Source organism: Nocardioides marmoribigeumensis, assembly GCF_031458325.1.
Lineage (GTDB): Bacteria > Actinomycetota > Actinomycetes > Propionibacteriales > Nocardioidaceae > Marmoricola_A > Marmoricola_A marmoribigeumensis.
Map to the genome: position 1 here is coordinate 673,200 of NZ_JAVDYG010000001.1, position 56,024 is coordinate 729,223.

Genomic DNA, 56,024 nt, shown 5'->3' on the forward strand with positions numbered 1-56,024 from the left:
GGCGATGTCCCGCTCGAGGACCGGTCGACCGTCGGTGATGAGGTCGGCGAGCAGCGCGGTCAGGCTCGAGATGTTGACCACCGAGCGGCCGATCTGGACGCGGTCCTCGGCCAGGCCGTGCATCCAGCGGCGCAGCTGCGTGACCAGCTGGCCGACCTGGCTGCGCTTGGCCTGGACGGTGCCGAGGGTCTGGTTGAGGTTGTCGATCACCTGGCCCACGAGCTGGTCGCGGTTGGCGATCGTGGTGGTCAGCGAGGCGGTCTCGCGGACCAGGCCCTCGATCGTGCCGCCCTCGCCCTGCAGGACCTTGACGATGTTGAGCGAGAGCTGGTTGATCTGGCTCGGCTCGAGGGCGTTGAACAGCGGGGCGAACCCGTTGTAGAGCGCACTCAGGTCGAGCGCGGGTCTGGTCTGCGTCGCCGGGAGGGTGGCCCCCGGCTCGAGCGGCGCGGCCGACGCGCCGTCGCCCTGCTCGACCGCCAGGTAGCGGTCGCCGACCAGGTTGAGGTAGCGGACGGCGACCTCGGCGCGCGTGGTCAGTGGCAGGTCCTTGACCACCGTGAAGCCGACCTTGGCCTGGTCTGTGCGGAAGATCTCCACCGACCTCACCTTGCCGACGATGACGCCGGCGACCCGCACGTCGTCGCCCTTCTTGATCAGGCTGGCGTTGCGGAAGATCGCGGAGTACTCCCGGGTCTCGCCGGTGCCGAACTTGCCCATGATCACCACGAGGGTCCCGGTGACCACGAGCGAGACCACGGTGAAGACGGCCAGCTTGGAGCCGGCGACGAGGACGGAACGGCTCACCTTCACGACGGCGCCCCCTCCCCCGCGTGCGTCATGGGGGCGTACATGTAGGACGACAGGGCCGGGATGCGGCTCACCGAGCGGCCCGTGCGCGTGCTCAGCAGCGCAGCGCTGGCCCGCCGCCCGTCACGGGTGTTGCCCGGGTCGACCATGCCCGCCGGGAAGCTCTGCCCGGTGAACGCCTGGACGAGGTCCTGGAGGAACGAGGGACCCGGCTCGGCCCCGCCGGGGAAGTAGGAGTTGCCCAGCCCCTTCTTGGAGTCCAGGTCCGTGCCGTTCCTCAGGTCCAGCCCGGGCCACGGGATCGGCACGTGGTGGGGCAGGCCGTAGCAGCGCGGCCCGCGCGTGTCGTCGTACGCCGGCCGGTCGCGCCGGTCGTAGCCGCGCCGCTGGGTGGTGGGGAACTCGGCGAACTGCTTGACCCGGCCGCCCTCGAAGGTCTTGATCAGGATCGGCTTGTAGGCCGCGACGCCGCGCAGCAGGCAGTTGTACTCGGGGGCGTACTTCTCCAGCAGGCCGAGGATCGGCTTGGAGGACTGGGTGGCCTGGATGGCGGCGGCCTCGTTGTCCTCGAGCACCGTCGAGGTGGTGTCCGAGACGTCGGTGACCGCCTTGAACAGCCCGGCCAGCTCGGCCCGCTTGGCCTTCACCGTGCGGGAGGTGACGGTCAGGTTGCCGAGCGCGCGCACCAGGTCGGGCGCGGCGACGTCGTACGCCGAGGTGACGGTGGCCAGGAGGCGGAGGTCCTCCTGCAGCTCGGGCAGGTGGGGGTTCATCGTGGTGAGGTAGCCGTCGAGCTTCTCGAGGGTGTCGCCGAGCTGCGCACCGCGGCCGTTGAGGGCGGTGGCGAGGGCACCCAGGGTGGCGCTGAGGTCGGCCGGGCGGACCGTGCGCAGCAGCGGGAACAGCCGCTCGAGCACGCGCCCGAGCTCGACCGAGGTGGTGACCCGCTCGGGCGGGATGACGGTGCCGTCCTTGATCCCCTCGGGGCCCGACCGGGCCGGCGGGTCGAGGGAGATGAACTTCCGACCGAACAGCGTGGTCGGCATGATGCTGGCGTCGACGTCACGGGGCAGCGACCGGGCCGCGTCGGGGTCGAGGGCCAGGGTGATGCGCGCCTTGTCGCCGGTCTGGTCGATGCCGCGGATCTGGCCGACGAGCACGCCGTCGTAGCGGACGTCGCCGTACTTCGCCAGCTGGAGGCCGGCCCGGTCGGCCACGAGGGTCACCGTGGTGACGTGGGTGAACGCCTTGGTGTAGATCGCGATCGAGAGCGCCCCCAGGAGCGCGACCGCGACGAGGTAGGCGATGCCCGCCACCACGAGGCGGGCCTCCTCCTTGGCGTCGTTCTCCCGACGCAGCATGACGAACACGGTCAGCTCACCCCGTGATCCGCACCGTGGTCGTGGAGCCCCAGATCGCGAAGCTGAGGAAGAAGTCGGCGACGACGACGGTCACGATCGAGGAGCGGATCGCCCGCCCCACGGCCATGCCGACGCCCGCCGGCCCGCCACTCGCGCTGTAGCCGTAGTAGCAGTGGATCAGGATGATCAGCACCGCGAGCACGATCAGCTTGAGGAAGCTGTAGATCACGTCCTGGGGCGGCAGGAACGCCAGGAAGTAGTGGTCGTAGGTGCCGGCGGACTGACCGAAGATGTAGACGGTGATCAGCCGCGGCGAGAGGTAGGAGGCGAACAGCGCCACGATGTAGAGCGGGATGACCGCCAGGAAGGCCGCGATCATCCGGGTGGTCACCAGGAACGGCAGCGACGGGATGCCCATCACCTCGAGGGCGTCGATCTCCTCGCTGATCCGCATCGAGCCGAGGCGGGCGGTGTAGCCGCAGCCCACCGTGGCGGCCAGGGCGATGGAGGAGACCAGCGGGGCCACCTCGCGGGTGTTGAAGTAGGCCGAGATGAACGCGGTGAACTTCGAGACGCCGATCTGGCTCAGGGAGGCGTAGCCCTGCAGGCCCACCTCGGTGCCGGCGAAGAACGACAGGAACGCGATCACGCCCACGGTGCCGGCGATCATCGACAGCGCCCCGGACCCGAAGGCCACCTCGGCGAGCGTGTTGAGGATCTCCCGCTTGTAGCGACGGACCGCACGCGGCGTCCAGGCGAGCGCGCGGCCGTAGAAGAGCAGCTGGTCGCCGTACTCCATCAGGCGGCGCTTGCGGCCGCGGACGACGGCGGCGCCGAGCTCGGACAACGCTGACATCTCAGAGCCCCTGCTGGGGGACGACCTGGAAGTAGACGGCCGTGATCAGCGCGTTGATGAAGAACAGCAGCATGAACGTGATGATCACGGCCTCGTTGACCGCCCGCCCCACGCCCGAGGGACCGCCGCCGGCACTGAGGCCCTTGTAGGAGCCGACCACGGCGGCCAGCCAGCCGAAGATCGCCGCCTTGACGATCGCGATCAGCAGGTCGGCGAGGGTGGCCAGGGTGGTGAAGGAGGAGAGGAACGAGCCCGCCGAGCCACCGGTCACCACGACGTTGAAGAAGTAGCCGCCGCCGATGCCCGCCGCGATGACGATGCCGATGATCATCATCGAGACGAAGACGGTGGCCGCCACGCGGGGCACGACCAGCCGGTAGAGCGGGTCGACGCCGAGGACCTCCATGGCGTCGATCTCCTCGCGGATCTTGCGCGCCCCGAGGTCGGAGCAGATCGCGGAGCCGGCGGCCCCGGAGATGATGAGGGCCGCCGCGATGGGCGCCGCCTCGCGCACGGTGGCCAGCACCGCCGTGGCGCCGGCGAACGACTCCGCACCGAGCTGTCCGGTCAGGTTGCCGACCTGCAGCGAGATCACCGCGCCGAACGGCACCGACACCAGGATCGTCGGCATGAGGGTGACGCTGGTGACGAACCAGGCCTGCTCGATGAACTCGGCCCACTGGAACGGTCGCCGACCGAAGCGCTTGGTGACCTCGTAGACCATCACGGCGATCTCGCCCGGTCCACGCATGGTCGACGACAGCGACAGCGCCACCGTGCCTCCCTCGTCTCCGCCCGCCCAGCTCGAGTTCCGGAACAGACTAGAACATGTTCTCGTTTCCCGCAGGGGGTCTCACGCCCGAACGGGTGTCCGTGGAGGCACTCCGGGTGAGGAGCCCGCCCCCGTGCGGCACATCACCGCCGCACTGTAACCGCCCACCCGCAGGTAGGGGTGCGACTTTGGGAAGGGCCGGACCAGAGGGGTCCGGAACCTGCGTCATCGCAGGTCAGAAGGGTAGGCGGGACGAATCCCCGCCGCCATACCTAAACAGTGTTCACTTCGTCACTCCGTGGGCTCGGACGCCCGGGAGCCGTCCCGGTCCGGCAGCCCGCCCGAGCGCCACAGGCTCGCGACGGTGGTGACGACCAGGATCCCGACGATCATGCCCAGGGACAGCTCGATCGGGATCTCCGGCGCCCACGAGACGTGCTCGCCGCCGTTGACGAACGGGAGCTCGTTGGTGTGCAGCGCCTCGAGCACGAGCTTGACGCCGATGAAGGTGAGCAGCAGCGCGAGTCCGTAGGAGAGGTAGACCAGGCGCTCGAGCAGCCCGCCGAGGAGGAAGTAGAGCTGCCGCAGGCCCATCAGCGCGAAGACGTTGGCGGTGAGCACGAGGTAGGCCTCGCTGGTCAGCCCGAAGATCGCCGGGATCGAGTCGAGGGCGAACAGCAGGTCGGTGGTGCCGAGCGCGACGATGAGCGCGAACATCGGGGTGAACAGCAGCCGGCCGTGCTCGCGCACCCAGACCTTGCCGCCGCCCCACTCCCCCTCGTCGGTGTGGGGAAGGGCCTTGCGGGTCCAGCGGACCAGGCGGTTCTCCTCGAACTCGTCCTCGTCCTCGGAGCCCTCGAGCGCGAGCTTGACGCCCGTGTAGACCAGGAACGCACCGAAGACGTAGAAGATCCAGCTGAACTGCTGGATCGCCGCCGAACCGACCGCGATGAAGAGGCCGCGGAACACCAGCGCGAGCACGATGCCGATCAGCAGCGCCTTCTGCTGCAGCTCCCGCGGCACCGAGAAGCGGCTCATGATGATGATGAAGATGAACAGGTTGTCCACCGACAGGGAGTACTCCGTCAGCCAGCCGGCGAGGAACTCCTTGCCGTAGCGGGGCCCGCTGAGGGCCCACACCCCGATGCCGAACACCACCGCGGCGCCGATGTAGGTGCCGAGTGCCGCGACCAGCTCCCGGCGGGAGGGCTCGTGGGGGCGACGGCCGATCACGACGACGTCGAGGAGGAGGACGGTGATGGTCACTCCGAGGGTCAGCCACCACACCCAGGCAGGAACGTCCATCCGGGAAGTCTCGCAGACCACTCAGGACGGTTGAGTACGCGCACCCATGCGCGGACGCCGCCTCGCGGCCGAGCATGGAGCCATGACGACGACACCCGCTCCGACCAAGAACACCGCCGCCTTCTTCGCCCAGGCAGGCCTCTCCTTCGGCGTGGCCCTGGTGGGCCTGATCTTCGCGATCATCTACCTGCCGGTCGACCCCTGGATCCGCGCCTTCCTCGCCATGACCGCGCTGTTCCTGGTCTCCTCGTCCTTCACGCTGGCCAAGGTGGTCCGCGACGCGCAGGACGACAAGTACCTGGTCAACAAGGTCGACGAGGCCCGCCTGGAGAAGCTGCTCAGCGAGCAGGACCGCTTCTCGGTCAGCTCACGCCGGCCTGCATCATCTGGCGCAGCTCCTTCTTGAGGTCCCCGATCTCGTCGCGCAACCGGGCGGCGAGCTCGAACTGCAGCTCCGCGGCCGCGGCCTTCATCTGGTCGGTCAGGTCCTGGATGAGCTGGGCGAGCTCGCTGCTCGGTGCGCCGGCCAGGTCGCGCCCGTGGCCGATGTCGGCCTTGCGCAGCGCGGGCGTCGGGGAGCGCTGGCCCTTGTTCTTGCCGCCGGTGGTGCTGGTCTGCCAGGTCTGCAGCAGCTCCTCGGTGCTCTCTTCCTCGCGGGCGAGCATCTCGGTGATGTCGGCGATCTTCTTGCGCAGCGGCTGCGGGTCGATGCCCCGCTCCTTGTTGTAGGCGACCTGCTTCTCCCGCCGCCGGTTGGTCTCCTCGATCGCGAGCTCCATCGAGGGGGTGATCTTGTCGGCATACATGATCACCTGGCCGGACACGTTGCGCGCCGCACGACCGATGGTCTGGATGAGCGACTTGTCGGAGCGCAGGAACCCCTCCTTGTCGGCGTCCAGGATCGTCACCAGTGAGACCTCGGGCAGGTCGAGACCCTCGCGCAGCAGGTTGATGCCGACCAGGACGTCGTACTCCCCCATGCGCAGCTCGCGCAGCAGCTCGATGCGGCGCAGGGTGTCCACCTCGCTGTGGAGGTAGCGGGTGCGGATGCCGGCCTCGAGGAGGTAGTCGGTGAGGTCCTCCGACATCTTCTTGGTCAGCGTGGTGACCAGCACCCGCTCGTTGCGGTCGGCGCGGACCCGGATCTCGTGGATCAGGTCGTCGATCTGGCCCTTGGTCGGCTTGACCACCACCTCGGGGTCGACCAGCCCGGTCGGCCGGATGATCTGCTCGACCACGTTGTCGAGGCCGCCGACCTTGTCGAGCTCGTAGGGGCCGGGGGTGGCCGAGAGGTAGATCGTCTGGCCGATGCGGTCGAGGAACTCCTCCCACCGCAGCGGGCGGTTGTCCATCGCGCTGGGCAGCCGGAAGCCGTGGTCGACCAGGTTGCGCTTGCGCGACATGTCGCCTTCGTACATCCCGCCGATCTGCGGCACCGCCACGTGGGACTCGTCGACCACCAGGAGGAAGTCCTCGGGGAAGTAGTCGAGCAAGCAGTTGGGCGCCGAGCCCCGGCTGCGGCCGTCGATGTGCATCGAGTAGTTCTCGATGCCGGCGCAGCTGCCGACCTGGCGCATCATCTCGATGTCGTACTGCGTGCGCATGCGCAGGCGCTGGGCCTCGAGCAGCTTGCCCTGGCGCTCGAACTCGGCCAGCCGGTCCTGGAGCTCGAGCTCGATGCCGCGGATCGCGCGCTCCATGCGCTCGGGGCCGGCGACGTAGTGGGTCGCCGGGAAGATGTAGAGCTCCTCGTCCTCGGTGAGCACCTCCCCCGTCACCGGGTGCAGGGTCATCAGCCGCTCGATCTCGTCGCCGAAGAGCTCGATGCGGACGGCCATCTCCTCGTAGACCGGGAAGACCTCGAGGGTGTCGCCGCGGACCCGGAAGGTGCCGCGGGTGAAGGCGTGGTCGTTGCGGGTGTACTGGATCTCCACGAGCCGGCGGAGCAGCTGGTCGCGGTCGACCTCGCCGCCCACGCGCAGGCGGACCATGCGGTCGACGTACTCCTGCGGGGTGCCGAGACCGTAGATGCAGGACACCGTGGACACCACGATCACGTCGCGTCGGGTGAGCAGCGAGTTGGTCGCGGAGTGCCGCAGCCGCTCGACCTCCTCGTTGATCGAGGAGTCCTTCTCGATGTAGGTGTCGGTCTGGGGGACGTAGGCCTCGGGCTGGTAGTAGTCGTAGTAGGAGACGAAGTACTCCACCGCATTGTTGGGCAGCAGCTGGCGCAGCTCGTTGGCGAACTGCGCGGCCAGCGTCTTGTTGGGCTGCATGACCAGCGTGGGGCGCTGGAGCTGCTCGACCGCCCACGCGACCGTCGCGGTCTTGCCGGTGCCGGTGGCGCCCAGCAGCACGACGTCCTGCTCCCCGCCCTGGATGCGGGCGGTGATGTCCTTGATCGCCGTCGGCTGGTCGCCCGACGGCGTGTAGTCCGAGATGACCTCGAACGGCGCCACGCGGCGCTTCAGATCGGTGACGGGCCTCATGTCAGTGACGATAACCGTGGGCACCGACAGTAGATTCCTGGTGTGCGCGAGCGACTGGTCAGGCTGAGACGGGCGACCGAGCCCGGTTCACCGGTGCGCGCGCGCGTCCGCACCACGTTGCTGGCGGTCTTCGGCCTCCAGGTGCTGGTCGCGCTGGTCCTCACGGTGGTCGACTCCTACCGGCGCCGCGGCAAGCGCCCCAAGCCGTTCGCGACCCGCCCGCCCACCGACGTCGCGGTCGGCGAGGGCACCCTGACCAGCTACACCTTCGGCGCGGACCTCTACGACGCGATGCTGGACGCCATCGGTCGCGCCCGGCAGCGGGTGCTGCTGGAGACCTACATCTGGAAGGGCGACGAGGTCGGCGAGCGCTTCAAGCAGGCGCTGTACGACGCCGCGGCCCGCGGGGTGGAGGTCTACGCGATCTACGACGGGTTCGCCAACCTCGTGGTCTCGCCGCGCTTCAAGCACTTCCGGCCGCCGATCCACGTGCTGCGCTACCCCGTCTACGGCGCCGGCATCCGGTTCTTCGACCTCCGGCGCTACGGACGCGACCACCGCAAGATCCTCGTCGTCGACGACGAGGTGGCGTTCGTCGGCGGCTACAACATCGGGTCGGCCTTCGCCACCGAGTGGCGCGACACCCACGTCTCGGTCACCGGACCCGCCGTGTGGGACCTGACCCGCGCGTTCGCGGACTTCTGGAACCTGCACCGCCGGGGCCACCACGGGGGGCCGCTCGTCGTCGAGGCGCCGTCGGACTGGGAGTCCCGGATCCGGGTCCAGCGCAACATCCCGCGGCTGTGGATGTTCCCGATCCGGGCGATGTACCTCGAGGCGATCAACCGCGCGGCGCGCAACATCTACCTCACCCAGGCCTACTTCATCCCCGACTCCGACTTCGCCGACAGCCTCGTGCGGGCCGCCCAGCGCGGGGTCGACGTCAAGATCCTGGTCCCGGAGACCTCCAACCACGTCGTCGCCGACTGGCTCTCGCGCGGCTACTACCGCGAGCTGCTCGCCGCGGGCGTGGAGATCTGGCGGTTCCACGGCGCGATGGTCCACGCCAAGACCGCCACGATCGACGGCAGCTGGTCGACGGTCGGCACCGCCAACATCGACCGGCTGTCGATGACCGGCAACTACGAGGTCAACCTCGAGGTGATCGACCCCGCGATGGCGCAGGAGATGGAGCGCATCTTCGAGATGGACCTGCGCAACGCCGACCGCCTCACCCTCGACGTGTGGGAGTCCCGCCCGGTGCAGGCCAAGCTCACCGAGCTCTTCCTCGCGCCGCTGCGGCCCCTGCTCTAGCGAAGCTCGACGTCGTCGACCAGCCAGCGACCGCCCTCGTGCACCATCTGCATCACCACGCGGTTGCTGTCGAGCGACGACTTGGCGTCGCCGGCCCGCCGGAGCTCCTGGTCGACGAACAGCAGCACCTCGACGTGGTCGACGTCGTCGGCGGTGCCGGCCGCGTCGCTGACCTTGCCCGTCGCGGTGGCGCGGGTGCGGGTGATCAGCTGGCGGATCGGCTTGGTGGACTCGCTGAAGGTCTTCTGGAACCTCGAAGTGCCGTCCTGGTCGATCCAGGCGAAGTCCTCGTCGACCGTGCGGTAGTCGTAGGAGGTCATCGACACCGCGATGCGCGAGGCCGCTCGGGTGGCGTCGTGCTCGGCGACGGCGAGGTCCCGGGTGCGGGTCAGGTCGGCGTCGTGGCGCCACAGCACGACCAGCGCCACCAGCGCGGCGACCAGCAGGACGACGAGGACCAGCATCCCCGCGCGGAGTCGTCGGGTCATCGAGCCGGCACCGGGACGGGTCCGGGCGCCCACTGGGCCCCCCGCTGGGAGAAGGCCAGGCCCTTCGGGCAGTGGCCCTGGTCCTGGAGCGGACGTCGCGTCGTGGCGCGCGGGCTGCGCCGGACCGTCGGGTAGTCGCAGGTCTCGGTGCGCTGCATGATCACGTCGAGGTGGCCGGCGCCGTTGCGGATCGCCCCGGCCAACGCGTTGAACCCGCGCGGGAACTGCACCAGCAGCTCCCGGATGTGGGGGTCGTGGGCGGCCATCACGTCGCTGAGCGTGATCGCGGGGTCGAGCAGCTGCGGCAGGGTCTCCCGGACGTCACGGACCACGCGACGCAGCTCCTCGAGCTGGCCCGGCGCCCGTTCGAGCAGCCGGAACAGCGTCGGGTCGTAGCCACGCAGCCAGGCGGCGAACAGCTTGCTGTTGCGCGCGATCCGGAGGATGTCGGCCGAGTTGTCGGTGCCGATGCGCAGCAGCACGTTGCCGTTCTCGAGCAGGCGCTCGGTCACCGGCCAGTTCTCGTCGAAGGTGCGCAGCAGCTCGCTGCCGTCCTTGACCAGGGTCTGGAGGTCGCGCTCGGCCCCGCCGAGCCCGGTCGCGATCTCGTCGAGGACGATCGCGACCTTCTTGGGCTGGATCTGCTCGATCAGCTTGTTGAGCGTGATCGCCATGCTGCCGAGGGTCTTGGGCAGGTCGACCGCGTCGGCCTTGATGACGCTGCCGTCCTTCAGGTAGGGGCCCTTCATGTCGGCCGGCTGGAAGTCGAGGTACTGCTCCCCGACCGGCGAGAGGCTGCGCACCTGCACGTGGCTGTCGGCGGGGATCTCGGTGCCCCCGGAGAGCTTGACCGTCGCCTCGACGCCCTCCGTGCCGAGGTCGAGCTTGGTCACCTTGCCGACGCGTACGCCGCGGAAGGTCGCCTGCGAGCCCTCGAAGAGACCGCCGGTGCGCGGCATCTCGACCTTGACCGTCGGGGCGTCCTCGAGCAGCGGGGTCTTGAGCACCGAGCCGAAGATGTAGAACACGCACAGCACCAGGGCCAGCACGATGCCGCCCCCGCTCAGGATGAACTTGCGCTCCATCAGCTCGTCCCCTGGACCATCGCGCGGAAGCTGAGGCCGCCGAGCAGGCCGCCCCCGCCGCCGCCGCCGCCGCCGCCGCCGGGCAGGATCGTCGGCAGCTTGGTGGGCAGCGGGATCGTCGGGAGGGCCGTCGGCAGGCCACCGGGGCCGGGGCTCTGCGACGGGCCGCCGCCAGGTCCGCCGCCGGGTCCGCCGGGGGTGCCGTCGAGCTTGATCGTGGCGTCGAGCGGGAGGAAGTCGCCCTCGACGGTGCGGTCGAGGAAGTCGGCCGCCGCGATCATGTTGCGCAGGCCCGGGGCGAGCTGGGACCGGGTCGAGAGGACCGCGTCCATGATCGGGCCGAGGTCACGCAGGATCGCCAGGATGTTCTGCTTGGTGGCCCCGACGACCTGCTTGGCCGTCGTCGAGAGGTCGTCCACGGCCTTGAGCAGCTTGATGATGTCGTCGGTGTTGCCGCGCAGCACCCGCGAGATCGGGATGACCTCGCGCAGCGCCCGGTTGATCGTGCCCCGCCGCGCGTTGAGCACCTTGGACGTGCTCGACAGCGACCGGAGCACCCGGTCGATGTCGCGGGTGCTGCGGTTGGCCTCGGCCAGGAAGGTGGTGAGCCGGCGAAGGGTGTCGCGCACCAGCGGCTCGCGCCCCCCGAGGGCGGTGTTGAGCTCGTCGGTGATCGTCCGCAGCTGCTCGAGCCCGCCGCCGTTGATCAGCAGCGACACGGCCGCGAGGGTGTCCTCCACCGTCGGGGCGGTGCTGGTGTCGGCGTGGGACAGCGCGTCGCCGTCCTCGAGCGGCTGACCGGTCCTCGACGGCGTGATCTGGATGAACAGCTCCCCGAGCGGGGTGTCGTAGCGCAGCCGCGCCTGGGAACCGTGGCGCAGCTTGGCCGAGGCCTTGATGTCCATCACGACCTTGGCCTTGAAGTCCTTGGCGGTCACGGTCTGGACCCGGCCCACCGGGACGCCGTTGACCTTGACCTGGGCGCCCTGCGCGAGGTTGAGGGCCTCGTCGAAGATCGCGCTCAGCCGGTAGGTCTCGCCCCCGACCTTGGACCCGGGGAGCGGCAGGTCGCCGTAGTCGGGCCCGCACGCCGACAGCCCGGTGGTCAGCACGAGGGCGACCAGGGCGGCGAGCAGCGAGGCCGTGCGGGGGCGACGGGCGGGTGAGCGGGTCACGGGGTGCCTCCCAGGATCGCGCCGAGCAGCTCCTCGGGGCTCGGTGGCACGGTCAGGCCGTTGCACAGGTCGCCGAGCGCGTCGCAGAGCTGCTGCACCTGCGACCCGCCCAGCGGCAGGGCCTGGGACAGGTCGGCGCGCACGCGGATGTTGCCGTTGGACGCGCGGGCCCGGGCCAGGTTGTCGCTGGCCAGCGGCAGTGCCTCGGCGATCTCGGCGAGGTCGCTGCGGGCGCGCACCAGGTTGGCCACCACCGCGGTGAGGTCCTTGGTGTCGCGCTTGATCCGACCGCGGTTGGCCTTGGCGAAGGCGGCGACGCTGTCGGCCGTGCGGGACAGGCTGGTCAGCGCCACCCCGAGGTTGTCGCGCTCGTCGGCCAGCAGCTGCGAGGCGTCGGCGACCTGGGCGACGAACCGGCGGACGGTCTGCTCGTCCTTGATCAGCGCGGAGGCGAGCGTGTCCAGCGAGCGCATCGTGGCGATGATGTCGCCGCTCTGGCCGTTGGTGGTCCGCACCGCCTCGGACAGCGAGGTGATCGTGCGGTTGATCTGCTCGCCCCGGCCCTGGAGGTTGTCGGCGGTGATGTCGATCAGCTGCTTGAGCGAGTTGGTCGCGTCGGGGTTGTCGACCAGCCCACGCCCGAGCTTGTCGACCGACGCGAGCACCTTGTCGAAGTCGACCGGCGTGACGGTGCGCTCGGTCGGGATGACCGCGCCGTCCTGGAGCTGCGGGCCACCCCGGTAGACCGGGGTCAGCTCGACGTAGCGGTCGGTCGCGACGCTGCGCGAGACCACCGCCGCGTTGACCCGGGCCGGGATCTTCACCTCGCCGTCGGTGATCGAGAGGGTCACCGTGACGTGGTCGCCCTTGGGCTCGATCTCGGTCACCTTGCCGATCGCGACGCCGAGGACACCGACGTCGTTGCCGGTGAACAGGCCGGCGGAGTCGAGCAGCTCGACCTTGACCGTGCGCGTGCCGGCGCCGCCGAGCAGCCCGCAGCCGGCGAGGGAGCCGGCCAGGAGCAGGGCGAGGAGGGCCGCGAGGGCCCGGGAGCACGCCGGGAGGCGGGTCTGGGTGGTCATCAGCGGCACCCGCTCCCGTTGTTGCAGTAGAGGTCGTCGGACTGGCCCGGGATGAGCAGCTCGATCCAGGGTCCGTTGCCGGCGGCGTTGGCGAGGTAGCGTCCGGCGACCGCGAGCTTGTGCAGCGCGCCTCGCAGCTGGTCGTCCTTGCTCTTCAGGATCCTCAGCACCTTGTCGAACTCGTCGAGGGCCGGCCCGATGTCCTGCTTGGTGTCGGCGATGATGCCGCGCACCGACGAGGCGAGGACGCGCACGTCGAGGAGGAGCCGGTGGATCGCCTCGCGACGACGCAGCAGCTCATCCACGACGAGGTTGGTCTGGCGCATGAGGCGGATCAGGTCGTCGCTGGAGGCGGCCAGCTGGTCGGCGACCTCGCGCGAGGAACGCAGCAGCCGGCCGAACTGGTCGCTGCGCTTGGCCACGACCTGCGAGAGCCGGTCGACGCCCTCGAGGGCCGGCAGGAACTCCGGACCACTGGCCCGCAGCGTGTCGGCGACGGTGCTCAGCGCCTGGCCGAGCAGGGCCGAGTCGAGCTTGTCGGCCGCGGCGGTGCCCTTGTCGATGACGTCCTGGAGGTTGAACGGCACCGAGGTCTGCGACAGCGGGACCAGCCCGTCGCGCAGCTCGCCGGCGCCCTGCGGGTCGATGTCGAGGTAGTGGGTGCCCAGCAGCGTGGAGACCTTGACCGCCGCCGTGGTGTCGCGGCCCAGCCGGATCGACCGGTCGACGGTGAAGTCGACCAGGACCCGGGTGCCGTCCAGGTGGATGCCGCGCACCTGGCCCGAGTCGACGCCGGCCACCTGCACCGACTCCCCCACCCGCAGGCCGGCGGTGTGGGGCAGCTGGGCGGAGTAGGACCTCGTCCCGATCGACACCGTGCTGATGACGACGACGAGGACGCTGAGCACGCCGAGGGCGACGAAGGCGGCGATGCCGATGCGGAACGGGTCCCGGTCGCCGAAGACCTTGCCGTTGGCGGCACGCAGGTTGATCGACGGGGTCCTCATCGGCACACCTTCGTCTGACGCGAGCTCGCGGTGCCCGTGCCGAACTGGACCCCGAGGATCGATCCGTCGAGGTTGCACAGGTAGGAGTTGAGCGCGCTCTCGTAGGACAGGCCGATCCCGACGATGCCCACGACGTTGCCGAACGCCTCGAGCGAGCTGCCGAACAGGCGGCCCTGGTCGGCGTACATCTGGGACAGCGCGCGCAGCTTGCGCACGTCGTTGCCCAGCGGCCGGCGGGCGTCGCGCAGCAGACCGCTGGTGGTGCCGATCAGGTCGCTGACCTTGCTCAGCGAGCGCCCGAAGGTCGCCCGGTTGCGGGCGAAGCCCTCCATCAGACGGCTCAGCTCCCGCACGGTCGACCGTAGCTGCGTGCCCTGCCCGGAGAGGTTGTCCAGCACGGGCGTGAGGTTGGTGACCACGTCGTCGAACAGCTGCTCGCGGTCGGCGAGGAAGCCGGTGAGGTCGGCGGTCTGCTTGAGCAGCATCTCGACCGTGCCGCCCTCGCCCTGCAGGACCTTGATGATGCTCTCCGCGAGCTTGTTGACGTCCTCGGGCTTGAGCACCGCGAACAACGGGCGGAAGCCGTTGAGCAGCGCGGTCAGGTCGAAGCCGGGGCTGGTGCGGTCGACCGGGACCGTGGCGCCCGGCTCGAGCGCAGGGCCCTGGCGGCCGGTCTGCACCATCGAGACGTAGCGCTGGCCGAGGAGGTTCTGGTAGCGGATCACCAGGTCGGTCGTGGTCAGCAGCGGCTGGTCCTTGGAGAGCACGAACCCGATGCGGGCGTCGCGGCCCTGCACCTCGATGCTCTGCACGCGGCCGACCTTGACCCCGGCCACCCGGACGTCGTCGCCGGTGCGCAGGCCGCTGACGTCGGAGAAGACCGCGTCGTACTCCACGACGTCACCGCTCACGTTGTTGGCCATCGTGTTGTAGAGCAGCGCCAGGAACAGGATCGAGACGGCGGTGAAGATGCCGAACTTGAGGGCGGTGCCGCGGATCCTCATCGTCGGCCCCCTCGCGTGAGCGAGCCCGCCACGAGGGCCCCGGCGTCGCCGCCACCGACCGCCGCACGACCCGCGCCGCCGCAGTTGCCACCGCGGGCGTTGCCGTAGCGCGGGCAGTCGGCCCGGGTGTAGTAGCTGTAGCGGCCGGCGTCGACGAGCACGCCGTCGACCTTGGCGGGGCCGCCGTTGCCGACGGTCTGGATCTTGCCGGACACGTTGTTGATCGCGAGCAGCGTGTCGACCAGCCCACCTCGGCTGTCGTAGAACGCGTCGGAGACGATCACCGCGGTGTTCACCAGCCGGACCAGCTTCTTGTCGTTGGCCTCGAGGAACCGGTCGGCGTCGCGCACCAGGGCGGTGCCGCCGGTGAGCAGCCGGGTGAGGTCGGCCTTCTGCTTGACCAGGTGGGCGCCGACGTAGAGGCCGTCGTCGACCGCGTCGAGGAGGTCGGGGGCCGCCTTGCTCACGGTCTCCAGGTTGGTGGCGAGCAGGTTGAGGTCCTCGCGGACCAACGGCATCGTGGGGGTCACCTTGCGCAGCAGGTCGTTGAGCGTCCTGATGGTGCGGCCGAGCTGCTCGCCGCGCCCGTCGAGCGCGCCGGCGACGGCGGACAGGGCGGTGTTGAGCTCGGCCGGGCCGAGCGCGTCGACCAGGCGGTCGATGCTGTCCAGCGCCTTCTGCAGCTCGAGGGTCGGCACCGAGGTGTCCTGCTCGATCACGTCGCCGGCCCGCAGGTGGCGACCGCCGGCCAGGTGACCGCCGGTCAGGTCGACGTACGTCGTGCCGAAGACCGTGGCGGGCAGGATGCGGGCCTCGACGTCGCTCGGGATGCCGTCGATGAGCTCGTTGTCCATCGTGAGGTCGAGGGTGACGCCGCCTGCGCCCCCGGAGATCGCCTTGACCCGGCCCACGATGAGGCCGCCGAGCTTGACGTCGGACCCGGGGCCGATCGAGCCGCCCGCGGTGTCGAGCCGCGTCGAGACCGGGCTGGTGTCGGCGAAGGCCCCCTTGAGGCTGGCCGCCATCAGCAGGATCAGGCCGACGAAGAAGGCGATGAGGATCAGGCCCCGTGCGACGAGGTCGTTGCGCGACGGACCGCCGCGAGCACTCCGGAAGACTCCCACCCGTCCCCCTCAGCCCGAGATCCGGAAGCCGGGGGACGCGCCCCAGAACAGCAGGGTGAGCACCATGTCGAGGAGCACGACGACCACGATCGAGGCGCGGATCGCGCGCCCGGTGGCCTCGCCGACGCCCTGCGGGCCGCCGGAGGCGTTGAAGCCGTACCAGCAGTGGATCAGCGCGACCGCGAACGCGAAGACCACGATCTTCACCACCGACAGGAGGATGTCCCGGCCCTGGATGAAGGCGGAGAAGTAGTGGTCGTAGGTGCCCCCGGACTGGTGGAACAGCAGCACGACGGTCGCCTGGGCGGCGATGTAGGAGCCGATCAGGCCGATGAGGTAGAGCGGCACGATCGCGAGCATCGCCGCGATGACGCGGGTGGTGACGAGGTAGCGCATGGGCTGCACCGCCATCACCGCCAGGGCGTCGATCTCCTCGTGCAGCCGCATCGACCCGAGCTGGGCGGTGAAGCGGCAGCCGACCTGGGCCGCGAGCGCGAGCGCCGCGATGAGGGGGGCGAGCTCGCGTGTGCTGACGCCCGCGGAGATGAAGCCCGTGAGCGGAGCCAGGCCGATCAGCTCGAGGCCGTTGAAGCCCTCGATGCCGAGCGAGGTGCCCGCCGCGACGGAGAGCAGGATCATCACCCCGACCGTGCCGCCGCCGACCAGGATCGCGCCGGAGCCCCAGGCGATGTCGGTCAGCTGCCGCATCACCTCCTTGGGGTAGCGCTTGAGCGTGATCGGGGTGACCGAGACCGCCTCGGCCGAGAACGACGCGAAGGACCCGACGTCGGCCAGGGCGTTGAGGGCCCCCTCCTTGGCGCCGGTGATCGAGTCCGCGACCGCCGACGCGGGGGTGCGCTTGCCGTCCTCCTGGATCGCCACCGTCACGCCACCTTCTGCGGGACGAGCATCACGTAGGCCTGGGTCAGGCCGACGTTGACCAGCGCCAGCAGGATCACGCTGAGCACGACCGACTGGTTGACCGCGTCCGCGACGCCCTTGGGGCCACCCTTGGCGTGCAGGCCCTTGTGGGCCGCGACGATCGTGGCGATGAACCCGAACAGCACCGCCTTGAGCTCGGCGAGCGCGAGGTCGGTGGGCTGGCCGAAGCTGATGAAGGCGCCGAGGTAGGTGCCGGAGCTGACGTCGCCGGAGCCCACGGTCAGCGCGAAGCCGGTGACGATGGCCGTCGTGGCGACGACCGCGCTGAGCAGGGCGGCGACGACGATCGCGGCGACGACGCGCGGGCTCACCAGGCGGCGCACGGGGTCGAGGCCCATCACCTTCATCGCGTCGATCTCCTCGCGGACCTGGCGGGCCCCGAGGTCGGCGGTGATGGCGGAGCCGACCGCGCCGGCGATCATCAGCGAGGTGACCAGCGGGGCTCCCTGGCGCAGCACGCCGATGCCGTTGACCGCGCCGACGAACGAGCTGGCGCCGATCTGCGAGGCGATGCCGCCGATCTGGATCGACACGATGACGCCGAACGGGATCGCCACGAGGATCGTCGGCAGCAGCGAGACCCGGACCATGAACCAGGCCTGCAGGAGGAACTCCTGCCAGGAGAACTTGCGGCTGATGATGTCGAGGATCGCCGCCCGGACCGAGTCGTAGGCCAGGAGGACCAGCTCGCCACCGGTGTGGATGCCCTCGCGTGCGCGGTCGCTGAGGTCGGCGTACGTCGCTCGCGCGGTGGTCGCGATGCTGGCCATGCTGCTCCTCTCGTGCCTCGGGTCGCGTGCTGCTCCACGACCGCGGGCACGGTGGGGGTCCTCGCTCCGGTGCCGGCCGCACAGGGCCGGCTGATGGTACCGAGCCGCCCCCGCATGGCAGCCACAAGATAACCACCGGGTGGTCGACGCGGTACGCTTTGCCCGATCTGCAGCGGCGGTGTCGACCTCACCGGCGTCCGCGACCGGCGGCCGGGACGTGGGTCGGCAGGGTCATCCGGGGGCCCCGTCGCGGGCGTCGCAGGCCCGCCATCCCGAGCAGGACCTGGACCCGGAGCCGGTGGCCGGCGTAGGGCTCGAGCAGCACGGCGAGCTGCTCGTCGTCGACCGGCGTGCCGGTGAGCGCCCAGCCGATGTCCTTGGCCACGTGGTAGTCGCCGAAGCTCACCGCGTCGGGATCGCCGAGGGCGCGCGCGCGGACCTCGGCCGAGGTCCACACCCCGATGCCGGGCAGCGTGCGCAGCCGCCGGTCGGCCTCGGCGTGGTCGACCAGCACCAGACGCTCGAGCGCGGGGGCGACCTGCAGCACGCGCTGGAGGGTGGTCGAGCGGGAGTGGTCGACGCCGTACTGCAACCAGCGCCACGACGGCACCTGGCGCAGCGTCGCGACGTCGGGGAAGACGCGCAGCCCGAGGTCGGCGCCGGGGCCGGGCGCCACCTCGCCGTGCTCGCGCACGAGCAGGCGCTGGGCGCGGAACGCCTCCTTGCCGGTGACCTTCTGCTCGATGACCGCCGGCACCAGGGACTCGAGCACCAGCCGCGTGCGCGGCACCCGCCAGTGGGCGAACGTCCGCGCCGGCGCCTCCAGGACGTCGTGGTGGACGGTGAACCCGCTCGGGTCGTCCTCGGCGCCGAGGAGGGTCGGGAGCCCGTCGAGGACCCAGTCGGCGCCCGGCCCCCAGGCGCTCGCGCGCACCTCCCCCGCCGCGTCCAGGGGGCGGATCGCCAGGGTGACCGGTCCCTCCGGCGTGCGGAAGGTCTTCCACAGCGTGCGCTGCTCGTCGGTGAGGTAGGTCGGGTCGCCCGGGCCGCGCCGCAGCCCGCCCAGCACGCGCGGGACGGGGCAGGGCCAGCCCGGTCGCCAGGTCCGCTCCACCTCCACGCTTCCACCGCCTTCGCTCCGCTCGGCGGCGGAGCCAGGCGTGGCCCTTGGCTCGCTCCGCTCGCTCACGCGTCCAGGTTAGGTGTCGGTGGGGACAGGAAGGATGGGCCCATGCTGCTCGCCGACCTCATCGACGTCTCGGCCCGCGTGGCCGCGACGCGGTCGCGCAACGACAAGACCGCCCTGGTGGCCGACCTGCTGTCCCGCGCCGAGCCCGACGAGGTCGAGGTGGTGGCCACCTACCTGTCCGGGGTGCCGCGCCAGCGGCGCACCGGGCTCGGGCACCGCTCGCTGCGCGACCTCCCTCCCCCGGCCACCTCGCCCACGCTGACCGTGGCCGACGTCGACGAGGCCCTGTCGACCGTGGCGACCGCCGCCGGCACGGGCTCCCGGGCCGTGCGCGCGTCGGCGGTCTCCTCGTTGTTCGGGCGGGCCACCCCCGAGGAGCAGACCTACCTCACCGCGCTGGTCCTGGAGAACCTCCGGCAGGGCGCCCTCGACTCGATCCTGCTCGACGCGATCGCCAAGGCGTCGGGCATCGGGGCCAAGGAGGTGCGCCGCGCGGCGATGTACCTCCCCGACTCCGGCGCCCTGGCCCACCTGGCGCTGCACGGCGGCGGCGCCGAGGCCCTGGCCGCGGTCGACATGGTCGTCGGCCGGCCCGTGCGCCCCATGCTCGCGTCCTCGGCACCCGCCCTGGCCGAGGCGCTCGCCAAGGCCGGCCCCTCGGCGTACGTCGACCGCAAGCTGGACGGCATCCGCGTGCAGGTCCACCGCGACGGCGAGGAGGTCCGCGTCTACACCCGCAGCCTCGACGACGTCACCGACCGGCTGCCCGAGGTGGTGGCGGCCGCCCGGTCCCTGCCGTCGGAGCAGGTGGTGCTCGACGGCGAGGTGATCGCCCTCGGCCCCGACGGCCGGCCCCGGCCGTTCCAGGAGACCGCCTCCCGCACCAGCAGCTCGGCCGATGTGGCCGGCGCCGCGGCGCGCACTCCCCTGTCGGTCGTGTTCTTCGACCTGCTCAACCTCGACGGACAGAGCCTGGTCGACCTGCCGCTGTCGTCCCGGTTGGCGCGGCTGGCCGCGCTCGCCCCCGAGTCGTTGCTCGTGCCGCGCGTGCAGCCGGCCACGGTCGAGGAGGGCCAGGACTTCTTCGAGTCGACCCTCACGGCCGGTCACGAGGGGGTCGTGGTCAAGGCCGCCGACGGGCCCTACGAGGCCGGGCGTCGTGGCGCGGGCTGGATCAAGGTCAAGCCGCGCCTGACCCTCGACCTCGTCGTCATCGGCGTCGAGTGGGGCAGCGGCCGGCGCCGGGGGCTGCTGTCCAACATCCACCTCGCCGCGCGCGACCCCGACCGGCAGCTCTCCGAGACCGGGTTCGTGATGCTCGGCAAGACGTTCAAGGGCATGTCCGACGAGATGCTCGCGTGGCAGACCGAGCGCTTCACCGAGCTCGCCGACGGGCCCACCGACGGCTGGGTCGTGCGGGTGCGGCCCGAGCAGGTCGTCGAGATCGCGCTCGACGGGCTGCAGACCTCCACGCGCTACCCCGCCGGGCTCGCCCTGCGGTTCGCCCGGGTCCTGCGCTACCGCGACGACAAGACCGCCGCCGAGGCCGACACGATCGAGACGGTCCGCGGCCTGGCGTGAGCGGTGTGACCTCCGCCGCGAGTCGTGCAACTCCCAGTTACACACCCGTACGATGACCGGCATGTCCGAGCAGGAGCCGGTGCAGCAGTCCGACGAGGCCGAGCAGGACGGGCGACGGCCCGACCGGAGGCGCTCCGCCGCGGCCGAGCGCAGGCGGGCCCGCGAGGCGGCGATCATCGCGGCCACGCGGTCCCTCCTCGACGCGCGCGGGGTGCGCGACGCGCAGATCGAGGACGTCGCCCGCGCGGTCGGGGTCAACCGCGCGATCATCTACCGCCACTTCACCGGCAAGGAGGAGCTCTTCGCCCTCACGCTGGTGGGCTACCTCCGCGAGCTCCAGCAGGCCCTGACCGACGCCGACGACCCGGAGGCCGGGCCCGAGGAGCGGTTGCGACGGGGCGCCAAGGCGTTCCTCGACTACGGCCGCGAGCACCCCGCGTTCGTCGACTGCGGCGTCACGATCCTGCGCAGCGGACCCGAGCTGCTCGACGAGATCAGCCCGTCGGCGCTCTTCCGGCTCGGCCGCGCGATGACCGGGTGCCTCGCCGGCGCGGTGGCGATCCTGCGGGAGGGCAAGGAGCAGGGCGTCTTCGACATCGAGGACCCTGACCTGGTTGCCAACACCACCTACGCGATGGGGCTCGGTGGTCTCCAGCTGGCCCGCCTGGGCGTCGTGGTCCGCGAGGACGCGCCCGGCGTCCCCGCCGTCGTACCCGTCGGTGCGGAGCAGGTCACCGACACCCTGGTCGAGGCGCTCATGGCGCTGGCGCGCACCCGCTGAGGGCGACCACCCGGACCGGCACGATGCCGGACGCTGGCCGCCGTCCACGCCTGGGCAGGCACTCGCGCCCGACGATGTGCCGGTCCCGGTGGTCGGGGCGATCCGACCGCTCACCGTGACGGGACGTGGCCGCGACATGGCGCGAGGCCCGCCACCTCACGGTGACGGGCCTCGACGCGGTGTGGGTCAGGGGGCCTCGACGATGGCCGTGACGCCCTGGCCGCCGGCGGCGCAGATGGAGATGACGCCCTTGCCGGAGCCCTTCTCGTGCAGCAGCTTGGCCAGGTTGGCCAGGATGCGGCCACCGGTGGCGGCGAAGGGGTGGCCCGCGGCGAGCGAGGAGCCGTTGACGTTGAGCTTGTCACGGTCGATCTCGCCCAGCGGCTCGTCGAGGCCGAGGCGCTCGCGGCAGTAGATCGGGTCGTTCCAGACCTTGAGCGTGGCGAGGACCTGCGAGGCGAAGGCCTCGTGGATCTCGTAGAAGTCGAAGTCCTGCAGCGTCAGGCCGTTGCGCTTCAGCATGCGCGGCATCGCGTAGGCCGGGGCCATGAGCAGGCCCTCCTGGCCGTGGACGTAGTCGACGGCGGCGGTCTCCCAGTCGGTCAGGTAGGCCAGGACCTCCCAGCCCTGCTCCTTGGCGTACTCCTCCGAGGCCAGCAGCACGACGGACGCGCCGTCGGTGAGCGGGGTGGAGTTGGCCGCGGTCATGGTGGCGGTCTCGCCCTTGCCGAACACCGGCTTGAGGGTGGACAGCTTCTCGACCGAGGAGTCGGGGCGGAGGTTCTGGTCGCGCTCGACCCCGCGGAACGGCGTGATCAGGTCGTCCTGGAAGCCCCGGTCGTACGCCGCGGCGAGGTTCTTGTGCGAGCGCACCGCCAGCTCGTCCTGCTCGTCGCGGGGGATCTGCCACTCCAGCGCGGTGACCGCGGCGGACTCGCCCATCGACAGGCCGGTGCGGGGCTCGCTGTTCTGCGGGATCGAGGGGGCCAGGTGACCCGGGCGCAGCTTGGCCAGCGCGGCGAGGCGGCCCTGCGTGGTCTTGGCGCGGTTGGCCTCGAGCAGGATCTTGCGCAGGCCCTCCCCCACCGCGATCGGGGCGTCGGAGGTGGTGTCGGTGCCGCCGGCGATGCCGACGTCGATCTGGCCGAGCGCGATCTTGGAGGCGACGAGGATCGCGGCCTGGATGCCGGTGTCGCAGGCCTGCTGGATGTCGTACGCCGGGGTCTCGGGCGAGAGCTTGGAGCCGAGGACCGACTCACGGGTGAGGTTGAAGTCGCGGGAGTGCTTGAGCACCGCGCCGGCGACGACCTCGTCGACCCGCTTCCCCTCGAGGCCGTAGCGCGAGGCCAGGCCGTCGATGGCCGCGGTGAGCATCTCCTGGTTGGAGGCGTCGGAGTAGACGGTGTTGGACCGGGCGAAGGGGATGCGGTTGCCGCCGATGACGGCGACGCGGCGGATCTTGGCCTGCATGGCGCTCCTCGTTGCTGGGAAAGGTCGGCGACGGGTCCGCATGTCTGAGCCGGTGGCCCGTCACCGGGTCAATCCTGTCCCCCTGCACGGGGTCAGGAAACCGATTGTCGGCGAGATCACCTTGTGTGGACTCCGAGTTACACCACTCGTTACCTTTTGTGTGAGCCTTGCGTGAGCCCCTGTGCACGGGGCACACCCGAACCATGGAGGAACCCTCGCGATGAGCGACCGCTACCAGTCCCTGATCCACACGCCCGTCGGCCAGCTCCTGGCCAAGAACCTCGGCCTGCCCAACCCGGTCGAGCTCGAGCGCTACGAGGAGGGTCAGCCGCTGGTGCAGGGCACCGTGGTCGTGGGCGGCTCCGGCCGCCTGGGCAACCAGCTCACGCTCGCGCTGGACGAGCTCGGCGTCTCGTTCGTGCAGGACGTCACCGAGGGCGAGACCTACAAGGGCCTGGTCTTCGACGCCACCGGCCTGACGTCCTCGGAGCAGCTGGTCGAGCTCCAGCACTTCTTCACCCCCAAGCTCCGCAAGCTCGACGCCTGCGCCCGCCTGGTCGTCATCGGCACCCCGCCGGAGAAGGTCAAGGACCAGGCCGAGCACGTCGCCCAGCGCGCGCTCGAGGGCTTCACCCGGTCCCTGGGCAAGGAGGCCGGCAACGGCACCACCGTCCAGCTGGTCTACGTCGCCCCCAAGGCCGACAACGGCCTCGCCTCGACCCTCGCCTTCCTCCTCTCGCCCAAGTCGGCGTACGTCAGCGGCCAGGTCATCCGGGTCGGTGCGGTCGGCGACGCCAAGGCCACCGACAAGATCGAGCCCGTCGACTGGACCAAGCCCCTGCTCGGCAAGACCGCGGTCGTGACCGGCGCCAGCCGCGGCATCGGCGAGCAGATCGCCCGCGTGCTGCACCGCGACGGGGCGACCGTGGTCGGCATCGACGTGCCCCAGGCCGCCGAGGACCTCACCCGCGTGATGAAGGACATCGACGGCGACCTCCTCACCCTCGACATCACCGCCAAGGACGCCCCGGCGCGCATCGCCCACCACGTGGCGACCAAGCACGGCGGCGCCGACATCGTCGTCCACAACGCCGGCATCACGCGCGACAAGAAGCTGGCCAACATGAAGGACGACGTGTTCGCCTCCGCGATCGCGGTCAACCTCACCGCTCCCGAGCGCATCACCAAGGTGATGCTCGAGGAGGGCGCGATCAACCCCAACGGGCGCATCGTCGGCGTCGCCTCGATCGCCGGCATCGCGGGCAACGTCGGCCAGACCAACTACGCCGCCTCCAAGGCCGGCGTGATCGGGTTCGTCGAGGCGCTCGCCCCGACCCTCAAGGACGGCATCACCGTCAACGCGGTGGCGCCGGGCTTCATCGAGACCAAGATGACCGCGGCCGTGCCGTTCATGACCCGCGAGGTCGGGCGTCGCCTCAACGCGATGCAGCAGGGCGGCCAGCCCGTCGACGTCGCCGAGGCGATCGCCTACTACGCCAGCCCCGCCTCCAGCGCGGTCAACGGCAACGTCGTCCGGGTCTGCGGCCAGATGATGCTGGGCGCGTGAGGGTGCGTGGGCATGACTGAGACCAGGACGATCAGCGACCCGCCCAGCGGGCTGCCCCTGATGGCCAAGGCGGTGCTCCCGGTGCTCCCGGGGGTCTCCGCCCTGCCGGGGGTCCGCAAGACCACCAAGGAGCTGCCCGACCTCGAGCTCCGGCGCCCCGGCGTCGCGGTCGACCCGGGCCACGTCGCGGCGTACTCCTCGGTGTGCGGCTTCGCGCGCAAGGACACGCTGCCGCTGCCCTACCTGCACATGCTGGCGTTCCCGCTGCACATGGCGCTGCTCACCGACAGCGCCTTCCCGTTCCCCGCCATGGGCACGGTGCACCTGGAGAACACCATCACCCAGCACCGTCCCTCGACGGCCTCGGAGACCTACGACGTCAGCGTGCGTCCGACCAACCTGCGGCCGCACGCCAAGGGCCAGGTCTTCGACATGGTCACCGAGGTGCGCGTGGGTGAGGAGCTCGTGTGGGACGAGGTCTCGACCTACCTGCGCCGCGGCAAGGGCGACGACGAGGCGCCGGCCGGCCTGGACCTCCCCGCCGTCGAGACCGGCGGCGTGGACTGGAGGCTGCCGGCCGACCTGGGCCGTCGCTACGGCGCGGTGTCGGGTGACCGCAACCCGATCCACCTCTACCCGTGGAGCGCCAGGGCGCTGGGCTTCAAGCGGCAGATCGCCCACGGCATGTGGACCAAGGCCCGCAGCATCGCCGCGATCGAGAACCGCCTGCCCGACCGGGTCAGCGTGGAGGTCGCGTTCAAGACCCCGGTGTTCCTGCCGGGCGTGGCGCAGTTCCGCGCGGAGACCACCGGCGCCGGCACGGCGTTCAGCCTGGTCAACCCGAAGTCGGGCGCTCCGCACCTGCACGGCCGGGCGCACTGACCGGTCCGACGAGGGTCAGTAGCCCCAGGGCGTGACGGCGCCGTACTCGTAGGCCACGGGTGCGGCGTCGCCCTTGTGCGCCGAGCACCAGGTGTCGCGCGCGGTCGTGGTGTTCAGCAGCGAGTAGCCCTGCGTCGCCAGGAGGCCCTGCGCCACGGCATTGGCGTCGGACTCGATCTTGTCCGCCACGAGCCGGCGCGCGGCGGCGTCCGGAGCCGCGAGCAGCGCCTCGGCGTTGCGCCAGGCGTTCTCCCGCCACAGCGAGACCATCTGGAAGAGCGCGGCGTAGGTCAGGCCGAACGGGTCGTCGGCGTCGTCCAGCGTGGAGTCGTAGCGTGCGGCTGCTTCGGCCAGCATCGGCTCGGTCGCGGAGTAGAGCCACTGCTCGACCTTGTCGTAGTCGGGCTTGCGCGAGGATCCGTCGGGAGCGACGGTGCCGACGGCGGCGATGACGAACGGCAGGTCGCGATTGATGTGCGCGCTCATGCCCAGCAGCAGGTCGCCGTTGCCGGTCACCTGCTTGTTCTTGGCCGCGTCGAAGGCGTAGAGCCAGGCCCGCGGGACCGCGGAGCGGTTGCCGTTGCGCCAGTTCCAGAACGCGTCGGTGTAGTAGCGCGCGAACACCGCGTCCTGGTGGTTGGCGAACGGCACGTCCTGGTAGTAGTCCGGCAGGTCACGGGTGTAGCCGTAGTACTGCGTCATGCGCAGGTAGGCCAGCGAGAAGATCGCGTTGTGCGAGCACGACTGGCCGTTGAGGTCGTGGATCTTGGCCAGCTCCTTCAGCGTCTTGCCCAGACAGCTCGACCGACCGGCCGCGCAGTCGTCGTCGCTGCCCGGCGTGTAGGTGTCCGACCACCCCGGGAGCGAGCTGCTCCAGGGGACGTAGAGCAGGTCGTCGGCCTGCGCCGGCGCGCTCGACACGGCCGCGAGGGCGGGTAGGACGAGCGCGCTCGCGCAGAGCACGACGACGCGACGCACCAGTGTGGTCCCAGACATGTGACGGCCTCCCACGGCTCTCCCGGAGCTCCCCAGCTCCCCTGCACCCGCGGGCAAGTCTTCTCGGGACCAACGGCCCCGTCCGGACGTTGCGGCGGATTTAGCCGCAAGCGGGTGCACTGGTCTCGACCACCGGCGAACTATGTCCTTTTCGGGACCGCCCGGACGCCAGTAACCTGAGGATTGTTTGGATCGTTGACCCGGGCATGAGGTCCCCCCGCCACGCCCTGCTGCGTCTCGCCCTGGCCGGCGGGCTGGCCGCCGGCTCCGTCGCCCTCGTGCTCCCCGACGGCGCGTCGACCGCCGTCTCCGAGCCGCCGCTGCGCGCGACCCCGCAGGCCAGGTGCAACGACGCCTCCCGCCCCGAGACCTCCACGCAGGGCCGGGTGCCGGCCGTCGACTACGCCAGCGGTCGGGCGGCCCGGGGCTACACCTGCAACGCCACCCAGGTCTCCCACCACGGCGGCGCCGGCGGCTTCAAGACCTTCCGCTACGTCGACCGCGCCGGCCACGTCTGCGGCTACTACGACTCGGGCTCGATCTTCTCCGCCGACCTGGTGACCCGGAAGGAGGGCACCGGCGTCGTCGTCCTCGACATGGCCGACCCCCGCCGGCCCCGGCAGACCGCCAACCTGACCACACCGGCGATGGAGACCCCGCACGAGTCGCTCTTCCTCAACCAGCGTCGCGGCCTCCTCGCCGCGGTCGCGGGCAACATCGAGACCCTGCCCGGCCAGCTCGACCTGTACGACGTCCGGGCCGACTGCCGGCACCCGCGGCTGCTGTCGACGCTCCCGCTCGGCGGGCTCGGCCACGAGAGCGGCTTCGCCCCCGACGGGCGCACGTTCTACACCTCCTCGACCTTCGGCCAGGTCGTCACCGCGGTCGACGTGAGCGACCCGGCCCTCCCCCACCCGATCGCGACGCTGGGCGGCGTCAACTTCCACGGCATGCGGCTCAGCGCCGACGGCCGCACCCTCTACGCCGCCAACCTGGGCAACCCGAGCGGCCCCGACTCGACGTACTCCAACGGCGGGCTGGCGGTCCTCGACGTGAGCTCGATCCAGGACCGCGACCCGCTCCCGGCGTTCAAGCCGGTCACCGGCCTGGCGTGGAGCTCCGGCTCGATCCCGCAGTCCGCGGACCCGGTCACGATCAAGGGTCACCGCTACCTGCTCGAGGTCGACGAGTTCGCCAACTACGGCGCCCGTCCCAACCTGGTCACGGGCCTCGGCTACCAGCCCGACGCCCCGGTCGGTGCGGCCCGGCTGATCGACGTCGACGACCGGCGGCACCCGCACGTGGTGTCCAACCTGCGCCTCGCCGTGCACCAGCCGAAGGCCCGGCTCGGCGCGCAGGGCAAGGACCCGGGCGCCTCCTCCCTCGTCGGGGGCTACGCCGCCCACTACTGCTCGGCGCCACGCACCGTCGACCCGGGCCTCGTGGCCTGCAGCATGATCCTGAGCGGCCTGCGGGTCTTCGACGTCCGCGACCCGGCCCACCCCCGCGAGGTGGCCTACTTCAACAAGCCGGCCCCCGGGGGTGCGGGGGCGTTCTCGGCGCCGGCGTGGGACCTGCGCCACCGGATGGTGTGGTACTCCGACACCACCAGCGGCTTCTACGCCGTGCGCCTGGCGAGGTCGGTCGTGCCCCGCCACTACTGGCAGTGACCTAGGCGACCGGCGCGACCACCGCGAGCACCGCGGTGTGGTCGCTGCGCGGGACCTCGACACGACGCAGCGAGGTCACGGTCCACCCCCGCCCGACGAGGACGTGGTCGATCGCGGCGAAGCGCGGCAGGGGCACGCCGAGCAGGTGCTGACGGCCGTGGCTCGGCCAGGTCGGCGCCCAGCCGCTGCCGGTGAGGTCCACGGCGTCGCGCAGCCCCTCGCCGAGCAGGCGCCGCAGGGGCAGGTGGTCGGTGGTCGCGTTGAAGTCGCCGGCCAGCAGGTCCGGACGCTCCCGGCGTACGGCGCGCAGCAGGTCGGCGTGGTCCTCGCGCCAGGTGTGCGGCCAGACCGGCGGCCCGGTGTGCACGCCGAGGAGGTCGACGTCGCGCCCCTCCCACCGCAGCGTGGCGCTCAGCACCCCCGAGGCCCGGGGCAGCGTCCGCAGCCGGGACATCGGCAGGTGCGACCAGATCATCGTCGCGGTGTCACCGGCGTCCGGGGACCACGAGCGGTGGGCGTAGGCGGCGACCAGACCGGCCCGGAGCGCCTGCTCGTACGCCTCGCCGGTCAGCTCCTCCACGACGACCACATCGGCGTCGGCGCCACGCGCGAGCCGCACGAGGTCCGCACCGGAGGCGCCGGTGTAGGCCAGCGCGTTGACGGTCAGCACGCGCAGCCGGGGCCCGTCGGCCGCCGCGGGTCCGTCGTCGGTGAAGGCGGGCGTGAGCCACCACAGGTGCAGCGCCAGCCCGGCGACCGCGAGCACGAGCAGTGCGGCGGCCGGCCGCCACCGCCGGACCAGGAGCGCGGCCCCGAGCGCCGCGACCGCGTAGGGCAGCACCGCCAGGGGCACCAGCGCGGCGAGCCGGATCATGGTCTCCTGCAGGGGACCCGCCGCAGGCTGCCAGAGCCGGGCCAGGGTGAGCACCCCGCCGCCCAGGAGCACCAGGACCACGACGACGCGGAGCACCCGCTGCCGCCGCTGCCCCGTCACAGGGCGCAACCTACCCGGGCGCCCGTCAGGGACCGGCCCAGCGAGGACACCTAGCGCGCGGTCCCGAACACCTTGCTCACCATCCGCGGGGAGGCACTGGTCGCGGTGGTCGCGTAGCGCTGGTTCCAGGTCGCCGTCGAGGGCGTCCAGGTGCCGAGGTCGGTGGTGCCGTCGCCGTTCCAGTCGCCGGCCACGGGCAGGTCGCCGGCCGCGCCGAGCCGCGTGGTCCCGGTCCACACCGTGCCGTCCCTGCCCACCATCCGCAGCGACCAGGTCGCGGTGGTCGGGTCGAAGACCCCGAGGTCGGTGGTGCCGTCGCCGTTCCAGTCGCCGGTGACCGGCAGTTGCGAGGTCGAGCCGAGCTGGACCTTGCGCACCGACCCGTTGGGCCACCGCATCCAGAACATCCCGGTCGCCGGGCGCCACAGGCCGATGTCGGTGGTGCCGTTGCCGTCCCAGTCGCCCACGAGCGGCTTGTCGTCGACGGCGCCGAGGCGCAGCTTGATCGCCGGCGCCCCGGAGGCCAGGCGCAGGACGTAGTCGGGCGTCGTCGCGCGGCGGACGCCGAGGTCGGTCCTGCCGTCGCCGTCGAAGTCGCCGACCAGGGGCCGGTCGGCGCCGAGCCCGCGCCGGGCTCGGGTCACCTGCCCTGCCTTGAGCAGGTTGAACCAGCCGTAGACGCGGCGGCTGAACGTGCCGAGGTCGTCCGTGCCGTCGTTGTTCCAGTCCCCGACGACCGGGACGTCGGGACAGTTCTTCGACGCCAGGGTGGAGCCGAACGTGAAGGCCACGCCGTCGAAGTAGGGCTGCACGTCGGTGCCGTTGCGCCGCTCCTCGAAGTGCAGGTGCGGACCGGTCGAGCCGCCGGAGGAGCCGACCGCCGCGATCACCTCGCCGGTGTCGACGCGCTGGCCGACGGTGACGTACTCCGCGGAGAGGTGGGCGTAGAGGGTGGTCTCGCCGTTGCCGTGGTCGAGGATCACGTAGAGGCCGTAGCTGCGGCTGCCGAGGTTCTCGACCCGGGTGATCACGCCCGGGGCGGGCGCGATCACCCTCTTGCCCAGGTCGCCGTCGCGGTTCCAGTCGATGGACAGTGCGCTCGGTGAGTGGGTCGGGCGCGAGTCACCGGTCCAGGCCTGGCCACAGGTGAACGGCATCGTGTAGTCGGTGACAGGCACCCGGGCGTACGCCGCGGAGGGCACCGCGACCGCGCCGGCGACGACGGGGGCCAGGACAGCGAGCAGGCGAGCACGACGGGACACGGAGACGGCTCCTCACACGGGCGGATGCACGGGGATGAGTCACCGTCGTCACATCCGTCACAGGAGCGACTGTGGTGCCCAGCAGCAACAAAAGTAGCCCGCTATCCGCGTGTCTGTCCTGACTTTGCGAGGAAGCCGTGCTAGCCGGCTCAGTCCTGGTGGCGCGGGCGGATCAGGCCCTCCTGCGCGACCGTGGCGACCATGCGGCCGTCCACGGTGAACAGGTGGCCGAACGCCAGCCCACGCGCGCCGGTCGCGATCGGCGACGTCTGGGAGTAGAGCAGCCAGTCATCGGCGCGGAAGTCGCGGTGGAACCAGATCGCGTGGTCCAGCGACGCGGCCTGCACCCGGCGGTGGCCCGGGTGGACCTGGTGCTTGACCAGCGTCGCGCCCAGCAGGGTCAGGTCGCTGAGGTAGGTCAGTGCGGCCTGGTGGACCAGCGGCTCGTCGGGCAGCCCGCCCTTGATCCGGATCCAGTAGTCGACGGCGGTCGGCCCGGTGAAGGTGTCCTCCTCGCCGCGCGCGGGCTCGCGGCGGGCCAGGCGCAGGTCCATCACCGACCACTCGCGCAGCCACTCGTCGCGACGCTGCGGGTCGTTGGCCATCCACTCGGTCACGTCGAAGGAGTCCTCGGGGCCCGGCACGTCGGGGATCACGTCCTGGTGCTCCCACCCCTCCTCCTCGATCTGGAAGGAGGCGGTCAGGCCGAAGATCGGTCGTCCGTGCTGACGGGCCAGCACCCGGCGCGTGGCGAACGAGCGGCCGTCGCGGACGCGCTCCACGTCGTACACCAGCGGGACCGTGGGGTCGCCGGGGCGCAGGAAGTAGGAGTGCAGCGAGTGGACCTCGGTCTCCTCCGGCGCGGTGCGCGCCGCGGCGACCAGCGCCTGCGCGGCGACCTGGCCGCCGAAGGTGCGCTGCATCTGCGTGTCGGGCTGCTTGCCGCGGAAGAGGTTGAGGTCGATGGTCTCCAGGTCGAGGAGCTCGACGAGCTCGGCGGCGGAGGAAGGCATCTGCCGATGGTCCCACGCGCCGGACGGCCTCCTGACCGTCAGGGGCTATCTGCCCTTGTCGTCTCGGTCACCCTCGTCGAGGTCGGCGAGGAACCGCTCGAACTGCGCGCCGAGCTCGTCACCCGTGGGCAGCTCGCCGTCCTCGGCGAGCGGGAGACGCTCGTCGTCGTCGGGGCGGTGGAAGGCGTCGTACTGCTGCTCGAGGCCGGCGACCACGTCACGGACCTCGGCCGACTCCGCCACCTGGGTGGCGATGTCGTCGGCGCGGGCCGCGGCCCGGGCGTGCAGCCCGGTCAGGTCCCACTGCAGCCCGGTCGCCTCGGCGGCGGCGGTGAGCAGCGGGATCGCGGACAGGGGGTAGTCGACCTGGGCGAGGTAGTGCGGCACGTGGGCGACGAAGCCGGTCGCGGCGTGGCCCCACTCCCCCAGTCGCAGCTCGAGCAGCGCCAGCGCGCTGGCCGGGATGCGGATCGCGCCGCGCCACATCGACGAGCGCGTGACCAGCTCGGGGCGGTTGCCGTGGTGGGTGATCATCACCGGCCGCGTGTGCGGGACGGCCATCGGCACCGCGCCCCACGAGACGACGAGGCTGACCCCGAAGTGCTCGACGACGGTGCGTACGGCGGCGCAGAACGCCTCCCAGTGCGTGTCGGGCTCGGGCCCGTGGAGCAGGAGGAAGGGCACCCCCGCCGCGTCGTGCACGAGGCGGCAGACCAGCCGCGGGGCCTGGTAGTCCTCGTAGTGGTCCTCGGCGAAGGTCATCGGGGGACGACGGGCGCGGTAGTCGTAGAACGCGTCGATCTCGAAGGTCGCGACCACGCGGCCCTGGTCGGTCTCGAGCAGGTGCGACAGCGCGCTCTGGGCCGCGCCACCGGCGTCGAGGAAGCCCTCCAGGACCGTGACCATCACCAGGTCGGAGGCGTCCTCGAGCTCGGGGACCTCGTCGACGATGAAGACGTGCGAGGCGCTCATGCCCGCCCCACCGATCGGACGGGGCCCGGGTCGTCGGTCGCGGACAGGGCCGCCATCGCCTCCACCACGTCGCGGGCCAGGGCCTGGGGGGTGAGGCCGATGCGCTCGAGGATCGCCGCGCGCTTGGCGTGGTCGAGGAACTCCTGGGGGACGCCGTGCAGGCGCACCGGGGTGGTGACGCCGGCGGCGTTGAGCGTCTGGAGCAGGACCGAGCCGCAGCCGCCGACGACCCCGTTGTCCTCGACGCTGACGACCAGCCGGTGCTCGGCGGCCAGCCCGACCAGGTCGGGCGAGACCGGCTTGACCCAGCGCGGGTCGACCACCGTGACCCCGATGCCCTGGGCCGCGAGGCGGTCGGCCACCTCCACGCAGGTCGTGGCCATCGCGCCGACGCCCACGAGGAGGACGTCACGGGCACCCTGCCGGACCAGCACGTCGACGTCGCCCACCCGGTCCACGGCCTCGAGGTCGGCCGGCGGCGGGCCCTTGGGGAACCGCACGACGGTGGGGGCGTCGGAGACGTCGAGCGCCTCGCGCAGCAGCTCGCGCAGCCGCGCGCCGTCGCGGGGCGCGGCCAGCCGCAGCCCGGGCACCACCTGGAGGAGCGAGAGGTCCCACATCCCGTTGTGGGAGGCGCCGTCGTCACCGGTGACCCCGGCCCGGTCGAGCACGAAGGTCACCCCGCAGCGGTGGAGCGCGCAGTCCATGAGCACCTGGTCGAGGGCGCGGTTGAGGAAGGTCGCGTAGACCGCGACCACCGGGTGGAGACCGCCCATCGCCAGGCCCGCGGCCGAGGTGGCGGCGTGCTGCTCGGCGATGCCCACGTCGAAGACCCGGTCGGGGTAGCGCTCGGCGAACAGGTGGAGGCCGACCGGGTGCAGCATCGCAGCGGTGATGCCCACGACGTCGGTGCGCTCGGCGCCGACGGCGACCATCTCGTCGGCGAAGAGGTCGGTCCAGATCAGGCCCTTGGTGGCCTCGCGGCCGGTCGTCACGTCGAAGGGGCCGGGCGAGTGGAACTGGTCGGCCTCGTGGCGCTCGGCGGCGTCGTAGCCCTGGCCCTTGCGGGTGATCGCGTGCACGATCACCGGCCCCTCGAAGCGCTTGGCCTGCAGCAGCGCCTGCTCCGTCGCGGCGAGGTCGTGGCCGTCGATCGGGCCGACGTACTTCAGGCCGAGGTCCTCGAAGAGGCCCTGGGGGGCGAGCGCGTCCTTGACCCCCTTCTTCATCGCGTGGAGGGCGTCGTAGACGGCCGGGCCCACGCCGGGCACGCCGTGGAGCCGCCGCTTGACCGCGTCGAGCATCGGCTCGTAGCGGGGGCTCGTGCGCAGCGTGGTCAGCGCCTCGGCGAGGCCGCCGACGGTCGGGGTGTAGGAGCGGCCGTTGTCGTTGACCACGATCACCAGCCGCCGGCGCTCGGCGGCGCCGACGGAGGCGATGTTGTTGAGCGCCTCCCAGGCCATGCCGCCGGTGAGCGCGCCGTCGCCGATGACGGCGACCACGTGACGGTCCTCGCCCTGGACCGAGTAGGCCTTGGCCAGGCCGTCGGCGTAGGACAGCGCGGTGGAGGCGTGGGAGTTCTCGACCAGGTCGTGCTCGGACTCGCGCTGGGAGGGGTAGCCGGACAGGCCGCCCTCGGTGCGCAGGGTGTCGAACTCCTTGGCGCGCCCGGTGACCATCTTGTGGACGTAGGCCTGGTGTCCGGTGTCCCAGACGACCTTGTCGTGCGGGGAGTCGAAGACCCGGTGGACGGCCAGGGTGAGCTCGACGACACCGAGGTTGGGGCCGAGGTGGCCACCGCGCGGGGAGCACGTGCTGACCAGGCGGTCGCGGATCTCGGCGGCCAGCTCGCGCAGCTCCTCGGGGGAGAGCGCGCGCAGGTCACCAGGACCGGTGAGCGAGTCGAGCAACGGCATCCCCCGATTCTACGGGGGTGGGGCCCACCGGTCCGCCTCAGGCGTCCTGTCCGAAGCCTGCCTCGCGGGCCTTGATGATCGCCTCGGCCCGGTCACCGGCGTGCAGCTTGGCGTAGATCGCCGAGACCGAGTTGCGCACGGTCTTGTTGGAGACGAACAGCTGGCGCGCGATCGCGTCGTTGGAGCGGCCCGCGGCGAGCAGCTCGAGCACCTCGCGCTCGCGGTCGGTGAGCTCGGGGAACACCTTCTTCTCGGGACGGCGGCCGGACGGGGCGGCGAACAACGCGGCCACGCGGCCGGCCAGGCGGGCGCCGAAGACCATGCCCCCGGCGTGGGCCGCGCGGATCGCCGACTGCACCTCGTCGGCCCCCGAGCCCTTGAGCAGGTAGCCCGAGGCCCCCGCCCGGATCGCGGAGAGCACCGTGTCGTCGTCCTCGTTCATGGTGAGCATCACCACGCGGGACTCCGCGGGCCCCGCCGCGATGCGGCGAGTGGCCTCGATGCCGTCGAGCTCGGGCATCTGGATGTCCATCACCACCACGTCGGGTCGGGTGCGCTCCACCACCTCGACGGCGGCGAGGCCGTCACCGGCGGTGCCGACCACCTCCAGGCCGTCGAGCGCGCCCAGCAGCGCGACCAGCCCGTCACGGACGATCTGGTGGTCGTCGACGACGACGACGCTGATGCCTGGGTCGGTCACGGGGTTCCTCCTGGGGTGGCGGACTGTCGCAGCGGGAGCCGGGCGCGGACCCGGGTGCCGCCGCCCTCGGGGCAGGTCACCTCGGTGCGGCCGCCGAGCTCGGCGGCGCGCTCGCGCAGGGAGAGCAGGCCGACGCCGGCCTCCACGTCGGGGGGCACCCCGACGCCGTCGTCGCGGACCTCGACCAGCAGGTCGGCGCCCCGCACCCCGAGGTGCACGCAGGCGTGCTCGGCGCGGGCGTGACGGACGACGTTGGTCAGGGCCTCGGCCGCGATGCGGTAGGCCGCGACCTCGACCGCGGCGGGCAGAGCCGGCAGGTCGTCGGCCTCCAGCTCCACCTCGACCGGCAGGGACTCGGCGAGCTGGCCCAGCGCCCCGACCAGCCCACGGTCGTCGAGGGCCGGTGGCCGCAGGTCGTGCACCAGCCGGCGCACGTCGGCGACCACCTCCTGCACGTGGGCGGCGGTGGCGGCGAGGCTCTCCTTGGCGCGCTCGGGGTCACGGTCGACCAGCAGCCGGGCGGACTCGACCTGGAACACCACGCCCGACATCGCGGGACCGAGGCCGTCGTGGAGGTCGCGACGGATGCGCCGCCGCTCCTCCTCCCGCGCCACGACCAGGCGCTCCCGGCTCTCCTGCAGCTCGTCGGCCAGCCGGCTCGTGCGCGCCGCGGTCGCCGCCTGGCGGACCAGGTCGCCCAGCAGCTGCTCGTCGCGGCCCGAGAGCCTCGAGCGGACTCCCCGCGAGGGCAGCACCAGGCGGCCCACCTCGGTGCCGCGATAGCTGATCGGGAGCGTGCGCACCTGCCCCGGCCGCTCGCCGTACGACGCGACGAGGCGCTCGCCGCCACCCCGGTCGACCTCGACGGCGACGAACCGGACCCCGAACGCCCCGGCCACCGCCCGGGCCACGGCGGCCAGCTGCTCGCTGCCCTCGTCGGCGGTCTCGAGCGCGGAGGCCAGCCCCGCCACGACGTCGTACGGCGCCGCGCGCTCGCCGAGCGCCCACCGGCGCACGGTCACCGAGAGGCGTGAGCGCAGGGGGGCGTAGAGGGTGACCGCGAGGACCAGCGCCACGACCACGACCTGGCGCTGGTCGAGCCGCTCGCCGAGCAGCTCGGTCAGCAGCGCGAGCACGGCGAGGTCGACGAGCACCAGGCCGACCGCGAGGCCGCCGTAGAGCAGGGTGCGAGCCAGGAGGTCGCGGATCGGCACGAGGTCGGGCCGGACCACGCCGACGGTCATCGCCACGGTCGGGAGCGCGACCACGAAGAACGCGAAGATCGACTCGCCCTGCCCCAGCCGGAGCAGCGAGTCGAGCACCATGAGCAGGACCATCGCGACGACCGCCCACACCAGCCAGCGCAGGCGGTCGCGCTCCTCCTCGTCGGCGCGGCGGTAGCGCACGACGACCGAGGCGTTGGCGACCAGGACCGGGGCCGCGAGCGCGGTGAGGCCCACGGTCCGCAGCGGGCCCGACCAGGACTGCGGCAGGCCGGGGGTCCAGAACTGGAGGTCGACCCCGGCCGGGACCGGACCGGGGTCCGGCACCCCGGTGGCCTCGATGAGCAGGAAGACGGTCGCTCCCAGGAGGCCCAGCACGAGGACGACCGCGCACAGCCGCCCCCACCAGCCCGACAGCAGCCGACCGGTCGGGAAGATCATCAGCAGCACCGCGACGGTGACCGGCAGGAAGGAGCCGAAGCGGTTGAGGAACCACAGCGCGAGGTTGACCCCCGGCAGCACCCGCTCGTCGGAGACGCCCCAGCGGGCCCAGCCCTGGGCCAGCGCGTCCACCGACCAGAACACGCCGAACCAGCCGAGCATCCAGCCCCACAGCTGGCGAGCGTCGCGCCACAGCACCATCGCGGCCAGGACGGACATCAGGAGACCGAGCAGCCCGTAGCCCCAGGCGAGGCCGGGCGCGAGCCGGGCTCCCGGGCCGGTGCCGGGCGCGACCACGTCGAGCGTGACGACGCCGGCGAGCACGAGCAGCCCCACGAGCGGCGCGGCCAGGACGCCGCGGCGGCTCGGGGGCGGGATCACCGCGCCATTGTGACGCCGCTGCCGGCCCGACCCTGGACGGGTCGGGCCGGCGAGCGTGTCGGACGGTCCGCTCATGCGGCGCGGTGCTGCTTGTCGCCGAGGAGGAAGCCGAGGGAGGTGGCGAGCAGCCAGAGCACGCCCGGCACGATCGCCATGTACTCCGCGGGGCTGACCCCGGCGAGGACGGTCAGGCCGCCGAGGACCAGGCCGACGCGACCGATCCAGCGGGGTGCGCCGCCACGGCGCGCCACGGACCAGATCGCCGGCCCGGCGAGACCGGCGAGGGTCCACAGCCACGGGATCGTGCCGGTCCAGTGGTTGAACATCGCCGCCGACGACTCGGAGAACGGCCGGTCGCCCGTCGCCAGCGGGGTCATGAACTCGGTGTCGAGCCCGGCACCGAGGATCGAGACCACCGACGTGCCCGCCAGGCCGGCGAAGGCGATCATCGGCGCGAGCGAGTCGGGTGCGACCTGGCGCAGCCGGCGGTGCAGTCCCGCCGCGAAGACCAGCATCAGCACGGCGCCGAACGTCAGCGCGTGGTGCATCACGAACATCGCGACCACGTCGCCCTTGAGGTCGGCGATGATGCCCGTGTCGTGCTCCACGATGTCGGGGTTGTAGACCGCGTCGACCATCGAGCTCGACACGGTGGTGACACCGCCGAGCACGGCGGCGCCGACGCCGGCGACGGCCCACAGGCGCGAGCCGTGGCGGGGGGTGCGGGCCTCGTCGGTCCCGGCGGGGACGTCGGAGCGGACGGGGTTGCGGGTGGTGACCGTGGTCGTCATGGCAAGTCCTTCAGCGGGTCGTCCCGGGGCCTCCCGGGTGCCAGGGCTCCCTGGCGATGACCAGACGATGGCGGGCCGGGTGTCCCGCCGCCCAGGGACAGCGGGGCAGAGGATGTCCCGCGTCAGAGCCGGGCGACGTACCTCCGGCCCCGCAGCGCCTCCTCCAGCAGCGCGACCGCGCGCCGCTGGGCGACGAGCCGGGCCTGCTCGGCCTGCCAGACCCGCACCGCCGCCTCGACCGTGTCGGGGTCGGCCACGTCGCGCAGCACCCCGCGCGCCTCGCTCAGCCCCCGGCGTACGGCGGCCTGCCCGGCCTCGACGTGCAGCGCCACGAAGCGCGCGAGGACGACCACGTGCCGGCGCAGGACGGGGTAGCCACGGAACTCCGGCGGCGCCTGGTCGAGCAGCCACGCCGAGGCGGTCTCCTCCCACCCCTCGACCCCCGGCGGTCGGACGAGGGCGGGCCAGCCGGGCGGGACGTAGGGGCGCTCCATGGGTCCCCATCCTAGCCGATCTTCGAACACCTGTTCGACCCTGCACCTTGGTCGAACCCCGCACCAGGCGGGCCGGGCGCCGCTAGCGTGGCGCCGTGCCCCGCCCCGACCCGTCCGTGACCACCGTCGACGACCTCGCCGGCCTGCTCGAGGTCCCGCCCGGCGAGGTCTCGTTCCTCGACAGGCTCGACGCGGCCGACCTGTCCCGGCTCCGCGAGGTGGTGGCCGGATCGCTGGAGCGCGAGGCGCGGGCGATCGACCAGGCCCTCGAGGCGACGGTGCGCTTCCTCCCCCGCCCGCTGCGCGGCCGCGCCCGCACGATGCTCTTCCCCGGCGAGTGAGGGGACCGACGCCGTGACCGACCTGCTGCAGCACGTGGAGATGGTCAAGCTCGCCCACGACCTCGGCGTCGAGGTCGCCGAGGTCGAGTTCCTCTCCGCGCTGACCGACGAGGACCTCGCCCGGCTCCGCGGAGCGGTCAACCACGCGCTGTTCGCGCCCCACGAGGCGCGCTTCGCCCGCATGGCCGGGCTGGGCAGGCACGTGCCGAGCGCCCTCGCCGCCAGGGGCGCGCAGCACGCGCTCGGTCCGCTCATCGCCGCCCGGGTCGCGGCCGTCACCGACCCCGAGCTGGCGGTCAGGCTCGTCGGGCACCTGAGCATCGGCTTCCTCGCGCGGATGACCCCCTTCATCAACCCCGCCCGGGTCGCCGACATCGTGGCCCGGCTGCCCGAGGACGTCGTCATCGCGACCGGCCAGCGCCTCGTGGCGAGCAAGGAGTACATCCCGCTCGGTCGCTTCGTCGCCCACGTCGACCTCGCCACCTCGCTGAAGGTCGTGCGGGCCGCACCGCCACGCGACCTCCTCCAGGTCGCGATCTTCACCGACGACCGCGAGGCGCTCGACCGGATCATCGCCGAGGTCGAGGATGAGGTCCTCGCCGCGGTGCTCACCGAGGCTGCGGCCGCGGGCGACATCGATGACGCGCTCACCCTGCTGGCCTCGCTCGCGGTGGACTCACGGCTGCGCGTGGTCCGGGTCGCGGGCGCCCTCGCCGACGACGTGCGCGACGCCCTGGTCGCCTCGGTCGCCCGCAACGAGGTGTGGGACGCGCTGCAGCCCGTGCTCGACCACCTCGAGGACGAGGAGGTGCTGCACCTGCTCGACGTGCCCGCGCTCTCCGACCCGGACGCCTTCGCCGGGCTCGAGCGCTCGGCGGCCTCCTCCCCCGGCACCGACCACCTGCTCGAGGAGCTGCGGTGCCGGCGGGGACTCAGCTGACCAGCAGCGTCTCCAGCTCGGGCGCAAGCTCGCGGATCCGCTTGATCGCGTGCCGGGTCTGGGACTTCACCGTGCCGAGCCCCACGCCCATCACCTCGGCGGTCCGCGCCTCGGTCAGGTCCTCGTAGAACCGCAGCACCAGCACGGTCCGCTGCTTCGGCGTGAGGCGCGAGAGCGCGTCCTCGAGCGCCAGGCGCGTGGTGTCGTCGCGGGTGACCTGCCGCTCCGGCAGCACGTCGGTCAGGCGCTCGGGGCGACGGCTGCGACGGCGCCAGCGCGAGATGTTGTCGTGGTACATCACGCGCTTGACGTAGGGGTCCGGGTCCGCCGCGATCCGGGGCCAGACCGCGACCACCTTGACCAGCGTCCGCTGCACGAGGTCCTCGGCGTCCTGGTGGTGCCCGGTGAGGAGGTACGCCGTCCGGCTGAGCGCGGCGAGCCGCGCGCCGACGTACTCCTCGAACGACTCGGGCGCGCTCACGCGCCCACGCCCCTGAGCCGGCGACAGCGACGGCGCCACAGCAGCCCGACCCCGGCGACCGCGGCGAGCAGGAGGGCCGTGCCCCCGCCCACCAGCCGCGGATCGCGCACGTCCGGGGGCCGCACACCCGCCACGGTCGGCACGGCGGCGAGGTCGGTGGCGACCTGGGGCAGCGCACCACGGAACTCGACGAAGCGGACGAGGTCGGTCGCGGACGACGGAGCCGTCGAGTCGACGCGCGCGACTACGGTCGGTCCCCCTCGCCAGGACATCAGCGCCAGCACGCGGCCGTCGGCGGTGACCTCCAGCGGCTCGATGGAGTCGACCTCGCTCACCAGCGTCCGCGGCTGCGCGACCGGGGCACCCTCCCCGAGCTGCTGCCTGGCGACCTGCAAGGAGATCCGGTCGTTCGGCCCCTGGCTCTGGGGCGCGGTCGCCATGGTCGCGACCGTCCCGGCCCGGTCCACGAACGTCGCTTCCAGTCCGTTGTCGGGAACGCTGCCGGTCCGTCCCAGCGGCTCGGCCCTCGCCGTGCGCACGTCCAGCCGGTCGAGCCGCCGGCCGGACCGGAGCAGCAGGTCGTCGCCAGATCGGCCCACGACCTCGGAGGCGAAGGCGCCGGTCATGCTCGAGTGCCGGTCGGTGGTGACGTCCCAGACGTCGGTGCTCTTCGTCTCGCAGGACAGGCTGTCCCTGGTCACCTCGGTCACGCGGCACACGTCCAGCAGCAGGACCCGCGAGTCCGGGCCCCAGACGATCGCGCCCTGACCGACCCCCTTCGGGGTCCCCTCCGGGAGGTGCCGGCGGACCCGGCCGGTCTGCGCGTCGTAGACCGCCCACCCCCGTGAGACCCCGGCGGAGGCGTCGTCGGCGCCGGCGGTCCGCAGCGGGTAGGCGAGGTAGCGCCCGTCTGGCGACAGCACCGGAGCGTCCGACCCGTCGAAGAGGAGGTCGGGCAGGTCGAGGTAGCGGTACTTCCCGTCGACCGCCGAGACGCTCACCCAGCCACCACCGTCGGCGCCGCCCGAGGAGCGGCGCCGCCCGTTGTCCCAGAACAGCACCGCGATCCGTCCGGGATCCCCCGCCCGGTTCGTCCCAGGCGTCCACGGGGACGGCATCCAGACCCGGTCGGGCAGGTGAGTCTCGTCGAGGGCGGCGGCAGGCGGCGCCTGCTCCGTCCGCAGCCGGCCCGGGGTCGCGGCGATGCCGACCACGCCCGCGACGAGGGCGAGGACGGCCAGGGTCCCGGCGACGGTCCCGGCGCGGCGGCGGTTGCGGCGTTGGATCCCCTGACGCCACAGGGGGTCGGCGGCCAGGTGCGCGACGCGGGCGTCGTCGGCGATCTCACCGAGGCCCTGCTTCAGGTCGATGTCCACACCCCCAGTACGCCGGCGGCGGGCCCCCCGGAGGGAACCCGCCGCCGGATGATCCGCGATCAGCCCTTGAGCAGGCTGCGCAGGACGTACTGCATGATGCCGCCGTGGCGGTAGTACTCCGCCTCGCCGGGGGTGTCGATGCGCACCTTGGCGTCGAACTCGGTGTCGCCGGCCTTCACCTTGACCGTCGAGGGGATGCCGTCGTTGAGCTCGGTGACCCCGGTGAAGGAGAACTCCTCCTCGCCGGTGAGGCCCAGCGACTCCGCGGTCTCGCCCTCGGGGAACTGCAGCGGCAGCACCCCCATGCCGATCAGGTTGGAGCGGTGGATGCGCTCGTAGGACTCGGCGATGACCGCCTTGACCCCGAGCAGCGCGGTGCCCTTGGCCGCCCAGTCGCGCGACGAGCCGGAGCCGTACTCCTTGCCGGCCAGGACGACCAGGGGGATGCCCGCCTCGGCGTAGCTCTGCGCCGCGTCGTAGACCGTGGTGACCTCGCCGTCCTTGGTGAAGTCCTTGGTCACGCCGCCCTCGGTGCCCGGCGCGAGCTGGTTGCGCAGGCGGATGTTGGCGAACGTGCCGCGGATCATCACCTCGTGGTTGCCGCGCCGTGAGCCGTAGGAGTTGAAGTCCCGCTGCTCGACGCCGTGCTCACCGAGGTACTTGCCGGCCGGCGAGTCCTTCTTGATCGCGCCCGCGGGCGAGATGTGGTCGGTGGTCACCGAGTCGCCGAGCTTGAGCAGCACCCGGGCGCCCTCGATGTCCTCGACCGCCTCGGGCTCTTCGGGCATCCCGTCGAAGTACGGCGGCCGGCGGACGTACGTCGAGTCCTCGGCCCACGCGAAGGTGTCGCCGTCGGGCGTCTCGAGGGACCGCCACCGCTCGTCACCGGCGAAGACGTCGGCGTAGTCGTCGGTGAACATCTCCGAGGTGATGCACTCGTCGATCGTCGACTGCACCTCGCGCGGCGAGGGCCAGATGTCCTTGAGGAAGACGTCGTTGCCGTCCTGGTCCTGGCCCAGCGGGTCGTTGAACAGGTCGACGTCCATCGAGCCGGCGAGCGCGTAGGCGACGACGAGCGGCGGGGACGCGAGGTAGTTCATCTTCACGTCGGGGTTGATCCGGCCCTCGAAGTTGCGGTTGCCCGAGAGCACCGAGACGACCGCGAGGTCGGCGTCGTTGACCGCCTGGCTGACCTCGGGGATGAGCGGCCCCGAGTTGCCGATGCAGGTGGTGCAGCCGTAGCCGACGAGGTTGAAGCCCAGCTTGTCGAGGTAGGGCGTCAGCTCGGCCTTCTCGTAGTAGTCGCTGACCACCTTGGAGCCGGGGGCGAGCGTGGTCTTGACCCACGGCTTGCTGGTCAGGCCCTTCTCGACCGCCTTCTTGGCCAGCAGGGCGGCCCCGATCATCACCGACGGGTTGGAGGTGTTGGTGCACGAGGTGATCGCGGCGATCACGACGGCGCCGTGGTCGATCTCGAACTCCGTGCCGTCCTCGAGGCGCACCGCCGTCGGCGACGAGGCCCGGTCGCCACCGTCGTCCGCACCCGGGTGCCCGTGGGGCGTGCCGGCGCCGTTGCCGCCCTCGGAGTGGGCCGGGGCGTCGCTGGAGGGGAACGACTCGTCGGAGGCCTCGTCGACCTTGGAGGCCTGCGCCGCGTCGGGGGTCTCCTGCGCCGGGACGCCGGCCTTGTCGCTGCCGCCCTGGGGCTCGGCGTCGACGTAGTCCTTGAGCGCCTCGCGGAACGACGCCTTGGCCTCGGTCACCTCGACCCGGTCCTGCGGGCGCTTCGGGCCGGCCAGCGAGGGGACGACCTCGCCCAGGTCGAGCTCGAGCCTCTCGGAGTAGCGCGGCTCGGCGCTGGGGTCGTGCCAGAGGCCCTGCTCCTTGGCGTAGGCCTCGACCAGCTTGAGCTGCTCCTCGGAGCGGCCGGTGAGCTGGAGGTACTTCACGGTCTCCTCGTCGATCGGGAAGACCGCGATCGTGGAGCCGAACTCGGGGCTCATGTTGCCGATCGTCGCGCGGTTGGCCAGCGGCAGCGCGGAGACGCCCTCGCCGTAGAACTCCACGAACTTGCCGACGACGCCGTGCTTGCGCAGCATCTCGGTGATCGTCAGCACCAGGTCGGTCGCGGTGGAGCCCTCGGGCAGCTCGCCGGACAGCTTGAAGCCGACGACGCGCGGGATGAGCATCGAGACCGGCTGGCCGAGCATGGCGGCCTCGGCCTCGATGCCGCCGACGCCCCAGCCGACCACGCCGATGCCGTTGACCATCGTGGTGTGGCTGTCGGTCCCGACGCACGTGTCGGGGTAGGCCTGCAGCTCGCCGTCGACCTCGCGCTCGAACACCACACGGGCGAGGTGCTCGATGTTGACCTGGTGGACGATGCCGGTGCCGGGCGGGACGACCTTGAAGTCGTCGAAGGCGCCCTGGCCCCAGCGGAGGAACTGGTAGCGCTCGTTGTTGCGCTCGTACTCGATCTCGACGTTGCGCTCGAAGGCCTCCGGGGTGCCGAAGACGTCGGCGATGACGGAGTGGTCGATGACCATCTCGGCCGGGGCGAGCGGGTTGATCCTCGAGGCGTCGCCGCCGAGCTCCTCCATCGCCTCGCGCATCGTGGCGAGGTCGACCACGCAGGGCACGCCGGTGAAGTCCTGCATGATCACGCGGGCCGGGGTGAACTGGATCTCGGTGTCGGGCTCGGCGTCGGCGTCCCAGCCGGCGACCGCCTTGATGCTGTCCTCGGTGATGTTGGAGCCGTCCTCGGTGCGCAGGAGGTTCTCCAGCAGGATCTTGAGGCTGTAGGGCAGGGAGTCGACGTCGAGGCCCTCCCCCACCACCTTGTCGAGACGGAAGATCTCGTAGGACTTCCCGTCCACGTCCAGCGTGGCCTTCGACCCGAAGCTGTCCTTGCTCGCCATGCGACTCCTCGATCCGTGTCTGGTCCGTCCGGGCCCATCCTGCCCACTCTGCGTGGGCACGTCACCCGGAGGTCGTTCTTCGACGATGATTTATCTTGATATCAAGATACATGACATCAAGGCATTTCGGGAGGGCGGCCCACCGCCCCGGTGCCCGCGCAGGGCCCGGCTCATGCTCCGCTCAGGGCATCTCGACCGGCACGTCGACGAACTTGGCGATCACCTCGACGTGGTGGGTCATCGGGTAGGCGTCGAAGGCCCGCAGCTCGGCCAGGGCGTAGCCGTGCTCGGCGAGGATGGCCGCGTCGCGCGCGAACGACGCCGGGTCGCAGGCCACGTGGACCACGGTGCGAGGGCCCAGGGCGACGACCTGCTCGAGGACCTTGCGCTTGGCCCCGACCCGGGGCGGGTCCAGCACCACCACGTCGTACGACGACCCGTGGTCGACCTCGATCGCGAGGACGTCGGCCACCGCGCCGGGGCTGACCCGGGCCCACGGCCAGGTCGCGAGGTTGCTGCTCGCCAGGCTCGCGGCGACCTCGTCGCCCTCGACGGCGAGCACCGCCCCGGTCTCCCCGACCGCGTCCGCCAGGGGGGCGGAGAACAGGCCGACCCCGCTGAACAGGTCGACCACGTGGTCACCCGGCCGCACCTCGGCCATCTCCAGGACCGTGCGCACGAAGACGCCGGGGGCGTCGCGGTGGGCCTGCCAGAAGCCGGCCCCGTCGGCGGCGAAGGCGTAGGTGCCGACCTGCTCGATCACCGTCTTGGGCGGCTCCCACTCGCCTCGCACCGACACGACCGCGTCGGGCGCGCGCACCAGGCAGTCCTCGACCGGGACGACCCGGTGGGAGCGGTGGGCCAGCATCCCGAGGCGGCCGTCGCGGGCGCGGTGGAAGCCGACCCGGGTGCGCCAGCGGAGGCCGTCCTCGTCGGGCCGCACGGGCTCCACGACGAGGTCGGTGTCGATCCCGGCCAGCCGTCGCAGCTGCTCGAGCACGATGCCGGCCTTGGCCTCGCGCTGCGCCTCGAGCCGGACGTGCTGGAGGTCGCACCCCCCGCACAGCCCCGGTCCGGCGACCGGGCACGGCGCCTCGACCCGGTCCGTGGAGCGCGTGTGCAGCTCGACCGCGTCACCACGCAGGAACCGGTCGCCGACCACCCCCTCGGTGATCGCGACGGTCACCTCCTCACCGGGCAGGGCGTGCCGGACGAACACCACCGTGCCGCCGACGTCCGGCTCGCCGGCGTCGATCCGCGCGACGACGTGGCCACCGTGGGCCCACGACCCGCAGGTCACGGTGAAGCGGCGTCCGACCGCCGAGGGCCCCTGGGGGGTGCGCTCGCGGGCGCGTCTGCTCAATCGAAGTCCTCGTCGAGGCCGGTCGACCAGTTGCCGAAGGCACGCCCGGCCACGACCTGCTCGTCCTGGCGGGCGGCACGCTCCTCGCCGATGCGCGAGGACCGGAGCTGGTAGGGCACGGAGATCACCATGACACCCGGGGTGAAGAGCAGCCGGGTCTTGAGCCGCAGCGCGGTCTGGTTGTGGAGCAGCTGCTCCCACCAGCGGCCCACGACGTACTCCGGGATGAAGACCGCGACGACGCCGCGCGGCTGGGCGACGCGGATCGCCTTGGCGTAGTCGACGATCGGCCGGATGACCTCGCGGTAGGGCGAGTCGAGGATCTTGAGCGGCACGTCGATCGCCCGCCGGTCCCACTGGTCGACGATCCGGTCACGCTCGGCGGGGTCGGTGGCGACCATGACGGCCTCGAGCACGTTGGGCCGGCTCGCCTTGGCGTAGGCCAGCGCGCGCATGGTCGGCTTGTGCACCTTGGAGACCAGCACCATCGCGTGGACCCGGGTGGGCAGGATCTGGTCGTCGGCGTCGACCTCGAGCTCCGCGCCGACGGAGTCGTAGTGGCGCCGGATCGACTTCATGATCATGAAGAAGGTGCCCATCGCCAGGATCGCGATCCACGCGCCGGCGAGGAACTTGGTCAGCAGGACGACCACGAAGACGACCGCGGTCATCGCCAGGCCGAAGGTGTTGATCGCGCGCGAGCGCAGCATGCGTCGCCGCTCGGCCGGGTCGGTCTCCTCCTTGAGGTGCCGCGTCCAGTGGCGGATCATCCCGAGCTGGCTGAGGTTGAACGAGACGAAGACACCGACGATGTAGAGCTGGATCAGCCGGGTGACCTCGGCGTCGAACGCGACGATCAGCACCATCGCGAAGAGCGCCAGGATCACGATGCCGTTGGAGTAGGCGAGCCGGTCACCGCGCGAGCCCAGCTGGCGGGGCAGGAAGCCGTCCTTGGCGAGGATCGAGCCGAGCACGGGGAAGCCGTTGAAGGCGGTGTTGGCCGCCAGCACCAGGATGATCCCGGTGACGCCCACCACGAAGTAGAAGCCGGGGTCGAAGTTGTCAAAGACGCCGCGCGCGATCTGGGCGATCACGGTGTGCTGGTCGTAGCCCCCCGGCAGAGGGCCGCCGTCGGGGCCGCGGAGACGGTCCAGGTCGTTGGGGTCGACGAAGCGCAGGTGCATCGCCTTGGCCAGGAGGATGACGCTGATCATCATCGTGATCGCGATGACGCCGAGCAGCAGCAGCGTGGTCGCGGCGTTCTTGCTCTTGGGCTTCTTGAAGGCCGGGACCCCGTTAGAGATCGCCTCGATGCCGGTCAGGGCCGCGCACCCCGAGGAGAACGCGCGCGCCAGCAGGGCGACGAGGGCGATCGAGGTGATCGTCCCCTCGTAGTCGCTGCGCGGCTGGATCACGTACTTCGCGGACTCCACGTCGGGCAGCTCGCCGTGGAAGGCACGCAGCGCCCCCCAGGCGCACATGCCGAGGATCGCGAGCATGAAGCCGTAGGTCGGGACGGCGAAGAAGGTGCCGGACTCGCGCACGCCGCGCAGGTTCATGGCGGCGAGGACGACCACCAGGATGCAGGCGTAGAGCGCCTCGTGACCTCGCACGAAGGGCAGCGCCGCCCCGGCGTTCTGGGCGCCGGAGGAGATCGACACCGCGACGGTCAGGACGTAGTCGACCAGCAGCGCGCTGGCCACGGTGACGCCGGCGTTGGAGCCGAGGTTGACCGACGCCACCTCGTAGTCCCCGCCTCCGCTGGGGTAAGCGTGGACCGTCTGGCGGTAGGACGCCACGACGGTCAGCATGACCAGCGCGACCGCCAGGGCGATCTTCCAGGACCAGACGTAGGCCGAGGCCCCGGCCAGCGACAGCATGATGAAGACCTCGTCGGGGGCGTAGGCCACCGAGGAGAGCGCGTCGCTGGCGAACACGGGGAGCGCGATGCGCTTCGGCAGCAAGGTCTCCCCCAGCTGGGAGGAGCGGAGCTTGCGGCCGATGATGATCCGCTTGGATACGTCGCCGAGGCCCACGCGGCAAGGCTAGGCCATGCCCGGGGACGTACGACGGGGAACACCTCCGGTGCCGTCGTCGCCGTGTAGCGTTCCCACGTGCACGTCGTGATCATGGGCTGCGGCCGAGTGGGAAGCACCCTGGCCCGCGACCTCGAGGACCGGGACCACACGGTGTCGGTGATCGACACCAACGCCGACGCGTTCCGGCGCCTCGGCCCGACCTTCGGTGGCCGCAAGGTGATGGGGCTGGGCTTCTCCCGCGAGGTGCTCGAGGAGGCCGGCATCCGCGACGCCGACGCCTTCGCCGCGGTCTCCAGCGGTGACAACTCCAACATCATCGCCGCGCGCGTGGCCCGCGAGACCTTCGGCATCAGCTCGGTCGTGGCCCGCATCTACGACCCGGGTCGCGCCGAGGTCTACCAGCGGCTCGGCATCACCACCGTCGCCACCGTGAAGTGGACCGCCGACCAGATCCTGCGCCGGCTGCTCCCGGTCGGCGCGGAGCCCGACTTCCGCGACCCGAGCGGCACCATCCGGGTCGACGCGATGATGGTCGACCCGCGGTGGATCGGCCGGCGCACCGTGCTGTTCCAGGAGCAGTCCAAGAGCCGCATCGCCTGGATCGACCGCCTCGGCGAGGGCATGCTCCCGACCCGCGAGAGCGTGCTCCAGGAGGGCGACATGCTCCACCTGGTGATGCGCGAGGAGAACGCCGAGCACGTCTACGCCGTCTTCGAGCGCGGCCCCGAGGAGGACTGATGCGCGTCGCCATCGCCGGCGCCGGTGCCGTCGGCCGCTCCATCGCCACCGAGCTGATCGAGAACGGTCACAAGGTCCTGCTGATCGACAAGGAGCCCCGCGCGATCGCCCCCGACCGCGTCCCGGGGGCCGAGTGGCTGCTGGCCGACTCCTGCGAGCTGTCCTCCCTGGAGGAGGCGCGGCTGGACATCTGCGACGTCGTGATCGCCGCGACCGGCGACGACAAGGCCAACCTGGTCACCTCGCTGCTGGCCAAGACCGAGTTCTCCGTCCCCCGCACCGTCGGCCGGGTCAACCACCCCGACAACGAGTGGCTGTTCACCGAGGCGTGGGGCGTCGACGTCAACGTCTCGACCCCCCGCATCATGTCGGCGCTGGTCGAGGAGGCGGTCTCGGTCGGCGACGTCGTCCGGCTGTTCACCTTCCGCCAGGGCGACGCCAACCTGGTCGAGATGACCCTGCCCTCGACCTCACCCTTCCTGGGCAAGCCGTGCGGCCTCATCCCGTGGCCGGACAACTGCAAGCTGGTCACGATCCTGCGCGACGGCATGGTCTACAGCCCCGACCGCGAGCAGCCGCTCGAGGCCGGGGACGAGCTGCTCTTCGTGGCCGCGCCGGACGCCGAGCCGGTGCTCGCCCGCCTGCTCAACCCGCACTAGTCACGCTCAGGTGGTGACGGCGGTGGCGGGGGTGCGGTCGCGGCTGAGCAGCCACACCATGAAGCCGAGGGCGGCCAGCTGGAGCGGCCAGCCCATCACGACCTTGAGCACGCCGAGCGCGGCGACGTAGGCGTCGGCGTCGTCGGCCGAGCGGCCGGCGAGGTAGACCGGACCCTGCGCCACCACCCGCAGCACGCAGGGCGCCGCGAGGGGCCAGGTCAGCTGGCTGCACAGGCGGAGCACCTGCGGGTCGCGGCGCCAGGCGACGGGGTCCTCGGCCATCGCGCCGACCATCGCCCCGACGACCGGGAAGCGCAGCAGGATGCTGAGCACGATCACGACGGCGTAGCCGGCGTTGTAGAGCAGACCGGGCAGGAAGTAGGCCAGTGCCTTGTGCGACTCGTCACCGCCGTTGCGCCCGCCCAGCCAGACGAAGAAGACGCCGACGCCGATGCCGAACAGCGCGTTGAGCACGAACTGCACCGAGCTGCGCTGGACCAGGCGGACCGCGAGCAGCACCAGCGCGAGGCCGACGCTGACCGCGACGGCCAGGCCCACCTCCTTGGTCGTCACGAAGGTCGCGGTGAAGGCGATCGTGGGCAGGGCGGCCTCGGCCATGCCCCGCTTGCCGCCGAGGGCGGTCGAGAGCTGACGGCGTACGGCGGCCTCGACGGTGTCGGTGCCGACGTGGACCCTGTGCTGGTCGGGATGCTCGGGGTCGACGGGCTCCTCGTGGACGGGCAGGCCGTGCCGGAAGGTGAGGTCGTCCTCGGGGCGCTCGGTCACGAGGCCCGCAGGTCGTAGCGCGGGTTGAACATCAGCCTGGTCTCGTCGTGGACGCCGATGCGTCCCTGGACCTGGATCGCACGACCGGGCTCGATGCCCGCGATGCGGCGGCGCCCCAGCCACACCAGGGTGAGGATGCCGCTGCCGTCGAACAGCTCGGCCTCGAGCGCGGGGACCCCGCCGCGGGGGCGGAGGGTCACGGTCTTGAGGATGCCCTCGATCGCGACCATCTCGCGGTCCTTGGCCTCGTTGACCGGGCAGCAGCCGGCCCGGAGGGTGACGTCGCGAAGCTCCCGCGCCTCCTGGGTGGAGTGACTGGCCCAGCGGTTGAGGCTGGTGCGGAGACGGCCGGATCTGGAAGCCATGGGAGAAGCGTAACCGCGCCGGGGCGCAGGTTCAGCCCTGGCGCTGGGCCTCCGGGGGCAGCTGCAGCGGCAGGGCGTCCCCCGGCGGCATCGGGTCGCTGCCGCGCACGACGACGACCTGGCTCAGCGCGGTCTCGAGGAGCCCGTCGGAGTGCCACTCGGCGGCCGGTCGGCCGTAGGCCGAGACCCGCAGCAGCCAGCGCGGGCCGTCGATGCCCAGCAGCAGCGTCGGCTGGGTGACGGTCTGCCCGTCGGGGGTCTGGCCGGTCATCACCAGGTGCAGCGCCTTGCCGTAGGGGCCGTCGACCTCGCTGGCCCCCGCGCCCTGGCGCTCCAGGTCGGCCATGATCTCGCCGCGCACGTCCTCCCACATGTCGTGGTGGCGCGAGGCCGCGAAGGGCCGCAGCTCCAGGGCGCCGTCCTCGGCGACCAGCAGGGCCGCGACGACGGCGCCGGAGGCCTCGTCGACCTGCAGGCGCACCTCCAGGTCGGGGTGGCCGGCCAGCGAGAGCGCACCGAGGTCGATGCGGCTGGGGTCGTCCTCCTCGAGCGGGTGGTCGGCCACGTCGTAGGGCCCACCGGAGCGCACCTGCCCGGGGTCGCCGCCCTCGACCTCCTCGGTCGGGGCGTCGGAGCTCTCTCTGCGGCGTCGTCTCATCGTGTCGTCTCGCTCGTGTCGGTGGTGGGGGCAGGGGTGGTGAACCCCCCGGTGGAACCGTAGCCGCCCTCGCCGCGGCTGGACCCGGGCAGCGTCTCGACCTCGACGAAGCGCGCCTGCTCGACGCGCTGGACGACCAGCTGGGCGATCCGGTCGCCCTTGCCGAGCACGACGTCCTCGCGCGGGTCGAGGTTGATCAGCAGCACCTTGACCTCGCCGCGGTAGCCCGCGTCGACGGTGCCGGGGGTGTTGACGATCGAGAGCCCGCAGCGGGCGGCCAGCCCCGAGCGCGGGTGGACCAGGGCGACGTAGCCCTCGGGGAGGGCCATCGCGAGCCCTGTCGGCAGCAGGGCCCGCTCCCCCGGCGCGAGGCGCACGTCGACCGTGGTGCAGAGGTCCGCTCCCGCGTCGCCGGGGTGCGCGTAGGAGGGCACCACCGCGTCCGGGTGCAGCCGTCGCAGGCTGATCTCGACCATCCCTTCACCCTAGGCGCACGGGGCCGCGGTGCCGCTCGCCGGGCTCCCTGCCACAATTCGGCCGTGACCACGTCCCCGTCGTACGCCGAGGTCCTGCGGGTCCCGTTGCGCTGGTGGGCGGTCGCCACGATGTTCCACGCCTCGGCGCTGCTGGCCTTCCTGGTCGCCGGGCTCGGCGTGTGGGCCTACGTGCTCGGCGGGTCGATGCTCGCGTTCAACGTCGGGGTCTTCCTCAGCTACGGCGGCGCGATCGTGGAGGTGCGGCAGGGCGTGCTCTACGCCGGCCGCGCGCACATCCCGCTCTCGCTGCTGGCCGACCCGCAGGCCCTGGACGGCGACGAGGTCCGCCTGGCGCTGGGCGTGGACGCCGACGCACGGGCCTACCTCGTGGTCCGCCCCTACATCCGCCGCGGTGTGATCGTCCGGGTCGACGACCCCGCCGACCCCACGCCGTACTGGCTGGTCTCGAGCCGTCACCCGCGCACCCTGGCCGCCGCCCTGGCGGCCGGGACCGCCGGGACCACCGGGGCCGTCGTTTCCGGTCCCGGTGACCGGGGAGACTGAGCAGCACCCACTGGAAGGAGCAGCATGGCCGGCAAAGCCCAGAACGTCGTCGCCCTCGTGGCCACCCTGGGAGTGACCGCGGTCGCCAAGAAGGCGGTCGACGCGACGTGGAAGATCGGGTCGGGAGGCAAGGAGCCCCCGACCGACCCCGCCGACCCGGACATCGAGGTGCGCGAGGCGATCGTGTGGGCGGTGGTGAGCGGCGCCGCGATCAGCGTGGCGCGCATGTTCCTGGCCCGGCGGCTGGCGCGCAACGAGCGCCGCACGTCGCGGGTGACCAAGGCCGTCCACCCCTGACGCACCCCCGACCTCTCGCCCGTCCAGGCACAGCACGAGGCCCCCGTCCACCGGACGGGGGCCTCGTGCTGTCGGGCCGGGGTCAGACGCAGTCGCGGCAGATCATGTTCTTCTCGTCCGCGAGCTGGCTGCGGTGGTGGACCAGGAAGCAGCTCATGCAGGTGAACTCGTCCTCCTGGCGCGGCTTGACCTCCACCGAGAGCTCCTCGTTGGACAGGTCGGCGCCGGGCAGCTCGAAGGACTCGGCCGCCTCGGTCTCGTCCTCGTCGACCTTGCCGGAGTTCTTGTCGTGGCGGCGAGCCTTGAGCTCCTCGATGCTCTCCTCGCTCGACTCGTCGTCGGTCTTGCGCGGGGCGTCGTAGTCAGTAGCCATGGTTGGTTCTCTCCCGTGGTGGGTGGGGCATCCCACCGTCGTGTGCGTCTCAGGTGCGTCCGAGGGTGTTCGCGGGCCCGGACCGACCCCCTCGGCACGGTTCCGCTCGCGAAGCGGATTGTGCACCATCGACCCAAGAAATGCAGCACCGGGTCTCATGCCTGGTGACACGTGGTCCAGGTGCTGGCGCCAGGCGTGCGGTGCCCTACCCGCGTGGGGATGAACCACCGGCGAGGAAGCCGCATTCCCGCGCCAGCGCGACCATCTCGTCGTACGACGACGCGGGCGCGGCGACCACGCAGTCCGTGCCGCCGGCACCGGGGTGGTGACCGACCCGCGCCCCTGCCTCCTGGGCCACGAGCCCGCCGGCGGCGTGGTCCCAGAGGTTGAGCCCCTCCTCGAGGTAGGCGTCGGCCGCACCTTCGGCGACCGCACACAGCTCGAGCGCCGCGGATCCCTGTCGGCGGATGTCGCGCACCCGCCCGAGGAGGGAGGCGACGGCCCGGCCCTGCAGCACCCGGCGCTCGGGCTCGTAGCTGAACCCGGTCAGGACGAGCCGCTCGGGCATCGGCGGCACCGCCCGGACCCGCAGCGGGCGGCCGTCGCGCGTCGCGCCGTGCCCGAGGGCCGCGGTGTAGCTGGTGCCCGTGAAGACGTTGACCACAGCCCCGGCGACCACGGTGCCGTCCTCCTGCGCGGCGATGCTGACCGCGACGGAGGGCAGGCCGTAGAGGAAGTTGACCGTGCCGTCGATCGGGTCGACCACCCAGGAGACCCCGCCGGCCTCGGTGGGGTCGGCGCTGCTCCCCTCCTCGCCGACGAAGCCGTCGCCGGGGCGGAGCGCGGCCAGCCGGTCGCGCAGGAGCCGCTCGACCTCGCGGTCGGTCTCGGTCACCACGTCGGTGTCGGAGGACTTGGTGGCCGCCACCGACACCCCCTCCTCGCGGCGCCGGCGAGCCAGCTCGGCCGCCTCGAGGGCGAGCCGCTCGGCGAGCCCGCGCAGCTCCTGGCGGTCGGCGCCCGCCATCAGTCCGACCCGCAGCAGGCGGGACGCTGGGCGCGCGGGTTGGCGCAGCAGCCCGCCGGGCAGACGTCCCAGCTCGGGCCGAGGGAGCCCAGCGCCGGCCGCTCGGGGGCCTCCCCCCGCTCGACCGCCGCCCGCTCGAGGAGCAGGTCGCCGACGACCGCGACGAACCTCGGGTCGATGCCGGCGGTGGCGGCGCGGACGAACCCGATGCCGGCCTCCTTGGCGGCCTCCGCCGCCTCGGTGTCGAGGTCGTAGATGACCTCCATGTGGTCGGCGATGAAGCCGATCGGCACCACCACCACGGCCGGCACGCCCTCCTTGGCCAGCTCGCCGATGCGGTCGCCGACGTCGGGCTCGAGCCACGGCACCTGCGGGGGGCCGGACCGGGAGCAGAACACCAGCTCGTGGCGGACCCGGCTGCCGGTCTCACGGCGGACCCGGTCGGCGACGAGCTGGGCCACCGACCGGTGCTGGTCGACGTACGCCCCACCGAGGCGCTCGCCGTGGCGGCCGCTCGCGTCGTTCATCGAGTCGGGGATCGAGTGGGTGACGAACAGGACGACGGTGTCGTTGCGCTGCCGCTCGGGCAGCTCGCTGAGCGCGGTGAGCGTCGCGTCGACCATCGGCTCGACGAAGCCGGGGTGGTTGAAGTAATGGCGCAGCCGGTCGAGCTGCAGGACCCCCTCGGAGTCGCTCCCGGCCAGCGCGTCGGCGAGGTTCTCGCGGTACTGCCGGCACCCGGAGTACGACGAGTAGGCGCTGGTCAGGAAGCACGCGACGCGGCGGTGGCCGGCCTCGCGGATCTCGCGCACCGTGTCGGTGAGGTAGGGGTCCCAGTTGCGGTTGCCCCAGAAGACGGGCAGGTCGAGCCCGCGCCCGCGCAGGTCCTCCTCGACGGCCCGCCGCAGCTCGCGGTTGAGGTCGTTGATCGGGCTGCGGCCGCCGAAGCGGAAGTAGTGCTCGCCGACCTCCTCCAGCCGCTCGCGCGGGATCCCGCGTCCGCGGGTGACGTTCTCCAGGAAGGGGACGACGTCCTCCGGCTTCTCCGGACCTCCGAAGCAGACCAGCAGGACGGCGTCGTACGGCGTCGGGTCGGGCATGCCGTCATCCTAGAGAGCGTGCTGAGCACCTACCGACGCGTTCTCCGGGTCCCGGGCGCGGCCGCCTTCACCGGGGCGGCCGTGGTCGCCCGCCTGCCCATGTCGATGACCGGCCTGGGCATCGTGCTGCTGGTCACCCAGGCGAGCGGGTCCTACGCCCACGCCGGGCGGGTCTCGGCGACCTACGTCCTGGCGACCGCGCTCGCCTCGATCCCGCTGGCCCGCCTGGTCGACCGGCTCGGGCAGCGACGGGTGCTCCTGCCCGCCGCGGTGGCCTCGGGGGTCGCGCTGCTCACGATGGTGCTCGGCGTCCGCCTGGAGTGGTCCTCCCCGCTGGTCTACCTCGCGGCGTTCGTGGCCGGCGGGCTCATGCCCAACTTCGGCTCGGCCGTGCGCACGCGCTGGACCCACGCGCTCGACGGCGACACCGACCGGCGGCGCCTCGACACCGCGTTCGCCTGGGAGGCGGTGATGGACGAGGTCGTGTTCGTGGTCAGCCCGACCGTCGCGACGGTCCTGGCCGCGACCGCGTCGCCGTCGGTGACCGTGGTGGCCTCGGTCGCGGCCCTGCTCCTGGGCGCGACCTGGCTGCACACCCAGCGCAGCACCGAGCCCCCGGCCTCCGCGGGCGACATCGACCTCGGCGACCTGGGCCGGCTGCCGTGGCGCACGCTCGGCCCGCTGTCGCTCACCGGCACGCTGCTCGGGGTGGCCTTCGGCGGCTGCGAGGTGGCGACCGTCGCGCTGGCCGACGAGCAGGACAAGCCGCTCGCGGCGGGGGTCATCCTCGCGGTCTGGTCCCTCGGGAGCCTGCTGGCCGGGCTGGTGACGGGTGCGCTCACCCTGCGCCGGTCCGCCGCGACCCGGGTGCGGCTCGGGCTCCTCGCCCTGGCCGTCGCCTCGCTGCCCACCCCGTTCCTCGGCGACTCGCTGGCGCTCACGGCGTTCTTCCTGCTGTTCGTCGGCGCGGGCATCGCCCCCACGATGATCGCCTCGGTCTCGTGGGTGGAGTCGCTGGTGCCGCGGGCCCGGCTCAACGAGGCGCTGGCCGTCTACACGACCGGCGTCGTGGCCGGGGTCGCCCCCGGTGCCGCGCTGTCGGGGGCGGTGGTCGACGCCCAGGGCGCGCGGTCGTCGTACGGCGTGCTGGTGGTGGGGCTGTTCCTGGCGGTCCTGCTCGGGCTGGTGACCCGGGAGGGTCCCCGGGTGCGTGAGACTGCGTCCATGGAGACCCGATGACCGCGGCCTGGACCAGCTGGTCGGGGCTGGCCGAGTCCCGTCCCCGCCAGGTGCTGCGGCCGACCTCGCCCGCCGAGGTGGCCGACGCCGTCGTCGCCGCCCGCGCGTCCGGGCTGCGGGTCAAGATGCCCGGCAGCGGCCACTCGTTCACCGACATCGCGACCACCGACGGCGTCCTCCTCGACCCGACCGGGCTCACCGGCCTGGTGTCGGTGGACCGCGAGGCGATGACGGTGACGGCGCTCGCGGGGACGACGCTGCGGCAGCTCAACGCCGCCCTCGACGTGCTCGGGCTCGCCCTGCACAACATGGGCGACGTCGACCCGCAGACGCTGGCGGGCGCGCTGGCGACCGGCACCCACGGGAGCGGCGGCGTG

The 56,024-nt window shown here is 72.1% G+C and carries 54 protein-coding genes (2 of these 54 cut by a window edge); 15 read left to right on the forward strand and 39 right to left on the reverse strand.

What is annotated here, in order from left to right; all coding sequences use genetic code 11:
* The 5 genes from J2S63_RS03320 to J2S63_RS03340 all read right to left on the reverse strand — a co-directional run.
* Positions 1-813 carry the 5' portion of an MCE family protein gene (locus tag J2S63_RS03320; RefSeq protein WP_310298569.1) on the reverse strand. It extends 267 nt beyond the left edge of the window, so only the first 813 of its 1,080 coding nucleotides appear in the window; it begins with the start codon at positions 811-813; its stop codon lies off the left edge, out of view.
* The gene (locus tag J2S63_RS03325; protein WP_310298572.1) at positions 810-2,171 is read right to left on the reverse strand and encodes an MCE family protein; all 1,362 of its coding nucleotides are present in this window, start codon (positions 2,169-2,171) and stop codon (positions 810-812) included. Before J2S63_RS03325 ends, J2S63_RS03320 begins: the two co-directional genes overlap by 4 nt.
* A 16-nt stretch (positions 2,172-2,187) precedes the next feature.
* Positions 2,188-3,027: an MlaE family ABC transporter permease gene (locus J2S63_RS03330; protein ID WP_425573297.1), complete on the reverse strand. Its 840-nt coding sequence runs from the start codon at positions 3,025-3,027 to the stop codon at positions 2,188-2,190.
* A gap of 1 nt (position 3,028) precedes the next feature.
* On the reverse strand, positions 3,029-3,802 hold the full coding sequence (locus J2S63_RS03335; RefSeq protein WP_425573298.1) for an MlaE family ABC transporter permease: 774 nt from the start codon (positions 3,800-3,802) through the stop codon (positions 3,029-3,031).
* A 288-nt stretch (positions 3,803-4,090) separates the two neighbouring features.
* Positions 4,091-5,104, reverse strand: a complete 1,014-nt coding sequence (locus J2S63_RS03340; RefSeq protein WP_310298574.1) for a TerC family protein — start codon at positions 5,102-5,104, stop codon at positions 4,091-4,093.
* 82 nt (positions 5,105-5,186) lie between these two features.
* Here J2S63_RS03340 and J2S63_RS03345 point away from each other — a divergent pair, with 82 nt between their 5' ends.
* The gene (locus J2S63_RS03345) at positions 5,187-5,510 is read left to right on the forward strand and encodes a YiaA/YiaB family inner membrane protein (RefSeq protein ID WP_310298578.1); all 324 of its coding nucleotides are present in this window, start codon (positions 5,187-5,189) and stop codon (positions 5,508-5,510) included.
* Here J2S63_RS03345 and uvrB read toward each other — a convergent pair.
* Positions 5,467-7,593 carry an excinuclease ABC subunit UvrB gene (gene uvrB, locus J2S63_RS03350; protein ID WP_310298581.1) on the reverse strand — a complete coding sequence of 709 codons (2,127 nt, stop codon included), beginning with the start codon at positions 7,591-7,593 and terminating at the stop codon, positions 5,467-5,469. The two genes, J2S63_RS03345 and uvrB, sit on opposite strands and share 44 nt — an antisense overlap.
* Before the next feature lie 120 nt (positions 7,594-7,713).
* On the opposite strand from uvrB, the gene J2S63_RS03355 reads away from it, so the two are divergent.
* Positions 7,714-8,907, forward strand: coding sequence for a phospholipase D-like domain-containing protein (locus tag J2S63_RS03355; protein ID WP_374725129.1), 1,194 nt, complete (start codon positions 7,714-7,716; stop codon positions 8,905-8,907).
* Here J2S63_RS03355 and J2S63_RS03360 read toward each other — a convergent pair.
* The 10 genes from J2S63_RS03360 to J2S63_RS03405 form a co-directional block, all read right to left on the reverse strand.
* Entirely contained in the window at positions 8,904-9,395 is a 492-nt protein-coding gene (locus J2S63_RS03360) for an Rv1363c family protein (RefSeq protein WP_310298586.1), read from the reverse strand. The genes J2S63_RS03355 and J2S63_RS03360 overlap by 4 nt on opposite strands.
* Positions 9,392-10,480, reverse strand: coding sequence for an MCE family protein (locus J2S63_RS03365; RefSeq protein ID WP_310298589.1), 1,089 nt, complete (start codon positions 10,478-10,480; stop codon positions 9,392-9,394). The genes J2S63_RS03360 and J2S63_RS03365 overlap by 4 nt, the downstream gene beginning before the upstream one ends.
* Positions 10,480-11,655 (reverse strand): MCE family protein, encoded by a 1,176-nt coding sequence (locus J2S63_RS03370; protein ID WP_310298591.1) that lies wholly within the window; start codon positions 11,653-11,655, stop codon positions 10,480-10,482. The genes J2S63_RS03365 and J2S63_RS03370 overlap by 1 nt, the downstream gene beginning before the upstream one ends.
* Entirely contained in the window at positions 11,652-12,737 is a 1,086-nt protein-coding gene (locus tag J2S63_RS03375; protein ID WP_310298594.1) for an MCE family protein, read from the reverse strand. The genes J2S63_RS03370 and J2S63_RS03375 overlap by 4 nt, the downstream gene beginning before the upstream one ends.
* Positions 12,737-13,744: an MCE family protein gene (locus J2S63_RS03380; RefSeq protein WP_310298597.1), complete on the reverse strand. Its 1,008-nt coding sequence runs from the start codon at positions 13,742-13,744 to the stop codon at positions 12,737-12,739. Before J2S63_RS03380 ends, J2S63_RS03375 begins: the two co-directional genes overlap by 1 nt.
* Positions 13,741-14,748 (reverse strand): MCE family protein, encoded by a 1,008-nt coding sequence (locus J2S63_RS03385; protein WP_310298599.1) that lies wholly within the window; start codon positions 14,746-14,748, stop codon positions 13,741-13,743. Before J2S63_RS03385 ends, J2S63_RS03380 begins: the two co-directional genes overlap by 4 nt.
* A complete protein-coding gene (locus J2S63_RS03390) occupies positions 14,745-15,872 on the reverse strand; it encodes an MCE family protein (RefSeq protein WP_310298602.1) in 1,128 nt (375 codons plus the stop codon). The genes J2S63_RS03385 and J2S63_RS03390 overlap by 4 nt, the downstream gene beginning before the upstream one ends.
* 9 nt (positions 15,873-15,881) lie before the next feature.
* Positions 15,882-16,760 carry an ABC transporter permease gene (locus J2S63_RS03395; RefSeq protein ID WP_310298605.1) on the reverse strand — a complete coding sequence of 293 codons (879 nt, stop codon included), beginning with the start codon at positions 16,758-16,760 and terminating at the stop codon, positions 15,882-15,884.
* Complete coding sequence (locus J2S63_RS03400) at positions 16,757-17,584, reverse strand: MlaE family ABC transporter permease (RefSeq protein WP_310298608.1); 828 nt, start codon at positions 17,582-17,584, stop codon at positions 16,757-16,759. The genes J2S63_RS03395 and J2S63_RS03400 overlap by 4 nt, the downstream gene beginning before the upstream one ends.
* 187 nt (positions 17,585-17,771) lie before the next feature.
* A complete protein-coding gene (locus J2S63_RS03405; RefSeq protein WP_310298611.1) occupies positions 17,772-18,704 on the reverse strand; it encodes a DNA-3-methyladenine glycosylase family protein in 933 nt (310 codons plus the stop codon).
* Positions 18,705-18,815: 111 nt separating this feature from the next.
* On the opposite strand from J2S63_RS03405, the gene J2S63_RS03410 reads away from it, so the two are divergent.
* Complete coding sequence (locus J2S63_RS03410) at positions 18,816-20,354, forward strand: ATP-dependent DNA ligase (RefSeq protein ID WP_310298614.1); 1,539 nt, start codon at positions 18,816-18,818, stop codon at positions 20,352-20,354.
* A 61-nt stretch (positions 20,355-20,415) separates the two neighbouring features.
* Entirely contained in the window at positions 20,416-21,135 is a 720-nt protein-coding gene (locus J2S63_RS03415) for a TetR/AcrR family transcriptional regulator (RefSeq protein WP_310298617.1), read from the forward strand.
* Positions 21,136-21,321: 186 nt separating this feature from the next.
* Here J2S63_RS03415 and J2S63_RS03420 read toward each other — a convergent pair whose 3' ends face one another.
* Positions 21,322-22,605 carry an acetyl-CoA C-acetyltransferase gene (locus J2S63_RS03420; RefSeq protein WP_310298620.1) on the reverse strand — a complete coding sequence of 428 codons (1,284 nt, stop codon included), beginning with the start codon at positions 22,603-22,605 and terminating at the stop codon, positions 21,322-21,324.
* Between the two features lie 220 nt (positions 22,606-22,825).
* Here J2S63_RS03420 and J2S63_RS03425 point away from each other — a divergent pair, with 220 nt between their 5' ends.
* Together J2S63_RS03425 and J2S63_RS03430 are read left to right on the forward strand one after the other, a co-directional pair.
* Complete coding sequence (locus tag J2S63_RS03425; RefSeq protein ID WP_310298624.1) at positions 22,826-24,172, forward strand: 3-oxoacyl-ACP reductase; 1,347 nt, start codon at positions 22,826-22,828, stop codon at positions 24,170-24,172.
* 12 nt (positions 24,173-24,184) lie between these two features.
* Positions 24,185-25,054: a MaoC family dehydratase gene (locus tag J2S63_RS03430; protein ID WP_310298627.1), complete on the forward strand. Its 870-nt coding sequence runs from the start codon at positions 24,185-24,187 to the stop codon at positions 25,052-25,054.
* A gap of 15 nt (positions 25,055-25,069) precedes the next feature.
* Here J2S63_RS03430 and J2S63_RS03435 read toward each other — a convergent pair whose 3' ends face one another.
* Positions 25,070-26,050: a DUF5995 family protein gene (locus J2S63_RS03435; RefSeq protein ID WP_310298630.1), complete on the reverse strand. Its 981-nt coding sequence runs from the start codon at positions 26,048-26,050 to the stop codon at positions 25,070-25,072.
* Between the two features lie 206 nt (positions 26,051-26,256).
* On the opposite strand from J2S63_RS03435, the gene J2S63_RS03440 reads away from it, so the two are divergent.
* Positions 26,257-27,720 (forward strand): LVIVD repeat-containing protein, encoded by a 1,464-nt coding sequence (locus J2S63_RS03440; protein ID WP_310298632.1) that lies wholly within the window; start codon positions 26,257-26,259, stop codon positions 27,718-27,720.
* A 1-nt stretch (position 27,721) separates the two neighbouring features.
* Here J2S63_RS03440 and J2S63_RS03445 read toward each other — a convergent pair whose 3' ends face one another.
* The 9 genes from J2S63_RS03445 to J2S63_RS03485 form a co-directional block, all read right to left on the reverse strand.
* A complete protein-coding gene (locus tag J2S63_RS03445) occupies positions 27,722-28,714 on the reverse strand; it encodes an endonuclease/exonuclease/phosphatase family protein (protein ID WP_310298635.1) in 993 nt (330 codons plus the stop codon).
* A gap of 50 nt (positions 28,715-28,764) precedes the next feature.
* Positions 28,765-29,976 (reverse strand): peptidoglycan DD-metalloendopeptidase family protein, encoded by a 1,212-nt coding sequence (locus J2S63_RS03450; protein WP_310298638.1) that lies wholly within the window; start codon positions 29,974-29,976, stop codon positions 28,765-28,767.
* A gap of 149 nt (positions 29,977-30,125) precedes the next feature.
* Positions 30,126-30,989 (reverse strand): acyl-CoA thioesterase, encoded by an 864-nt coding sequence (locus tag J2S63_RS03455; RefSeq protein WP_310298641.1) that lies wholly within the window; start codon positions 30,987-30,989, stop codon positions 30,126-30,128.
* A 45-nt stretch (positions 30,990-31,034) separates the two neighbouring features.
* Positions 31,035-31,961: a PAC2 family protein gene (locus J2S63_RS03460; protein WP_310298644.1), complete on the reverse strand. Its 927-nt coding sequence runs from the start codon at positions 31,959-31,961 to the stop codon at positions 31,035-31,037.
* Entirely contained in the window at positions 31,958-33,877 is a 1,920-nt protein-coding gene (dxs, locus tag J2S63_RS03465) for a 1-deoxy-D-xylulose-5-phosphate synthase (protein ID WP_310298647.1), read from the reverse strand. The genes J2S63_RS03460 and dxs overlap by 4 nt, the downstream gene beginning before the upstream one ends.
* 37 nt (positions 33,878-33,914) lie before the next feature.
* Positions 33,915-34,577, reverse strand: a complete 663-nt coding sequence (locus J2S63_RS03470; protein WP_310298650.1) for a response regulator — start codon at positions 34,575-34,577, stop codon at positions 33,915-33,917.
* A complete protein-coding gene (locus J2S63_RS03475) occupies positions 34,574-36,622 on the reverse strand; it encodes a histidine kinase (protein ID WP_310298652.1) in 2,049 nt (682 codons plus the stop codon). Before J2S63_RS03475 ends, J2S63_RS03470 begins: the two co-directional genes overlap by 4 nt.
* Before the next feature lie 71 nt (positions 36,623-36,693).
* On the reverse strand, positions 36,694-37,413 hold the full coding sequence (locus tag J2S63_RS03480; RefSeq protein WP_310298655.1) for a hypothetical protein: 720 nt from the start codon (positions 37,411-37,413) through the stop codon (positions 36,694-36,696).
* 122 nt (positions 37,414-37,535) lie between these two features.
* Complete coding sequence (locus tag J2S63_RS03485) at positions 37,536-37,907, reverse strand: hypothetical protein (protein ID WP_310298658.1); 372 nt, start codon at positions 37,905-37,907, stop codon at positions 37,536-37,538.
* Positions 37,908-38,002: 95 nt separating this feature from the next.
* On the opposite strand from J2S63_RS03485, the gene J2S63_RS03490 reads away from it, so the two are divergent.
* Together J2S63_RS03490 and J2S63_RS03495 are read left to right on the forward strand one after the other, a co-directional pair.
* Positions 38,003-38,248 (forward strand): hypothetical protein, encoded by a 246-nt coding sequence (locus J2S63_RS03490; protein ID WP_310298659.1) that lies wholly within the window; start codon positions 38,003-38,005, stop codon positions 38,246-38,248.
* A gap of 13 nt (positions 38,249-38,261) precedes the next feature.
* A complete protein-coding gene (locus tag J2S63_RS03495; protein ID WP_310298662.1) occupies positions 38,262-39,188 on the forward strand; it encodes a hypothetical protein in 927 nt (308 codons plus the stop codon).
* Here J2S63_RS03495 and J2S63_RS03500 read toward each other — a convergent pair.
* The 5 genes from J2S63_RS03500 to J2S63_RS03520 all read right to left on the reverse strand — a co-directional run bounded on the left by J2S63_RS03500 (position 39,181) and on the right by J2S63_RS03520 (position 47,362).
* The gene (locus tag J2S63_RS03500; protein WP_310298665.1) at positions 39,181-39,669 is read right to left on the reverse strand and encodes a SigE family RNA polymerase sigma factor; all 489 of its coding nucleotides are present in this window, start codon (positions 39,667-39,669) and stop codon (positions 39,181-39,183) included. The genes J2S63_RS03495 and J2S63_RS03500 overlap by 8 nt on opposite strands.
* Positions 39,666-41,045, reverse strand: a complete 1,380-nt coding sequence (locus J2S63_RS03505) for a beta-propeller domain-containing protein (protein WP_310298668.1) — start codon at positions 41,043-41,045, stop codon at positions 39,666-39,668. Before J2S63_RS03505 ends, J2S63_RS03500 begins: the two co-directional genes overlap by 4 nt.
* Before the next feature lie 59 nt (positions 41,046-41,104).
* Positions 41,105-43,963 (reverse strand): aconitate hydratase, encoded by a 2,859-nt coding sequence (locus tag J2S63_RS03510; RefSeq protein ID WP_310298671.1) that lies wholly within the window; start codon positions 43,961-43,963, stop codon positions 41,105-41,107.
* 181 nt (positions 43,964-44,144) lie between these two features.
* Positions 44,145-45,326, reverse strand: a complete 1,182-nt coding sequence (locus J2S63_RS03515) for a class I SAM-dependent RNA methyltransferase (protein WP_310298674.1) — start codon at positions 45,324-45,326, stop codon at positions 44,145-44,147.
* The gene (locus J2S63_RS03520) at positions 45,323-47,362 is read right to left on the reverse strand and encodes an APC family permease (protein ID WP_310298677.1); all 2,040 of its coding nucleotides are present in this window, start codon (positions 47,360-47,362) and stop codon (positions 45,323-45,325) included. Before J2S63_RS03520 ends, J2S63_RS03515 begins: the two co-directional genes overlap by 4 nt.
* A gap of 93 nt (positions 47,363-47,455) precedes the next feature.
* On the opposite strand from J2S63_RS03520, the gene J2S63_RS03525 reads away from it, so the two are divergent.
* Complete coding sequence (locus J2S63_RS03525; RefSeq protein WP_374725130.1) at positions 47,456-48,103, forward strand: potassium channel family protein; 648 nt, start codon at positions 47,456-47,458, stop codon at positions 48,101-48,103.
* A complete protein-coding gene (locus J2S63_RS03530; protein WP_310298683.1) occupies positions 48,103-48,762 on the forward strand; it encodes a potassium channel family protein in 660 nt (219 codons plus the stop codon). Before J2S63_RS03525 ends, J2S63_RS03530 begins: the two co-directional genes overlap by 1 nt.
* A 6-nt stretch (positions 48,763-48,768) precedes the next feature.
* On the opposite strand, the gene J2S63_RS03535 is transcribed toward J2S63_RS03530, so the two are convergent.
* The 4 genes from J2S63_RS03535 to dut are packed head-to-tail and all read right to left on the reverse strand — an operon-like array spanning position 48,769 to position 51,047.
* Positions 48,769-49,548, reverse strand: coding sequence for a DUF3159 domain-containing protein (locus J2S63_RS03535; protein ID WP_310298685.1), 780 nt, complete (start codon positions 49,546-49,548; stop codon positions 48,769-48,771).
* Entirely contained in the window at positions 49,545-49,913 is a 369-nt protein-coding gene (locus J2S63_RS03540) for an OB-fold nucleic acid binding domain-containing protein (protein WP_310298687.1), read from the reverse strand. Before J2S63_RS03540 ends, J2S63_RS03535 begins: the two co-directional genes overlap by 4 nt.
* Before the next feature lie 31 nt (positions 49,914-49,944).
* Positions 49,945-50,571: a DUF3710 domain-containing protein gene (locus tag J2S63_RS03545; protein ID WP_310298690.1), complete on the reverse strand. Its 627-nt coding sequence runs from the start codon at positions 50,569-50,571 to the stop codon at positions 49,945-49,947.
* Positions 50,568-51,047 carry a dUTP diphosphatase gene (dut, locus tag J2S63_RS03550; protein ID WP_310298693.1) on the reverse strand — a complete coding sequence of 160 codons (480 nt, stop codon included), beginning with the start codon at positions 51,045-51,047 and terminating at the stop codon, positions 50,568-50,570. Before dut ends, J2S63_RS03545 begins: the two co-directional genes overlap by 4 nt.
* 63 nt (positions 51,048-51,110) lie before the next feature.
* Here dut and J2S63_RS03555 point away from each other — a divergent pair, with 63 nt between their 5' ends.
* Both J2S63_RS03555 and J2S63_RS03560 read left to right on the forward strand, forming a co-directional pair.
* A complete protein-coding gene (locus J2S63_RS03555; RefSeq protein WP_310298696.1) occupies positions 51,111-51,611 on the forward strand; it encodes a DUF3093 domain-containing protein in 501 nt (166 codons plus the stop codon).
* A gap of 24 nt (positions 51,612-51,635) precedes the next feature.
* On the forward strand, positions 51,636-51,908 hold the full coding sequence (locus J2S63_RS03560; RefSeq protein ID WP_310298699.1) for a DUF4235 domain-containing protein: 273 nt from the start codon (positions 51,636-51,638) through the stop codon (positions 51,906-51,908).
* 82 nt (positions 51,909-51,990) lie between these two features.
* On the opposite strand, the gene J2S63_RS03565 is transcribed toward J2S63_RS03560, so the two are convergent.
* The 3 genes from J2S63_RS03565 to J2S63_RS03575 all read right to left on the reverse strand — a co-directional run bounded on the left by J2S63_RS03565 (position 51,991) and on the right by J2S63_RS03575 (position 54,408).
* The gene (locus J2S63_RS03565; protein WP_310298701.1) at positions 51,991-52,281 is read right to left on the reverse strand and encodes a DUF4193 domain-containing protein; all 291 of its coding nucleotides are present in this window, start codon (positions 52,279-52,281) and stop codon (positions 51,991-51,993) included.
* 205 nt (positions 52,282-52,486) lie between these two features.
* On the reverse strand, positions 52,487-53,308 hold the full coding sequence (locus J2S63_RS03570) for an inositol monophosphatase family protein (RefSeq protein ID WP_310298704.1): 822 nt from the start codon (positions 53,306-53,308) through the stop codon (positions 52,487-52,489).
* On the reverse strand, positions 53,308-54,408 hold the full coding sequence (locus tag J2S63_RS03575; RefSeq protein WP_310298708.1) for a ferrochelatase: 1,101 nt from the start codon (positions 54,406-54,408) through the stop codon (positions 53,308-53,310). The genes J2S63_RS03570 and J2S63_RS03575 overlap by 1 nt, the downstream gene beginning before the upstream one ends.
* Before the next feature lie 18 nt (positions 54,409-54,426).
* On the opposite strand from J2S63_RS03575, the gene J2S63_RS03580 reads away from it, so the two are divergent.
* Both J2S63_RS03580 and J2S63_RS03585 read left to right on the forward strand, forming a co-directional pair.
* On the forward strand, positions 54,427-55,647 hold the full coding sequence (locus tag J2S63_RS03580; protein ID WP_310298711.1) for an MFS transporter: 1,221 nt from the start codon (positions 54,427-54,429) through the stop codon (positions 55,645-55,647).
* On the forward strand, positions 55,644-56,024 hold the beginning of the coding sequence (locus J2S63_RS03585) for a D-arabinono-1,4-lactone oxidase (protein WP_310298713.1). It continues 909 nt past the right edge of the window; only the first 381 of its 1,290 coding nucleotides appear in the window; the start codon lies at positions 55,644-55,646; the stop codon falls past the right edge of the window. The genes J2S63_RS03580 and J2S63_RS03585 overlap by 4 nt, the downstream gene beginning before the upstream one ends.

What these genes read in the sequence shown, in the direction of transcription:
- J2S63_RS03325 (WP_310298572.1), bottom strand. Translation starts at nt 2,171, where the DNA reads ATGCTGCGTCGGGAGAACGACGCCAAGGAGGAGGCCCGCCTCGTGGTG.
- J2S63_RS03330 (WP_425573297.1), bottom strand. Translation starts at nt 3,027, where the DNA reads ATGTCAGCGTTGTCCGAGCTCGGCGCCGCCGTCGTCCGCGGCCGCAAG.
- J2S63_RS03340 (WP_310298574.1), bottom strand. Translation starts at nt 5,104, where the DNA reads ATGGACGTTCCTGCCTGGGTGTGGTGGCTGACCCTCGGAGTGACCATC.
- J2S63_RS03345 (WP_310298578.1), top strand. Translation starts at nt 5,187, where the DNA reads ATGACGACGACACCCGCTCCGACCAAGAACACCGCCGCCTTCTTCGCC.
- uvrB (WP_310298581.1), bottom strand. Translation starts at nt 7,593, where the DNA reads ATGAGGCCCGTCACCGATCTGAAGCGCCGCGTGGCGCCGTTCGAGGTC.
- J2S63_RS03360 (WP_310298586.1), bottom strand. Translation starts at nt 9,395, where the DNA reads ATGACCCGACGACTCCGCGCGGGGATGCTGGTCCTCGTCGTCCTGCTG.
- J2S63_RS03365 (WP_310298589.1), bottom strand. Translation starts at nt 10,480, where the DNA reads ATGGAGCGCAAGTTCATCCTGAGCGGGGGCGGCATCGTGCTGGCCCTG.
- J2S63_RS03375 (WP_310298594.1), bottom strand. Translation starts at nt 12,737, where the DNA reads ATGACCACCCAGACCCGCCTCCCGGCGTGCTCCCGGGCCCTCGCGGCC.
- J2S63_RS03380 (WP_310298597.1), bottom strand. Translation starts at nt 13,744, where the DNA reads ATGAGGACCCCGTCGATCAACCTGCGTGCCGCCAACGGCAAGGTCTTC.
- J2S63_RS03385 (WP_310298599.1), bottom strand. Translation starts at nt 14,748, where the DNA reads ATGAGGATCCGCGGCACCGCCCTCAAGTTCGGCATCTTCACCGCCGTC.
- J2S63_RS03400 (WP_310298608.1), bottom strand. Translation starts at nt 17,584, where the DNA reads ATGGCCAGCATCGCGACCACCGCGCGAGCGACGTACGCCGACCTCAGC.
- J2S63_RS03410 (WP_310298614.1), top strand. Translation starts at nt 18,816, where the DNA reads ATGCTGCTCGCCGACCTCATCGACGTCTCGGCCCGCGTGGCCGCGACG.
- J2S63_RS03415 (WP_310298617.1), top strand. Translation starts at nt 20,416, where the DNA reads ATGTCCGAGCAGGAGCCGGTGCAGCAGTCCGACGAGGCCGAGCAGGAC.
- J2S63_RS03420 (WP_310298620.1), bottom strand. Translation starts at nt 22,605, where the DNA reads ATGCAGGCCAAGATCCGCCGCGTCGCCGTCATCGGCGGCAACCGCATC.
- J2S63_RS03425 (WP_310298624.1), top strand. Translation starts at nt 22,826, where the DNA reads ATGAGCGACCGCTACCAGTCCCTGATCCACACGCCCGTCGGCCAGCTC.
- J2S63_RS03430 (WP_310298627.1), top strand. Translation starts at nt 24,185, where the DNA reads ATGACTGAGACCAGGACGATCAGCGACCCGCCCAGCGGGCTGCCCCTG.
- J2S63_RS03435 (WP_310298630.1), bottom strand. Translation starts at nt 26,050, where the DNA reads ATGTCTGGGACCACACTGGTGCGTCGCGTCGTCGTGCTCTGCGCGAGC.
- J2S63_RS03440 (WP_310298632.1), top strand. Translation starts at nt 26,257, where the DNA reads ATGAGGTCCCCCCGCCACGCCCTGCTGCGTCTCGCCCTGGCCGGCGGG.
- J2S63_RS03455 (WP_310298641.1), bottom strand. Translation starts at nt 30,989, where the DNA reads ATGCCTTCCTCCGCCGCCGAGCTCGTCGAGCTCCTCGACCTGGAGACC.
- J2S63_RS03460 (WP_310298644.1), bottom strand. Translation starts at nt 31,961, where the DNA reads ATGAGCGCCTCGCACGTCTTCATCGTCGACGAGGTCCCCGAGCTCGAG.
- dxs (WP_310298647.1), bottom strand. Translation starts at nt 33,877, where the DNA reads ATGCCGTTGCTCGACTCGCTCACCGGTCCTGGTGACCTGCGCGCGCTC.
- J2S63_RS03480 (WP_310298655.1), bottom strand. Translation starts at nt 37,413, where the DNA reads ATGACGACCACGGTCACCACCCGCAACCCCGTCCGCTCCGACGTCCCC.
- J2S63_RS03485 (WP_310298658.1), bottom strand. Translation starts at nt 37,907, where the DNA reads ATGGAGCGCCCCTACGTCCCGCCCGGCTGGCCCGCCCTCGTCCGACCG.
- J2S63_RS03510 (WP_310298671.1), bottom strand. Translation starts at nt 43,963, where the DNA reads ATGGCGAGCAAGGACAGCTTCGGGTCGAAGGCCACGCTGGACGTGGAC.
- J2S63_RS03525 (WP_374725130.1), top strand. Translation starts at nt 47,456, where the DNA reads ATGGGCTGCGGCCGAGTGGGAAGCACCCTGGCCCGCGACCTCGAGGAC.
- J2S63_RS03530 (WP_310298683.1), top strand. Translation starts at nt 48,103, where the DNA reads ATGCGCGTCGCCATCGCCGGCGCCGGTGCCGTCGGCCGCTCCATCGCC.
- J2S63_RS03540 (WP_310298687.1), bottom strand. Translation starts at nt 49,913, where the DNA reads ATGGCTTCCAGATCCGGCCGTCTCCGCACCAGCCTCAACCGCTGGGCC.
- J2S63_RS03545 (WP_310298690.1), bottom strand. Translation starts at nt 50,571, where the DNA reads ATGAGACGACGCCGCAGAGAGAGCTCCGACGCCCCGACCGAGGAGGTC.
- dut (WP_310298693.1), bottom strand. Translation starts at nt 51,047, where the DNA reads ATGGTCGAGATCAGCCTGCGACGGCTGCACCCGGACGCGGTGGTGCCC.
- J2S63_RS03560 (WP_310298699.1), top strand. Translation starts at nt 51,636, where the DNA reads ATGGCCGGCAAAGCCCAGAACGTCGTCGCCCTCGTGGCCACCCTGGGA.
- J2S63_RS03565 (WP_310298701.1), bottom strand. Translation starts at nt 52,281, where the DNA reads ATGGCTACTGACTACGACGCCCCGCGCAAGACCGACGACGAGTCGAGC.
- J2S63_RS03570 (WP_310298704.1), bottom strand. Translation starts at nt 53,308, where the DNA reads ATGGCGGGCGCCGACCGCCAGGAGCTGCGCGGGCTCGCCGAGCGGCTC.
- J2S63_RS03575 (WP_310298708.1), bottom strand. Translation starts at nt 54,408, where the DNA reads ATGCCCGACCCGACGCCGTACGACGCCGTCCTGCTGGTCTGCTTCGGA.